This is a genomic window from Agrobacterium sp. 22-221-1 (assembly GCF_053522445.1).
In genome coordinates this window covers 56,288-113,958 of the sequence record NZ_JBNWCL010000009.1, presented here as the reverse complement: position 1 = coordinate 113,958, position 57,671 = coordinate 56,288, and the positions used below count along the sequence as shown (strand labels likewise).

Sequence of the window (57,671 nt, the reverse complement as noted above, 5' to 3'; positions counted from 1 at the left end):
CGCCTGAAACCAGATCGGCAGATAGATCATGAACGGCCAGAAGCTGATATTCATCGCCGCCGAACCGATGATCGCCCCGGAAAAAGGCCTGATGCGGAACGCGGAGAAGTCGAACATCGGTCTTGAACTAAGCTTTTCAGCAATTACGAAGGCAATGAAGCTCGCAGCCGCGACGCCGAGGACCAGAAGCGCCGCCGGGCTCACAAAACCGAGCGCAGGTCCCTGCGTGATGAAAAAGGCAAGGCAAAAAACGGCGGCCGAAAGGGTGACCATGCCGGCAAGATCGAGACGCGCCGCCTCCGGATCGCGCGATTCTCCGACGCCACCCGTGGCAAGCAGCCATGTTCCCGCGCCAAGCACGACGTGAACAAGGAACACCCATTCCCAGCTCCACAGCGCAACGATGGCGCCGCCGATGATCGGGCCGAAGCCCAGCCCAACGCCCGAGACGATGCCCCACCAGCCGAACGCCATGCCGCGTTCGCGGGCCGTGCGAAACTGATGCGACAGGATGGCGATCTGGCACACCAGCATCGCCCCGCCGCTCAGCCCCTGAAGGAAACGGGCGCCGATCAGCACCGAGACGTTTTCCGTCATTCCGCAGGCCAGAGAGGACAGCGCGAAAGCGACGATGCTGGCGATGAAGACACGTTTGCGGCCGAAGCGATCTGCCAGCGCCCCCGTCGCCATCAACACCATCGTCACGCCGATGGTATAGGCGTTCATGATCCACTGAAGCTCGCGGAAATCCGCATGCAGCACCTGTTCGAGTGTTGGCAGGATCGCCGGAACGCTGGAAATTTCCAGTCCGAACATCAGGGCGGAGAGACAAACGGCAGCGAGCGCCATGGCGCTTCTGCTGCTTGCGGGTGCGGCAACGGCAAGGGTCATTCTTCAGCCTTTCATGGGTCGGTTCGCCATTGCGAAAACCGATCTGTGGAGGAGGCACGCTAGACAAAGCTTGACCATAACTGAATTGGATGATTGGCTATTTCAGAGACAACAAATTGGAATAATCGATATGAGCACGCTGGATGTGGAGGCCGTCGAAGCCTTCGTTACCATCGCCGATATGCAGAGCTTCACCCGTGCTGCCGAAGCGCTTGGCACCACCCAGGGCGCTATCAGCGTCAAGCTCAAACGACTGGAAGACAGGCTCGGCCAGCGGTTGCTCGAACGCACGCCGCGCTCAGTACGGCTTTCAGCGCAGGGCGCGGTATTTCTGGCGCCTGCCCGCGAGTTTCTCGCCGCGCATGACCGGGCGCTGGCGGGTCTTTCCTCCCCGCGCCGCCGCTTCGGCCTTGGCATCGCCGCCCATGTGGCAGGACCGGAGGTTCCGACCCTTCTTGCACGTCTCAACGACCACGACCCCGGGCTTACGATCGAAGTGCGCATGGATCATTCCCGATCCCTGCTGGACGCCTTCGACCGTGGGGAGATCGATGCGGCAATCATCCGGCGCGAGGACGACCGGCGCGACGGCGAGGTGCTCGGGCCGGAACATTTCGGCTGGTATGCAACCCCGCAATTCGAACACCGTCAGGGTGAACCGCTGCGGCTGGCGGCGCTCTCTCCCGCCTGTGGCGTGCGTGACATCGCCACCCGTGCCTTGGACGCGGCTGCGATTGCGTGGACGGAGGTGTTTCTTGGCGGCACATCGTCGATGGTGACCGCCGCCGTCTCGGCCGGGCTTGCGGTTTCCGCCTTCTCCTCGCGCCTCGCACCGCCCGGCACCGTGGAGGTCAGCCAGCGTTTTGGCCTGCCGCCCCTGCCCTCCACAGAAATCATCATGTTCTCGACCCTGACGGACAGCAGATCCCGGGAAGCCTTACGCACGCTTGCCGCCGCTTTTCGCGAACATCGGCCGGGATCGTGACGCAATCCGTCTGACACCGGCTAAACGCCGAACACCTCCGGCGTCAGTTTTCCGCCCCTCAGCAGATGTTGCAGCGTATAGGAAACCGAAAGCGCATCATCGAGCGCATCGTGCCCCTGCAATGGCGGATGCTCGACGCCGTAATAGTCGGCCAGCCTGTTGCTCGGCGTTTTTGCCAGATCCTCCACCGGCATTCCCGCTGCAAGCAGAAGTTTGACGGCATTGTCGAAACGCCCGGCAGGGATGGGCGGCTGCATGCCGGCGACATAGCAGCTTATCGCCACCATATTCAGCTCGTCCTTGCCCCATGACCAGCATTGGGCACCTTCCGTGAAACTGTCGAAGCTTGAAAGGGCCTCCTGCAAGGAAACGCCTTCCGCTTCGATGATCTCCCCGGTGATCCCCGTCAGCCGGGTGAAGAACGGATCGATCGCATATCTTCCGCCATGACGGTCGACCGGACATATATAGGCCTTATAGGTCCCCAGAATCGGAAAATCGCCCTCCAGCCCAAGCCTGACGGCGCCAATCTGCGCAATGACCGGATCGGGATCATGGGCCGCACACCAGAACCTGCGCTGGGAACCTTCCAGGCAGAGGAACTCGCAGTCGAATATGATTGCTTTTTTCATGAACCAGCCTTTCATTTCGCATGGGCCATATCTTGAAAGCACAAATGAAGTGCTTTATATATTTCGCATGAGCACGAAACTTTTGTCCAACGTTGTCCTGGCACTGAATCTCTCGGAGGGGAACCGCTCTTCTCTCGAAGAGACGCTCCTTGCCTATCGGCGGGCGATGGCGATCCTTGACCGGACTGAAGGCGCCAATCTCGTAACCTTGCATGCGGCAGCTTATGAAGAGATCAGGGTCAAGACCAGCCTTCCTTCCCGCATGGTGACGCTGGCTCTGCGCGACCATAGCCAGCGCGATCCACAGGAACCGGTGCGGGACATTCCGCTCGACAGCAAGCTCTTTTCGGTCAAGGGGCCGGATACGGTGAGCATCGCCACCCTCTCGGGCCGCGTCGTGGTGCCCTATACCGTTCGTGGCTATCACGACGGCTGGAATGACTTTTCAGAAGCGCGCCTCGTGTTCGAGGGCGAAACCATCAGCATCCATGCCGGAATCAAAACCGGCTTTCAACCAAGCAGGGAGGCTTCGATGAACAATGAAGGTATTCTTGGGCGACTCGGGCGTGTCATCGCCGGTGTCATGAACAACGCTGTCGATGCGGCGGAGGCGTCCAATCCGGTCGCCGTAGCGCAGCAGGCGGTGCGGGAAATCGCTCAGATCGCCGATGAGGCCCGATCCGCGCTTGGCGTGGCGGTCGCAGCCGGCCATCGCCTGAAAGCCAAGGCCGCCGATCTCGACGAAGAAATTCGCGACCTCGACGACAAGATCAGGATCGGACTTGAAAACGGCCGCGAGGATTTGGCCCGCGCGGCAACCGGGCTGCAGATCGATCTGGAAGCGCAACGGGAAGCGCTGAACAAGGCGATTCTCGAGAACGCTGCCGAAATTGCCGAGGCGGAAACTACATTGCGCAGCATCGCTTCCGCAAAGGCGGATGCGCAAAAGCGGCTTGAGGACGCCAAGCGCGCCGAACGCATCGCACCGGCAACCGATACGACCCCATCCCAGCGCAACGACCGCCGTCTGGCTGACGCGCTCGACGCCATCGAAAGAGTAACCGGCACCCCCGCCAAGCCCAATAACGGAACGGCGGAGGTTGAAGAACTCGGCCGGATGCAGCGCCAGAGCGCCATCGAAGCACGACTCAAGGCATTTCGTGAGGGGCAGCGTTGATGGAGAGCATTGTCCAGCCAGGCACTGCTCCCTTCTGGATCGCCTTGCTGACGGTCTTCGGCCTCGGCATCGTCGAACTCGTCTCGGTCCTTCTTGGTGTATCGGCTTCGGGACTGCTTGACGACAACTTCAGTTACCACGCGCCCGGCGATGCCGAGGCGGGGTTACTCGGCAGCTGGATGTCCTGGCTTAATGCGGGCGGCGTGCCGCTTCTTGTTCTGGCGGTCATCCTGCTCTCGGCTTTTTCCGTCGCCGGGTTCTTCATTCAGGGGGTCGCTTCCGCAACGCCGCTCGGGCCCTTGCCGCCCTATCTGGCCATGACCGGTGCCATTGCCGCCGCCCTGCCGGCCACGCGGTCACTCAGCCGCGCCGTTGCAAAGGTCATTCCACGCGATGAGACAAACGCGCTCGAGCAGACCGATTTTCTGGGACTTGTGGGCACTGTCACCATCGGGCCTCTCGATCAGGGCAAGCCCGGCACCGTGCGGGTCAAGGACCGGCACGAGAATATTCACTTCCTGCGCGCACAGGCTGCATCCGGTCACACGATCGATACGGGTGCGCAGGTATTGATCGTCGACGGTGCGGATGGGCTTTTTCAGGCCATTCCCGCACCGCCGGATCTGGAAACTCACCATAGCGGGCATCATAGGGGCTAACTCACCATGGATTTCTTTTCTCTGGGCCTGATTGCGGGGGCTATCGTCACGGCCATCGTCGTCATCGGCATCATCATGACATCGCTCTACACGCGGTCGACACGCGACAAAGCCTATGTAAGGACCGGCCTCGGCGGTAAGAAAGTCGTTCTCGATGGCGGCGCCATCATCCTGCCGATCTTCCATTCCTATTCCTGGGTCTCTCTCAGCACATTACGACTGGAAGTGAAAAGATCAGAACATGAATCCCTGATCACCAAGGATCGCATGCGGGCAGACATCACCGCCGAATTTTACGTGCGGGTTAAACCCGATGCAGAAAACATCGCACTTGCCGCCCAGACACTCGGCGACCGGACAAATGATGCCGATGCGCTGAAGTCACTGGTCGAAGCGAAATTTGTCGACGGTTTGCGCTCGGTTGCCGCGACGATGTCGCTGCGCGATCTTCAGGAGCAGCGTGCCGAATTCGTCAAATCCGTGCAGGCGGCCGTCGCGCACGATCTGCAGTCCAACGGTCTGGAACTGGAATCGGTCTCGCTGACACGGCTCGATCAAACCGATATCAAGCACTTCAACCCCAACAACTCGTTCGATGCGGAAGGCCTGACGGCGCTCACCCGGATCACCGAAGAGCGTAAACGCGAACGCAACCAGATCGTCCGCGACAACGAAGTCGAAATTGCCACGAAGGACCGCGAAGCGGTGCTGCGACGCTTGACCATCGAACGCGAACAGCGCGATGCGGAACTGACGCAGGAGCGCGATATCGCCAACAAGACGGCGGAAACCCGGGCGGAAGCGGCAAGAGCCGAGCAGGCGGCCCGCCTCAACGAGGAAACGGCAAAGCTCGATACGGAGCGCGGCATCGCCGAGCGGGACGCCCAAGCCCGCCAGGCGCGTGAAACTGCCCGCATCGAAGCCGAGCGCGGTATTGCCGAACGCGAGGCGGAAGCGCGCAAGATCACCGAAACGGCGCGAATCGAAGCCGCTATCGCCGTAGCGCAGAAGGTGGAGCAGGAACAGGCCGCCCGCGCCAAGGCGGACGAAGCCAAGGCTTCCGCCATCACTGCGGAAGAACAGGTGGCAACAGCCCGCGAAGTGGAAATAGCCGAACGCGCCAAGCGCATCGCCGTGATCGACGCCCGCAAGGCGGCAGAGCAGGAGGCGACGGCCATCACGGTAAAGGCGGAAGCCGAACGGCAAGCCGCCGAAAACCTGGCTGCCGCCACCAAGATCGGCGCCGAAGCCGAGGCACAGGCCGCGAAAATCCGTGCCGAAGGCGTCATCGCTCTCGGCGATGCAGAGGCGCAGGCGGAACGCGCAAAGAACGATGCACGCAATGCGCTATCGGGCGACATCATCGCATTCGAGCTCGCCCGTGCAAGGATCGCCATCATTCCCGAAGCACTTTCCGAGGCGATGAAGCCCATCGAGAAGATCTCCGATATCCGCATCTTCAGCGCCGGTAATCTGGCCGGCGCCCTCGGTGGCGGCGGCGACGTCAAAAACGGCAATGGCCTCGGCGATCTTTCGAGCCAGCTTCTGAGCTTCACTGCGCAAAAGCCGGTTCTTGACGAAATCCTTGCGCAGGCCGGCTTCAAGGGTACGGACCCGACACAGGCTTTGTTGGCTGCATCAATCGCGAACGCCACGGATCAGCCGGCATCGGGAAAACAGCAACCTAAAGAGACGTAAAACAGTCCTGTCTCTCCTGCAGCAACGACAACAAGCGCGGTCAACCTGAAGGCGGCCGCGCTTTTCATTTACTCCGCAGCATGCGGCACCAGAAGCACCGATGGCTCCGATCAGGCCTCCGCGTGAAAACGCATCGGCATACGCCTAGGCAGACTGAAGCAGGCTGCTCTCCAGCGTCTTAAACGACGTGACATCCTGACGGGCCAGCGAAACAACCCACGCGCCCTGCAGCCCGATCACCAGTCTTTCGGCATCGGCCTGCGGATCGTGACTGCCCAGACGCCTTGCCTGAGCTGCGATCCTTGCGGTCCAGTCGTTGAGCACATCCGCACCGATCTGGCGCAAATCGGGCTTTTCATCGCCGGCCTGAATGATGCTGAGCACCGGGCAACCCATGATACGGCCATTTTCCTGCGAGAGGCGGACTATCGCACGGCACAGCGCCACCGAGCCCGAAGCGAAGCTCTCCGCGTCCTCGAAACTCGCATCGATCAGCTCTGCCACCTTCCGGCCCGCCCATCGCGTCGCCTCGGCGGCAAGCTGCTCCTTGCCACCGGGAAAATGATAATAGAGAGAGCCTTTCGGCAGGCCTGTCTCCGCGAGAATTTCAGCCAGTCCCACACCCGCATAACCGCGCCGCCGAAACAGCGCGGAGGTAGCTCGTATCAAAGCGTGGCGGTTCTTGCTTTCGTCCATTCGCCTGTTTTAGGCGCTGTAGACCGTTTGGTCTAGAGATGTTATTAGACCAAACGGTCCAGGAGGAGGAAGGGATGGATGACTGATATTGCAGAGAGCCGGGAGATCGACATTGTTTCTGAAGGGCACAGGCTCGCCGGCCGGTTCTTTCCGCCCAGGGGGCCAGCCCGCGCGCATCTTGTCCTTCACGGCGCAACGGGTGTTCCGGCGCGCTATTACCGCGCCTTCGCCACATGGGCGGCCGGTCAGGGCATCGGTGTCCTGACCTATGACTATCGCGATTTCGGCGCATCCCGACAACGCCCCGTCCGCGAAAGCCGGGCCACGATGGCCGACTGGGGAATTGCCGATCAGACAGCAGCCGAGGCCGCACTTTGCCGGATAGCACCGGAAGGCCCCCTCTGGCTGCTCGGCCATTCCCTCGGCGGGCTGACATTTCCTTTTCGACGCCATGACGAACGGCTTGAGCGTGTCATCACCATCGGTTCGGGCTTTGCCCATGTCAGCGATCACCCATGGACCTATCGGCCCACGGTCATCGCCTTCTGGTATCTGCTCGGGCCTGTCAGCACGACACTCGCGGGCTACCTTCCCGGCCGAAGACTGCTGCTGGGTGCGGATCTGCCCGCCGGAATCTACTGGCAATGGCGGCGCTGGTGCACGAGCAGGGATTTCTTCCGGCGCGATATTGGCAAATCGCTGCCAGAACCGGATTTTTCCGCCACCCGCTTCGATCTGCGCATGATGACGATGGCAGACGATGTGGTGGTGCCGCCCGCCGCCGTCTGGCGTTATGCCGATGTTTTCCCGCAGGGAAGCGTCAACCGCAGAACCCTGCGCCCGGAAGAATTCGGTCTCACCTCGCTGCGCCATATCGAGGTCATGTCAGAGCGTGCAGCACCGGCATGGCCGGCGATATTGGGGCTGGAAGAAACGCCCACCGGGAAGGATGCGTATTGATCTTACGACGCCCGATTGGCCGTGTTCCGGTCCGTGACCGTATCGATCAGCCGGCATAAACCGGGCGCGGCTCCGCCTTGACCGCAAATTTCCCCTCTGCTTGTCGACAATTCCGGACGGAAAAATTAGCATCACGCGAAACGCCGCAGCGGAGCAATCATGTCACTTCCCCAGAAAATCGGTTTTATCGGAACGGGAGCCATCACCGATGCGATGGTCAGGGGCCTGCTCGCCAGACCTGCCGCCGTGCCGCATGTCATGGTGTCCCAGCGCAGTGCCGATATCTCCGCGACGCTTGCCGCCGATTTCCCGCAGGTGATCGTCTCCGGCGATAATCAGGCAATCGTCGATGGCTGCGATACCGTCATGCTGGCTATCCGGCCGCAGATCGCTGAAGAAGTCATCCGGCCCCTGCGGTTCTGGGACGGGCAGAAGATCGTCAGCGTCGTTGCCGCAACCGGCCGTGAGGCGCTTCTGGACTGGATCGGCGCGGATGTGCGTCTCAGCCAGGCGATCCCGCTACCCTTCGTTGCCCGGCGCAAGGGCGTCACCGCCATTTATCCTGCCGATACGGATACGGCTGCCATCTTCAACGTGCTCGGCAATGCGGTGGAATGCGAGACCAAGGCGGAATACGATCTTCTGGCCGCCGCCAGCGCTTTGATGGCCACCTATTTCGGCATCATGCAAACGACGACGGAATGGCTTGCCGAGAACGGTCTGCCGGAAGAAAAGGGGCGCGCCTATCTCGCGCCCCTCTTTGCCGGCCTCTCCGAGGTGGCCCTGCTTGCTGGAAGCAGGACTGATTTCATCGATCTCAGTCGTGAATTCGCCACCAAGGGCGGCCTCAACGAGCAGGTGCTGCTGGATTTCGACGGCAAGGGCGGATCAGGGGCGCTGAAAGATGCACTGAGCCGTGTATTGGAGCGGATCACGCAATAATCGGACAATCGCATGGCGACAACGAAAAAGGGGCCTTTTCGGCCCCTTTCCGTTTTACGCCTTTCCCGGACGGTTGATTGTGAGGAAGTGCCGCACCACCGGCTTTTCCAGCCCGGAATGATAAGCGAGCACCTTGCCCTGCAAATCCGCATCCGCGTGGGAAACCCGCTTGTGCTGGCGCAGATGCTCGGCCCAGGATTCCACCATGAACCATTCGACGATCTTCTGCGGATCGGCGGAGTCCTCCGTCACGCCCCAGCCATAGGCGCCATCGCGGCGACGCTCCTGCGAAAGCTCGTCCAGCGCATGCAGGAAAGCGGAGCGGTGATGCTTTTCGACATTATATTCGATCAGGATCAGAACCGGGCCGCGATCATGGGCCACCGGCTCGGCAACGAGCGGTTCAGGCCAATGGTTGGACGGCACCATATCCGCATCGCCCGCAGGCAGTTTCAGGCGGTGCATGACGAGACCGGCAATGAAAAGGCCTGCCGCACCGATGAGCAGCGTGCCGGGCACGCCCGCCGCTTCACCCACCGCACCCCAGCCGATGCTGCCCGCTGTCATCGCACCGTTGAAGACGGTGAGATAGACGGCGAGACCGCGGCCGCGTACCCAGTTCGGCAAGATCGCCTGGGCTGCGCCATTAAGCGTCGTCAGCGCCGTGATCCAGGCACCGCCGAGAAACAGCAGGATGACGATTGCAAGCCATTTTGGCGGCGCGAAGGACAGGCCGGCCATGACGAGCGCGGTGGTAAGAGCCGCACCCAGCAGCAGGGCATCGGCATCGAAACGGTCACGCAATTTCGGCATGACCAGCGCACCGCCGATGGCGCCGGCCCCGACAGCACCGAGCAGGATACCGTAGAAGCTCGCGTCTCCGCCGAGCAATTGCCGGGCGACCAGAGGCAACAGCGCCCAGACGGCACTGGCGAATGCAAAGAAGATCGCAGCCCGCAGCAGGACGACATGCAGCGGCCGGCTGGCGCGGGTGTAACGAAGGCCTGCCCGGAATGCGCCGAAGAAACCTTCGGCCAAAGCATCATTGGCGTTCTTCGCCCTTGGCCACCATAGAAGCGCGGCGATGACAACGAAGTAGCTTGCGACATCGGCGCCATAGGTGAAGGCCGCCCCGAAGGCCGCAAGCAGGATGCCGCCGGCGGCGGGACCGATGGAGCGGGCGATATTGATGCCCAGCGAGTTCAGCGCCACGGCGCTCTTGATATCCTCACGTTTCACCAGTTCCGGCACGATGGCCTGCCAGGTCGGCCCCATCAGCGCCGCACCAATACCGCCGAGGAAAGTGAGCCCGATCAGCGCGCTGACGGACAACAGGCCGGTATGGGAAAGAACCATGAGGGTGACGCTGACCGAGGCCAGCAGAAGCTGCACCGCGATCAGGAATTTGCGGCGGTCGAGAATATCGGTCAGCACGCCGGCCGGGATCGCCAGAAGAAAGATCGGCAGGGTTCCGGCCGCCTGAACCATGGCGACGGCCGCCGGCGAGGCCGAAAGATCGGTCATCAGCCATGAACTGGCGACATCGCGCATGAAGCTGCCGGTATTGCCGAGCACCGTCGCCGCCCAGAGAACGGCGAAAACCGGTTGTGCAAGGGGAGCAAAGCTGCTCGCAGAGGACTTTACGGCACTCATTTGCCTGTTCCTTTCGTGAGATCGATTGCGGCGACCATGATGAAGGCACCGGCAAGGCCAAGATGCTCGAAGAAGGCGTTGGTGGCCATCATGCGGTCCATGCCGGGCGCCATTTCCCAGAAGCGGAGAGCGATGAAGGTGGCGAGAAGCGTGAAGCCTGCAAGCGCCAGAGCACCGGCCCAGCGCAGGAATCCCGACACCACCAGAGCGGAGGCGGTGAGTTCAAACAGGATGACAACGACAGCGAATGCGACCGCCGGCTGAAGGCCAAAATGGTTCATCTCGGCAATCGCACCGGAAAAGTCGAAAATCTTGGTCAGCGGCCCCTGAATATAGGCCGAGCAGAGCGCCAGAAGCGCTAAGGTTTTTGTGGCGGGTGCGGCAACGATATCCGCGAGAAGCCCGCGAAGGCGAAGGGTTGAAGACGGCTCGGTCATTTTCTGCTCCTGCGATCTGGCCGGTCGGTTCGAGCGGCGCTGCGTTCATCTGATGGAGCGATATTGGCGCAAAGGATTACCGGCAACAATTGCATCAATAGTTTCGATATAATTGCGCACTATGCAATATTCTCGGGCGCATCGGGCAGCGGCGATCCGCTGCCCGGTGGATTTTTCTGCTGGCCGGGCTCAGACTGCCCAGCAGGAGCAGCCCAGCGCTCCGAAGAAGCCCTTCAGATCGGCAATCGGCAATTTCGACGTCCACGCGCCGGCATGGTCGTGGCCGTGAACGCCGCAATCATTGGTGCAGCCGCAGGAGGAGATCGCGGCCCGTCTGAGCGAGTTCTTTCCAGCGCCCTGCGGTTCACCCCAGGCGGCATAACCGCCGAAGGTTCGCACAGGCGACCAGTCGGGCATCGCCGGCGGAATATTGCTTTCATCCAGCGTTCTGAAGTCGCCGGCGCCATAAACGACCTTGCCGCCCACCATGGTCAGTTCCGAGGTGAGGAAGGAAATCTCATCTTCCGCGCAGGAGAAATAATCCTTGTCCGGCACCACGAGATCGGCAAACTGGCCTTTTTCGATGCGGCCCTTCTTGCCTTCCTCGTTCGAGAACCAGGTGACTTTTTCGGTCCACATGCGCAGCGCCGTCTCGCGGTCGAGGCAATTGGCGCGCGGATAAAGCTGCATGCCGCCGACCGTCTTGCCCGTCACCATCCAGAACAGCGACACCCACGGATTATAGGAGGCGACGCGCGTTGCATCCGTACCGGCCGAAACGTTCACGCCCTTTTCCAGCATCCGCGCAATTGGCGGGGTGGCTTCAGCTACGCCCTGACCGTAACGTTCGACGAAATATTCGCCCTGATAGGCCATGCGGTGCTGGGTGGCGATACCACCGCCAAGGGCTGCGATACGGTCGATGGAGCGGTCGGAGATGGTTTCGGCATGATCGAAGAACCAATTCAAGCCTTCGAGCGGAATGTCCCGGTTGACCTTTTCGAAGACATCCAGCGCCCGCGAAATCGTCTCGTCATAGGTGGCGTGCAGACGCCAGGGCCAGCGGTTTTCCGCCAGAATCCGGACGACGTCTTCGAGCTCACCTTCCATTTCCGGCGGCATGTCCGGCCGCGGCTGGCGGAAATCCTCAAAATCGGCAGCGGAAAAGACCAGCATTTCGCCTGCCCCGTTGTGCCGGAAATAGTCGTTGCCCTGCTTGTATTTGACCGAAGATGTCCAGTTGAGGAAATCCTCCTTCTCCTGTTTCGGCTTCTGCGTGAAGAGATTGTAGGCCAGCCGAACCGTCATCTGGTTCTCATCCAACAGTTTCTGGATCACCTCGTAATCGTCAGGATAATTCTGGAAGCCGCCGCCGGCGTCGATCACGCCGGTCACACCCAGCCGGTTCAGCTCGCGCATAAAGTGGCGGGTGGAATTGACCTGATAATCGAGCGGCAGCTTCGGCCCCTTGGCGAGCGTCGAATAGAGAATGCCGGCATTCGGCTTGGCGAGCAGCAGGCCGGTCGGATTGCCGTTCGCGTCGCGAGTGATCTCGCCGCCGGGCGGGTTGGGCGTGTCCTTCGTGTAGCCGACGGCGCGAAGGGCTGCGCCATTCAGTAGGGCCCGGTCATAAAGATGCAGCAGGAAGACCGGCGTATCCGGCGCTACCGCATTGATTTCCTCGATGGTCGGCAGGCGCTTTTCGACGAATTGATGTTCGGTGAAGCCGCCGACGACCCGCACCCACTGCGGCGCCGGGGTGATCGCCACCTGACGCTTCAGCATGTCCATGGCATCGGCAAGCGAGCGCACGCCGTCCCAGCGCAGTTCCATGTTGAAGTTCAGGCCGCCGCGAACGACGTGGGTGTGGTTGTCGATCAGGCCGGGCAGAACCCGCTTGCCCTTCAGATCGATCATCTTCGTATCCGGCCCGGCAAGGGCCATGACCTCGGCGTCGCTTCCTACCTCCAGAAACAGGCCGTCCTTGATGGCGACTGCCGTTGCATTCGGATTGCCGCGGTCGAGCGTCGTGAAGCGGCCATTGTGAAGGATCGTATCTGGATGCATGGAAGAACCTCCGGTCTTGATGGGATCAGCGGCCTTAGCCGGTGAAAACAGATTCGGAAAGGCAAGGCTCGAGGCCGCGCCAAGAAAGGTGCGTCGTGTCGGCATCAGCTTCTCTCCCGCTCGGTCGGCTGTTTAACTTCGGCGAGACCCGTGGTTTCAGCGCCACCCTTCGGCATATGGCCGAACATATGCGGCTTGATCTGGTTGATCCACGAAACGACGGCCGGTTCCTTGCCGGCAATCGTCTTCGCGAAGGGAATGATCTGCTCCCCAACCAGGATGCCGAGCAGGCCGACGAGAGCGATGACGGGCGGTGCGGGAGAACGCACGTTGAGCAGGCTGTAAACGATGCCGACCAGCAGGCCGGCGCCAAGGGACAGAAGATAGACTTTCATGGGAACCTCCTGATGGGTGAAAGCCGCACCGGGCTGGATGGCGATCCTGCCGGTGCGGCGCGGTTGAAAGCTTATTTCTTGGCCGGGTTGGGGCCGATGCGCTTGCCGTGCTTGACGCGCTCTTCGCCGCCATGGACATGGGTGACGGCATAATCGATGCCCATGCCGTAGGCGCCGGAATGTTCCTTCACCAGCGAGGTGACGGCGTCATAGGTTTCCTTGCGTGCCCAGTCGCGCTGCCATTCGAGCAGCACCTGCTGCCAGGTGACGGGAATGATGCCGGCCTGCACCATGCGGTCCATGGCATATTTATGCGCATCGACAGAGGTACCGCCGGAGGCGTCCGCCACCATGTAGATCTCGTAATCTGCGACATCGTGGAGCGCGGAGAGCGCAAAGGTGGTGTTGCACACTTCCGTCCACAGGCCGGAGACGACGATCTTCTTGCGGCCGGCAGCCGCATTCTTCGCCAGCGCATCGCGCACATTCTGGTCATCCCAGGAATTCATCGAGGTGCGCTCGAGAATGTCGTTCTCGGGGAAGACCGCGAGCAGTTCCGGGAAGGTGTTGCCGGAGAAGCTTTCCGTTTCGACCGTGGTGATGGTCGTCGGAATATTGAAAATCTTTGCCGCCTTGGCGAGGCCGACGACATTGTTCTTCAGGGTTTGCCGGTCGATAGACTGCACACCGAAAGCCATCTGCGGCTGCTGGTCGATGAAGATGAGCTGGCTGTTGGCGGGGGTAAGGACTTCGAGCTTAGACATTTTCAGTTCTCCGTTCAGGTGGTGGTTGCCGATCTGCGGCGGTGGAAATTGTGAAGGCTTCGCCGGCCGGCTGCCCGGCAGGGGAAGCCGTCTTGAAAAGCGAGGATCTATCTTGGTCAGTGGATGCGGATCAGAGACCCGCTTTATGCTGCAAGCGGAGCGAGGTTCGCCTCGATCTGATTGCGGAAAGGCTCGTAGCGGTTCGGCAGCTTGAGCGCTTCGCCCAGATGCGCGGTATCCTCGTCGCGGTCGAAACCGGGTTCATTGGTGGCGATCTCGAACAGGATGCCGCCCGGCGTGCGGAAATAGATTGCCCAGAAATAATCGCGGTCGATGACGGGGGTGACCTGATAGCCCGTATCCATCAGCGCCTTGCGCACTTCCAGCTGCTTCTCGCGGTTTTCGACTGCGAAGGCGATATGGTGGACCGAGCCCGCTCCCGAACGGGCAAAGGGTGTCTTGGGCAGGGCCACAAGATCGATCGTATCTGCCCCGTTGCCGCCGGGAATGACGAAACGCGTCACATTGCCTTCAACGTCAGTCCGCTCATAACCCATGAAACGCAGCAGTTCTTCGGTTGCGGCAGTGTCGTGCAAATTAAAACGTGCGCCGGTGAAACCGCGTATGGCGTTGTCTTCGGAAATTCCCTCGGCCAGCCAGGCGGCACGGGCGTCATCGCCTGTTTCGATCAGAGCAAGGCCATCGCCATCGGGACCGGTGAAGCGCAGGCGATTGGCGCCGAAGACCGTGTCGGCCTGAATGCCGGCGGCGCCTTTGGCAAGGAGACGCTCTTTCCAGAAACCCAGCGAACCCTTCGGGATGGAAAACTGCGTCTCGCCCACTTCGCCGACGCCGGGACGGCCGGCCATCATGTTGGCGAAGGGAAAATAGGTCATGACCGTGCCGGGCGTTCCCTTTTCGTCGCCGTAATAAAGGTGATAGACGCTGGGTTCGTCGAAGTTGACGGTCTTCTTCACCCGGCGCAGGCCGAGCGTATCGGTGAAGAAACTGTTGTTCTGCCGCGCATCCGACGCCATGGAGGTGACGTGGTGCAGGCCCTTGATATCCTTGATCATCGTCGGCGCCTTTCGTCTTTGGTGTGTCCGTTTCGATGGACAAAGATGTAACCCGCTTGATTGCATCGCGGAATTGCAATATTTTTCTCGAATGAATTGCGATTTTTGAAATAATGGCGATGAACGATCATAAAGCTCTCAAAACCTTTCTGATGGCGGCCGAAAAGCGCAACTTCGCGCAGGTCGCCCGCGAACTGGGCATGACGGCAGCTGCCGTCACCCGTGCGATTGCCGCGCTTGAAGATGATCTGGGTGTACAGTTGTTTGTCCGCACCACCCGCCAGGTGTCGTTGACGACCGACGGCGCCGTCTTCGCCGCACAGATCCAGCCGGCGGTCGAGGCGCTGGAGAATGCCCGGCGCGATGTCCGCAACGCCCATAAGGCGGATGAGGGGCGGCTGAGGATCAGCGCGCCGACATGGCTCGGCAAGACCGTGCTGCCGCCGATCCTTTCCGGCTTCCGGGAACTCTATCCAAAAATGTGCTTCGAGATTTCGCTCTCGGACGGCCTGATCAATATCGTGGATGATGACTACGATCTGGCGATCCGCATTTCGTCGGCCCCATCGGACAAATTCACCATCTGGCGCAAGATCAGGGCCGTGCCGAGAATATTGGTGGCGGCTCCGGGCAGCCGGTTCACACAGATGGGACATCCGGGCGAACTGACCCCTGACGATTGCCTTGCCTATAGCGGTGAAAGCCGGCGGGAGAACTGGGTCCTGTCGGACGGCGGATCGAGCATCGCCATCTCGGCCGGCCGCGCATTCAGCGCCAATAGCGGTGAGGTTCTGGCCGATATGGCAGCGGAAGGCGCCGGTGTGGCCCTGCTGCCGGGATTTAATATCGCCGAACATATCCATAGCGGCCGGCTCGTTCATGTGCTGCCCGGCTGGGCGCCGCCCGAACTCTGGCTGACGCTTTATTATCCGCCCTATCAGGCGCTGCCACCCCGCATTGCGACTTTCTCGAAATTTTTCGAAGAGCAGTTGCCGGCGCATATGGTGATGCTGGACTAGAGCCGGCAGCACTGACAGTGCCGACGCGCACGAGCGCGCCGGCCTGAGGCGTAAATAATGTGACGGCAGCAAAGGCTGGCAACAGCCACGGCTGCCGTGACATCTTTATGGTCGTCTTCTACGCCAGATGCTGATTGAAGAAGGCGACGATCCTGTCGAACGGGATTTTGTCGGCGCGATCATAAAGGTCCGTATGGTTGGCGTCCGGAATGATCACGAGTTCCTTCGGTTCGGCAGCCGCAGCGAAAGCGGTCTCGCTGAAATAGCGGGAATGCGCTTTCTCCCCATGGATGAACATCACCGGGCGCGGCGATATTTCGGCGATATAGGTCAGGATTGGCATGTTCATGAACGACAGGGGTGTCGTCTGCGTCCAGGCATTGCCGGAGTTGACGGCACGCGCATGGTAACCGCGCGGCGTCCGGTAATAGTCGTGATAGTCAATCAGGAACTGCGCTTCGCCACCCTTGAGATCGTTATAGGGGGGTTGATAGGCGGGGCTTCCCTTTTCCGCATCCTGCCAGCGCTGCCGGCTCATCTGCTCCAGCGCCTGCGTGCGCTGTTCGAGGGTAACGCTGTCGTTGTAGCCTTTGGACATCACCCGCGTCATGTCATACATTGTGCTGGCCACGACTGCCTTCACGCGCTTGTCCACCGCGACGGCATTCAGCGCCATGCCTCCCCAGCCGCAGATGCCGATGACGCCGATGCGCTCGCGATCCACATAGGATTGCAGCCCGATATAGTCGACCGCGGCACTGAAGTCCTCGGTATTGATATCCGGCGACGCGACGTTTCGGGGCTCACCCCCGCTTTCTCCGGTATAGGACGGATCGAACGCCAGCGCGGCAAATCCGCGCTCTGCCATGGTCTGTGCATAAAGGCCGGACGACTGTTCCTTCACGGCACCAAAGGGACCGCTGATGACAAGAGCAGCCAAAGGCGCAGCTCCGCGGTTCTTTGGCAGGTAGAGGTCGCCTGCCAGGGTAATGCCGTATCGGTTCCTGAACGAGACCTTCTGGTGATCGACATTATCGCTCATCGGGAAGACCTTGTCCCAGGTGGAGGTTTGGGCGAAGGCCTGTGTCGCGCTCGCCACCTGCACCATGCCCATTGCGGCGACGGCGATGCCCGTTGCCTTCATCAGGTTGCGCCTGCCGGTATTGCAGGTTTCACTCGTTTCGATTGGCTTGCTCATGCTGGAAACTCCTGTGGTTCGGTTCATTGGACGCGTTCGATGCGCAGCGGAAATTCCCCGGGGATATGGAGCGCTTCATAGCCTTGATCGAAGCGTCCCAGCCGGATGAGGCCGGGATGCCTGTAGTCGGCATAGAACATCGCGAGATTGCCCCAGGGCATGTAATAACAAAGGTCGTAAGGCCGCTCGTTTTTGAACGGACCATGGCCTTCGACTGTCAACTTTCGAGGGAGATAGGCGATCTTCTCGTTGGAGCCGAAGTCGGCGATCTTGAGATCGAGCGGAAGCATGGATGCAAAATCGCGCGCCGACGGATTGTCGTAGAGCGTCGCCATCATCGTGTTTTTTCCGAAAGTCAGCTTGATCTTCAAATCGGTCTTCTCCTGATTGTCGGCACCGCTTTTGCTGAGGGCTCGCCCGGGCAAGATGAACGCGGCGGCCATCGCCAGCAGGGTGCGTCGGGCAGGAACCAGCGGGCGAACATTCATGATGGCCTCCACGCCAGCCGCCAAGCGACAAAAGACGCAAGCGAGGAGCCGCAAAGCAGCAATGCGCTCAACGTGAAGGCGGACCACCAGCCGAAACTGTCGAATAAAATTCCACCGACCGAGGCCCCCGCCGTGATCGCCAGTTGAATGACGGCAACCTGAAGCCCGCCGCCGGCCTCGGCATCGTCGGGCAAAATGCGGCTCAGCCAGGTGCCCCAGCCGACCGGCGCGGCGGTTCCAAGGAAACCCCAGCCGACAAGGGCGGCGGCGACCGGAGATTCCGCTTCGCCAAACACGACCATGAAGAGCGCGATACCGGCCATCATCATCGGAATGACCACAAGAATGCTGAAGAGACGGCGTTGCAGCAGTCGACCGATGACCCATGTTCCGACCGCCCCAGCCAATCCCATGATCAGCAGCAGCAGTGACAGCACCGTGATTTTGACCCGCGTGATCTGTTCGAGAAACGGCCGCAGATAGGTGAAAAGTGCGAACTGGCCCATGAATAACAGCAGGATCGCGATCATGCCCGCTGCGACGGCTGGACGTCCAAGCAGCCTGAAGACATTCGTGGATGCGCGGTCGCGCCGCGGCGGGAGTTCCGGCAGGACGATCCATTGCCATAGGAGTGCAAGCAGGCCGATCGGCACGACAAGAAAGAAGGCGCCGCGCCAGCCGATATAGGCGCCCAGCAGGCTGCCGAGCGGGGCGGAAACCGTTGCCGCAACCGCATTGCCGGCATTCAGCAGGGCAAGCGCCTTCGGCACCTGGGCATGGGAGACAAGACGCATCACGATGGCGGTGGACATCGACCAGAAGCCGCCAATCGAAATGCCGAGCAACGCGCGGCCAAGCATCAAAACCGGGAAAGACGGTGCAAGGGTGACCACGATTCCGGACAACATCAGCAGCGCCGTCAGGCCGAGCACGACAAGGCGCCGGTCGAGCCGCCGGGTCAGGCCGGCAATGAACAGGCTGGTGATGACCGCAAAGATGCCGGAGACGGAGATCGCCTGCCCCGTATTACCTTCCGAAACACCGAGATCGGCGGCGATCGGCGTTAGCAGGCTGACGGGCATGAATTCCGAAGCGATCAATACGAAGGCGCAGAGCGTCATGCAAAGCACGGCGCTCCATGCCGCGCGCCTGCTGCCCATCTCTTCGTCATAAGTGAGTGCCATTCGCCCAGATCCCACTAAAATCCCGGTTTATTTCAATGGCGGCAAGATATTGCCGGGCGACTTTGCGGACAATCCGTGCTAATCCGCATAGACTTATCGAAATTCAATATTAATCAGGAAGGTTTGATGCAGCGAGAGGACATGAAGGATCTCCTCTGGTTCATGGAGGTTGCTAAAGAGCGGAGCTTCACAAAGGCTGCGGCAACGCTTGGAACATCGCAGTCGACATTGAGCTACACAATCAAGCAGCTGGAAGCCCGGCTGGGCGTGCGGCTCCTGATGCGGACGACACGCAGCGTGGCCACCACGGAAGCCGGCGAGCGCCTGTTTTTGTCCATCGCTCCGCGATTTCAGGGGATCGAGGCGGATCTGGCGGACCTCGTCGCCTTTCGTGAAAAGCCCTCAGGCACCGTGCGCCTCACATTGTCCGATCACGCCCTGCAAACGACCGTCTGGCCGAAGCTGAGCCGCGTGCTCACCAACTATCCTGATATCCATATCGAACTCTATAGCGACAATGGCATGCGCAATATTGTCGAGGAACGCTTCGATGCCGGCGTGCGACTGGGCGAGAGCGTCGACAGGGACATGATTGCCGTTAGGATCGGTCCGGACTGGCGTCTCCGGGCCGTGGCTTCGCCGGACTACTTCGCCAGACACGGCATCCCTGCCACACCCCAGGATCTGGTCGGCCATGTCTGCATCAATACGCGTCAGGCCACCTGGGGTGGATTTTACACCTGGGAGTTTGAAAAGGACGGGCGAGAACTGCGGGTCAGAGTTGACGGGCAACTCAGCTTCAACTCATCGATCTCCCAGATCGACGCGGCGATGAAAGGCTACGGGATCGCATATATTCCTGAAGACCTTGTCGAGGAGCACATCGCCGAAGGGAGATTGCAGGCGGTTCTGGACAATTGGAGCGCACCTTTCACCGGCTATCACCTCTATTACGCCAGCAGGCGCCAGATGTCTCCGGCGATGAAGGTAATCATCGACGCCCTGCGCCATCATGCCTGATACCGGGGATTGAAGTCTTACCAGGGCAGCTGGGTCAAACCAAACCAGCCCGTTATTGGTGGCGCGTCATTGCGCCTTGGACACCAGTTTTCCCCATCGGCACATCGCCGAATCATCGCGCGACCCGTGCCCGTCCGTCCAAAGCATTGTCGTGGCCCGGAAACCGGAAATAACAGCTTCCGCTTCAAAAAAACCAACTACACGGCACCCGAAATAAAGGCGACAAAGCAAAGCATTGTCCGATTATGGCAGCCGTTACATAGGCGGGTCAGCTCCCGGCAAGCATCGCAGGACAGTTTTAGACGAAAATAACGATCAAACCCTTGCGCTCTCTCCCCTCCAAACGGATACTACTTATCCGGGAGCGGACACGTCTGATTGCCCGCAGTGGAAGCTGATCGAATCGATAGTTAGCTTCGTAATTTTATACTCTATAAGACTCTAAGATACGCAAACATCAAGAATAAAATGCACCGCCTCCAAATATTAACTAGGCTTTAAATGTTGGCCTGATATGACACGCACGTCGCGAAAATCTTAAGCGGCAGAAATTATTAAGCGGCATTCGCACAAGCTAGCGTGGAAAATCCGGGCCCCCTTCTCCGGCTCGAATTGCATGATGCGTTTCCAGCGCAGGTTCACATGAGCCATGTTCTCCACAATTTCGCTTTATTTGCGGATGTCGGACCGCTGTCATCACGGGCAGTGTCTGGCAGCAGATAGGCGTGACCAGTCGCCATCCGGTAAAGGACACGTTCATGACTTCGATTCTTTCCTCACTGTCTGCTGTGCAGATTTCCAAGCTTTCCACCTCCACGATCGCCAGCCTAACCTCGGAAGACGTGAATGCGCTGGACAGCACCAAGATCAAGGCCCTCTCGTCGTCTCAGATCGCTTCTTTGAGCACAGATAACCTTGCTCTTTTCAGCTCTGAAGAGCTCCGGGCCATTTCGGTAAGCGCCTTCAAGGGCTTGACGCTGACACAGATCGCAAAGCTGAGCTCCGCTCAGATCAGCGGCCTGTCGGCGTCTCAGGTTACGGCGCTTTATACCAGCCAGATCGATGCCCTCTCGACCGACCAGATCAAGGCTCTCAACTCGGCTCAGGTCGCCGGTCTCAGCTCCGCACAGGTTGCGACCCTGAACAGCAGCGAACTGGCGCTGTTCTCCTCCGACGAGATCAAGGCCATCAGCGCCAATGCTGTCGCCGGCCTGTCCGCAGCAGCGCTCGCCGCTCTCAGCACCGAAAACGCCGCCGCCCTGACAAAGTCTCAGATCGCCGCCCTGTCTTCGACGCAGCTTAACGCCCTGTCTTCCGATAGCCTTGCCACTTTCTCCGCCGACGAGATCAAGGCCATCAGCACCAAGCTCCTCGCCGGCCTCGACGTCACCAAGCTGAGCACCGGCAACGTCGCCGCCCTGAGCAGGACGCAGATTTCGGCGCTTTCCTCGGCACAGTTCGCAGCCCTGTCGACGGACCAGATCAAGGCCCTCAACTCCGATCAGGTCGCCGGTCTCAGCTCCGCTCAGGTCGCAACCCTGAACAGCAGCGAGCTGGCACTGTTTTCGACCGATGAAATTAAGGCCATCAGCGCCAACGCCATCGCCGGTCTTACCCTGGCTGGTCTCGGCACTGAAAACGCCGCCGCCCTGACCAAGACGCAGATCGCCGGCCTGTCTTCGACACAGCTGAACGCCCTGTCTTCCGAGAGCCTTGCCACTTTCTCGACCGATGAAATCAAGGCGATCAGCACCAAGGCCCTCGCCGGCCTCGATGTCACCAAACTGAGCACCGGAAACATTGCCGCCCTGAGCAGAACACAGGCCGCAGCACTGTCCTCCGCACAGTTCGCAGCCCTGTCGACCGACCAGATCGCAGCCCTCAATTCCGATCAGGTTGCAGGCCTCAGCTCCGCACAGATCGCGACCCTCAGCAGCAGCGAGTTGGCACTCTTCTCGACCGACGAGATCAAGGCGATCAGCGCTAACGGCATTGCCGGTCTTTCCGCAGCAGCACTCGCTGCTCTCAGCACCGAAAACGCCGCGGCCCTGACAAAAACGCAGATCGCCGGCCTGTCTTCGACGCAGCTCAACGCCCTGACTTCCGATAGCCTTGCCACTTTCTCGACCGACGAGATCAAGGCAATCAGCGCCAGAGCCCTTGCCGGCCTCGACGCCAGCAAGCTGAGCACCGGCAACGTCGCCGCCCTGAGCAGAACGCAGGCCGCAGCCCTGTCCTCGGCACAGTTCGCAGCCCTCTCGACCGACCAGATCAAGGCCCTCAATTCCGATCAGGTCGCCGGCCTCAGCTCCGCACAGGTCGCAACCCTGAACAGCAGCGAGTTGGCACTCTTCTCCTCCGACGAGATCAAGGCGATCAGCGCCAATGCAGTCGCCGGCCTTTCCGCAGCAGCGCTTGCTGCTCTCAGCACCGAAAATGCCGCGGCACTGACCAAGACACAGATCGCTGGCCTGTCTTCGGCACAGCTCAACGCCCTGACTTCCGATAGCCTTGCCACCTTCTCGACCGATGAGATCAAGGCGATCAGCACCAAGGCCCTCGCCGGCCTCGATGTCACCAAGCTGAGCACCGGTAACGTCGCCGCCCTGAGCAAAACACAGATCACGGCACTGTCCTCGGCACAGTTCGCGGCCCTCTCGACCGACCAGATCAAGGCCCTCGGCTCGGAACAGGTTTCCGGCCTCAGCTCCGCTCAGGTCGCAACCCTGAGCAGCGCCGAACTGGCTCTGTTCTCGACCGATGAGATCAAAGCCATCAGCGCCAATGCTGTCGCCGGCCTTACCCTGGCTGGCCTCGGCACTGAAAATGCTGCCGCGCTGACCAAGACGCAGATCGCTGGCCTGTCTTCGGCACAGCTTAACGCCCTGTCTTCCGAGAGCCTTGCCACTTTCTCGACCGACGAGATCAAGGCGATCAGCACCAAGGCCCTTGCCGGCCTTGACGTCACCAAGTTGAGCACCGGCAATGTCGCCGCCCTGAGCAAAGCACAGGCGACAGCGCTCTCTTCGGCACAGTTCGCGGCCCTGTCGACGGACCAGATCAAGGCCCTCGGTTCGGAGCAGGTTTCCGGCCTCAGCTCCGCTCAGATTGCGACCCTGAGCAGCGCCGAACTGGCTCTGTTCTCGACCGATGAGATCAAGGCGATCAGCGCCAACGCCATCGCCGGTCTTACCCTGGCTGGTCTCGGCACTGAAAACGCCGCCGCTCTGACCAAGACGCAGATCGCCGGCCTGTCTTCGACGCAGCTTAACGCTCTGTCCTCCGACAGCCTTGCCACTTTCTCGACCGACGAGATCAAGGCGATCAGCACCAAAGCCCTCGCCGGTATCGACGCCAGCAAGCTGAGCACCGGCAACGTCGCCGCCCTCAGCAAAGCACAGGCAGCAGCGCTCTCCTCGACGCAGTTCGCAGCCCTGTCGACCGACCAGATCGCAGCCCTCAACTCCGATCAGGTCTCCGGCCTCAGCTCCGCGCAGATCGCGACCCTGAACAGCACTGAACTGGGCCTCTTCTCGACCGACGAGATCAAGGCCATCAGCGCCAATGCCATCGCAGGCCTTTCCACCGCTGCCATAGCTGGTCTCAGCAGCAGCCAGGCCGGTGCGCTCTCGGCCCAGCAGCTGAAGGTCATGAACGATGCACAGGTCGAGGCGGTCATCAAAGCCTACAAGGCAGTATAAGCCTTAAACGACCCGACAAAACCTACGACGCGGCTCAGGCCGCGTCGTAACATTTTAATTGCAGAATGCCCCAGAAGGACATTCAGTATCTGTCATGGCAAAAATATCCGTCATCATCCCGGCCTACAACATGGCCAGTCTTATCGGCGAAACACTCGACAGTGTTCTGCGCAATGAAACCGAGATGGATATCGTCGTCGTCGACGATGCCTCCACCGACAATACCTGCGACATCGTCGAGCAATACATCGCGCGGCACGCCAATATAAGGCTGATGCGCAGCGAGACGAACACCGGGCCGGGCGTTGCCCGCAACAGGGCGCTGGCGACCATCGACAGCCAATATTGCCTGTTTCACGATGCTGACGACCTCCTGCATGAGGGAGCCATCGATACCGTTCTGCCCTTGATGGATGAGACGAATATCGATGTCGCCGCATTCAGATATAGCGTGCTGAGAACGGCCGATGGCCCTGCCGGCGAAATGGCGCCTATCGACAAGAATATCTGGGATAGCGTCCTCGGCAGCCGCGACAGTGCAATGATCGACCTCGACTCGACCGCGCAATTCCTGGTGACGATCAATTACCCATGGAACAAGATACTGCGGACATCTTTCATTCGCCGGACGAACTGGCGCTTCTCCACGGCGCGGATCAACGAAGATATCCTGCCGCATTGGGCGGCCTATATGAATGCCGGACGGTTTCTGGCCATTAACACCAGCCTGACAACACACCGCCTCGTCCCGGGGCGGGAGCAGCATACGAGCACGTTCGACGAGCGCCGGCTTGAGATGTTCGCGGCACTGAAAGACATCGAGAAGCTTTTCCTGGACAATCCGATCTTCAGGGCAAAATATTACCCGATCTTCATCGTCTTCAAGGCGGGTTTGCTGGAATGGGCAGCCAAGCAGATGCGGCAGGACCTGCATGGTCTTTTCCGCGAATATGTCGCACATTCATATCAATACTTCACGGATGAAGACTTCGACAGTGTCTATCGGATCAACCCGTCGATCGCGCTGGCGAGCTACAGGATGAAATACTCTCATCGTTAGACATGAGAGCGATCCTTACTGCGGCATGACAGCATCAATCTCCCGGAAGCCGGCGCCTGATCGGGAGGAAACTTCCCTCGGCCATGCCACCGGCTGATCTGGGCAAGCAACCCCGCTTCAAACACATCCAGCCACAGGCAAGTTACCTGCGATAGCTAAGGACGGCCCATCAACAGGCTGTTCTTATCTTCGACCCTTTGTCGCTTGCCGCAGGATGTCATGACCGCCAATCCCGTCTCACCTTCAAACGACGCCGCCGCTCCCAGCGCCCTTGATCTTGCGCGGAACCAGCGGATGAGTCTCATGGATCTGCTGAGCGTAACCGAGGCGCTCAGTGCCGCCGGTCAGCGAGCCGCGGCTGCGGAACTCTACAAGACCTGGGTTGCGTTCAACGACAACAATCCCGTCATTCATCTTGCCTATTTCAACTATGCCGTTGCGCTCAGCCAGCTTGGCGACCGTGCGGGTGCTGTCCAGGCGTTCCGCGCCTGTTTGAAGGCCAATCCGCAATTCGCTCCCGGTTACATCAATCTCGGTCGTGCCCTCGAAGATAGCGGGTTGATCGGCCAGGCCGTGGAACAGTGGTCGCATTATGCCGAAACGACGAAGCACCTCGACGCCGAAGCGATCGGCCATCGACACATGGCCCTGCAGAACATCGGCCGGGTTCTCGAAGGCGCCGGAAAGCTCGAGGACGCTGAAACCGCTCTGCTGCAGGCATTCGAGCTGCGTCCGGAATTGCCGGAGGCAGGCCAGCACTGGGTGTCGTTGCGGCAGCGCCAGTGCAAGTGGCCTGTGCTTGCTCCTTCAAACCACGTCCCTGCGCGCAAGATGCTCGATGCGATGTCCTCGCTGACGCTGAGCTGCTATGCCGACGATCCGATGTTCCAGCTGGCCAAGGCATATCGCTACAGCAAAACGGTGGTCGGCACGCGGCCGGACCTCAGCCGTTTTCCGCGCAGATCGCCGAAGGTAAAGTCCGGAACCGGTGAGCGACTGCGCGTCGGTTACCTCTCGTCGGATCTTCGCGATCATGCCGTGGGCTTCGCCCTTTGCGAGGTTCTGGAGTTGCATGACAAGGACAGCCTTGAGGTCTTCGCCTATTATTGCGGTAATGTCCGCAACACGGACAGCACGCAGGAGCGGATCAAGGCAGCAGTCCATTGCTGGCGGGATATCCACGGCCTGGACGATGCCGCAGCGGCCTCGCAGATCATCTCCGATGAAATCGATATTCTGATCGACGTGAACGGTTACACCAAGGACGCGCGCACGAAGATTTTCGCCTATCGCCCCGCGCCGGTCATCGTCAGTTTCTGCGGTTACCCCGGATCGATGGGAAGCCCGTTCCATCAGTACCTGATTTCGGACGGTTACATGATCCCGCCGGAGAACGACATCTATTACTCCGAAAAGGTCCTGCGCATCGCCTGCGACCAGCCGCTCGACCGCAAGCGGCCCATCGCCGCCCGGCCAAGCCGGGCCGAGGTCGGACTGCCGGAAGATGCGTTCGTCTATGCCAGCTTCAACGGCATGCAGAAGATTACCGAAAGCTGCTTTGCGCGATGGATGACGATCCTGTCGCAGACGCCTGGCAGCCTGTTATGGCTGCTGGCGGGCGATGAAGACGTCAATCAGCACCTGCAGGCCATCGCAGAAAAAAGCGGCGTCTCACCTGACCGGCTCGTCTTTGCGCCGAAGGTTCCGAACCCGCAGCACATCGCCCGTATCGGCGTTGCCGATCTGTTTCTGGACACGTTCCCCTATGGCGCTCACTCCACGGCTGCGGACGCCATAACATCCGGCCTGCCCGTCCTCACCATGTCCGGCAAGACATTTGCGGCACGCTTCTGCGGCAGCATCGTCACCGCAGCGGGTGTTCCAGAAATGATTTGTTCTTCGCCGGAAGACTATGTCGCCCGCGCCATCGGTTTCGAACGTGACCGGAAGAAGCTGCTGGAGGTCAGAGAATCGATCGCCCGGCAGCGGGATACCAGCGTATTGCGGGATATTCCCGCTCTGGCGCGCCGTCTGGAAGAGCTGTTCTGGCAAATGCAGGGCGAATGCGAACGCGGCGAGACGCCGGTGCCGGATCTCAGCAATCTCGATCTTTATTACGAGCTGGGCGCGGAAGCCGTGTTCGAGAACATAGAGTTCGAAGACGAGCAGAGCTATCGCAATCGCTATCTCAAGAAACTCGCCCAGTGGCACGACTATTCGCCAATTCCCTATGACAATCGCCTCTGGCGGAAACCGGATAACTGAGCACGGGATAGTCTCGACCGGCCGGGGCATGCGCTGCACGGCACATCTTCGATGCAAATCTCGACCGCCCACCGGGCGACATATGAACGGGACTGATTACCAATGTTCGCGGACGAAAGAATTGTGATTGTGGGCGCCGGGCTTTCCGGCGCGGTCATCGGCCGGGAGCTGGCACTGGCAGGCCACAGGGTCGATATCGTCGATGCCCGCGATCATATTGCCGGCAATTGCCACACCGAACGCGACGGTGAGACCGGCGTTATGGTGCATGTTTACGGTCCGCATATTTTCCATACCGACGACAAGGAAGTCTGGGACTATGTGAACGGCTTTCAGACATTCATGCCTTACAAGAACCGGGTCAAAACGACGAGCGGCGAGCGCGTCTATTCGCTGCCGGTCAATCTGCACACGATCAACCAGTTCTTCGGCAAGAATTTCCGGCCCGATGAAGCCAGAGCCTTCATCGAGGAAAAGGCCGACAAGTCGATTACCGATCCACAGACTTTCGAGGAGCAGGCGCTGCGCTTCGTCGGTCGCGATCTCTACGAGGCCTTCTTCAAGGGATACACCGAGAAACAATGGGGCTGCTCGCCGACGGAACTGCCGGCCTCGATCCTGAAACGCCTGCCCGTGCGCTTCAACTATGACGACAACTACTTCTTCCACAAATATCAGGGCATGCCGGAAACCGGTTATACGGACATGATCGAACGCATCCTCGATCATCCGAATATCAGCGTCAAACTTGGCACACATTTCCAGCGCGCCGAAGCGCCGGCCTCTGCACACGTCTTCTATTCCGGTCCGCTCGACGGCTATTTCGACTTCGAATTCGGCCGTCTGGCATATCGGACGCTCAACTTCGAACGCTTCACCTATGACGGCGACTATCAGGGTTGCGCGGTGATGAATTATGGCGACGCTTCGGTGCCCTTTACCCGCATCACCGAACACAAGCACTTTTCTCCGTGGGAAGACCATGCCGGCTCCGTCTGCTACAGGGAGTTCTCCCATGAATGCGGCCCGCAGGACATTCCCTATTATCCCATCCGGCTGGTCGAGGACAAAGAACAGCTCGCCGAATATGTGGCGCGCGCCGAACGGGAAGCGTCGGTAACCTTTGTCGGGCGGCTCGGGACCTATCGTTATCTCGACATGGATGCGACCATTCGAGAGGCGCTCGACACCGCCCGCCTCTATCTCGCCCGGCGATCGGAAGGCGCTCCCATGCCGGCATTTCTGCATTCGCCCGTCTGAGACGGGCCCGTCCGTTCTCTTCCATGAATGCAGGCACTTAACGTGACGGCGGCCAAAGCGTAGCAACTTCAGGTTCAGGCAAGCCCGATTGCGTACTCAACATCTGAAAAATGGTGGATCTGAGTGACCTATGCCCCTCGGGGGGCTCGGGCGGAAAATCCACCTGTTGGGCCTGGACTTTAGGATTTTTCAGACATGACGTCGATCATTTCTTCCCTGAACGTCAATCAGATCAGATATCTTTCGACAGAGGCGGTCGCAGCCTGGACAACCGACGACGTGGCGTCGCTTTCCACAACGCAGATCAAAGCGCTCTCGTCGGCCCAGATCGCGGCACTGGATGTGGAGGATGTCAAAGTCCTCAATTCACAACAGTTGAGCGCCATTTCGCAGGGCGCCATCGTTGGCCTGACGCTGGATCAGCTCAATATTCTCGATCAGTACGCGATCAAAAGCCTGAATTCGAGCCAGATTTCTGCGCTCACCACCACCCAGCTCCATGCCCTGACGACGGAACAGGCGGAGGCTTTGACCTCATCTCAGGTGCGCGCCCTCAATGCGACGCAAATTGCCGCCCTGAGCGCGGAAGATATAGCGACATTCTCAACCGCCGACATCGCCGCAATCACGAGCAAAGCCATGCCGGGCTTGAGCACTGAGGTGATCGCAGGGCTGACCCCGGATCAGATCGCGGCCCTGAGCACGAGCGCCGTTGCGAGCCTGACGACCGACCAGATCGCGGTCCTGAACCCGGATCAGGCCGAAGCCCTGTCGCCGGCGCAGGTCAAAGTGCTGAGCTCGATGCAACTCGCTGCGCTCGGCACGGACGATATAGCGACATTCTCGACCGCCGACATCGCGGCGATTACCGTCAAGGCCATGCCGGGCCTCAGCACCGAGGCAATCGCAGCGTTTAGCCCGGATCGGATCGCCGCCCTCAGCGCAAGCACGATTGCCGGCCTGACGATCGACCAGATCGAAACCCTGAGCACCGCCCAGATCGCCGCATTGACGACGGCGCAGATTGCCGCACTCAAGACGACGCACATCGCCGCCTTAAGCACCAGCCAGGTCGAAGCCCTGTCGCCGGAACAGGTGAGGTCGCTGAGCGCGGCACAATTCGTGGCCCTGAGCGCGGAAGACATCGCGACATTCTCAACCGCCGATATAGCGGAGATCACCGGCAAAGCCATGCCCCGTCTGGGCACGGAGACGATCAGCACGCTTACCAAGGAGCAGATCGCCGCATTGACCACGGCCCAGATGAACGCCCTCGGCGTAGCGCAGTTCCAGGCCTTGAGCGCGGCTCAGATCGAGGCCCTGTCAACCGCTCAGATTGCCGCCCTCAGCACCGGCGTGGTCGCAAACCTGATAGCCGACCAGATCGAAGCCTTCAGCACCCAGCAGGTCGAGGCCCTGTCCTCGGCACAGGTGAAGTTGCTGAGCTCGATCCAGCTTGCGGCCCTGAGCGCCGAGGACATTGCAACATTCTCGACCGCCGATATCGCGGCGATCACCGGCAAAGCCATGTCCGGCCTGAGTGCGGACGCAATCGCGGCGCTGTCCACCGCCCAGATCGCCGCCCTGACCACCAGCGCCATTGCCGGCCTGACGGCCGATCAGATCGAAGTTCTGAGCACCGAGCAGGTCGAGGCGCTGTCTCCGGCGCAGGTAAAGTCCCTGAGTTCAGCGCAGCTTGCAGCCCTGAGCATCGAGGATCTGGCGACATTCTCGACCGCCGATATCGCAGCGATCACGAATAAAGCCATGTCGGGCTTGAACACCGATGTTATCGCGGCCTTCACCACGGCTCAGATCGGCGCCCTCACCACCAGCGCCATTGCCGGCCTCACCTCCGATCAGATCGAAGCCCTGAGCGGCAATCAGGTCAGCCTTCTATCCACCGCGCAGATCAAGGCGTTGAGCTCGGTTCAGGTCGCCGCCCTGGGCAACGACGTGGCCGCCCTGTCCACCAGCCAAACGGCCATGTTGAGCACATCGGGTATCAAGGGCCTGACCAGCGATCAGGTTGCGGCCCTCAGCATCGATCAGTTCGCGGCCCTGACCACGGCCCAGATCGCGGCTTTCGGCTCGGGACAGATTGCGGCATTGAGCACGGACAATATAGCATCGCTTTCCGTGGCCCAGCTTGCGGCAATGAGCACCTCCGGCATCCTGGGACTTTCGACCGGCCAGATCGCCGCCCTCAGCACCGATCAGGTTTCCAAGCTGTCGACCAAGCAGATGGCGCGGTTGAGCGCGGCACAAATTGCCACCCTCGGCACAGACGACATAGCCGCTCTTTCGACAGCCCAGATCGCCTCCCTGAGCGCTGCGGGCATTACGGGACTAAGCGCGCAGCAGCTGGCGACCCTCACCACCAGCCAGGCCGAAGCCTTGACGAGCGCGCAGATCGTCAATCTCGGCTCCACACAGATTTCGCAGCTGGGGACGGACGATCTGGCGAAATTCACGACCAAGGACATCGCCGCGATCACGTCCAGCGCAATCGCAGGACTGACGGCAGAAACCCTCGCTTCCCTGACGACAGCCCAGATTGCCGCCCTGAATGTACAAAGCATCGGTACGTTGAGCACCGCGCAGATCGCCGCCTTGAGTATCGCCCAGGTCGAAGCCTTGACCACCGCCCAGGTCGGCGCTCTCAGCTCGAAACAGATCGCCGCCTTGAGCGCGGATAACATTGCGACATTCTCGACCAAGGATATCGCCGCGATCAGTTCCAGTGCGATCGCTGGATTGTCGGCAGAGACCATCGCCTCCCTGACGACAGCGCAGATTGCCGCCCTGAACGTGCAAAGCATCGGTGCGTTGAACACTGCGCAGATCGCCGCCCTCAGCACCGCGCAGGTCGAGGCCTTGACCAGCGCCCAGGTAAGCGCGCTCAGCTCGACACAGGTAGCGGTCCTGAGCGCGGAGGATATGGCGACGTTCTCGACCAAGGACATTGCCGCCCTCAGTTCGAATGCAATCCCGGGCTTGTCCACGCAAACCATAGCGTCGCTGACAACAGCGCAGATCGCAGCCTTGAGTACGGCTGGCATTGGTGGGCTGAGCACCGGACAGGTCGCAGCGCTCACTGGCGATCAGGTGGACGCCCTGACCAGTACCCAAATCGCGGCACTCACCTCAAAACAGGTTGCGGCCTTGAGCGTGGCTGACATCGCCTCGCTTTCAGCAGCCCAGATAGCCGCCTTTAGCACTGCAGGCATAACGGGCCTGACCACTGACCAGATCGCGGCCCTCGACACCGCGCAGGTCGAGGCTTTGACCGATACACAGGTCGGTGCTCTCAGCTCGAAACAGATTGCGGTCTTGGGCACGGACGACATGGCAACGTTTTCGACCAAGGACATTGCCGCGATCAGTTCAAGTGCCATCCCGGGCTTGTCGACGGAGACCATAGCGTCGCTGACCACGGCCCAGGTCGCGGCCTTGAGTGCGGCTGGCGTTGGAGGGTTGAACACCGGGCAGGTCGCCGTCCTGACGAGCGATCAAGTCGACGCCCTGATCAGTATCCAGGTCGGCGCCCTCACCTCCAGACAGGTTGCCGCCCTCAGCGTGGCCAGCATCGCCTCGCTTTCCGCAACCCAGATAGCCGCTCTCAGCACGGCGGGCATAGCGGGCCTGACCACCGATCAGATCGCCGCTCTCAACACCGCTCAGGTCGAGGCCTTCACCAGTGCTCAGATCGGCGTCCTCAGCGCAAAACAGATTGCGGCCCTCAGCGCCGGTGGCCTTGATACTTTCACTGCCGCCGAGCTGGCTGTCATCAGCTCGAGTGCGATCTCGGGCCTGTCGACAGCGGCAATCGCTTCGCTGACGACGGCGCAGATCGCAGCCCTCGGCGCGGCCGCATTACCCGGCCTGACCACCGCCCAGATCGCGGCCCTCGGCACCGGTCAGGTGGATGCCCTCACCAGCGCCCAGATCGCCGCCCTCACCTCCAAGCAGGTTGCGGCTCTAAGCGTCGCCAGTATCGCCTCGCTCTCGGCAGCCCAGATAGCCGCCCTCAGCACGGCGGGCACGGCGGGCCTGACCACCGATCAGATCACGGCCCTCGACACCGGTCAGGTCGAGGCCCTGACCAGCAGTCAGATCGGCACTCTCAGTTCGAAACAGATCGCGGCCCTCAGCGCCGACGATCTCGATACATTCACTGCCGCCGAGCTGGCTGCCATCAGTTCGAATGCGGTCTCGGGCCTGTCGACAGCGACGATCGCTTCGTTGACGACCGCTCAGATCGCCGCTCTGGGCGCGGCGGCAATACCGGGCCTGACCACGGATCAGATCGCGGCTCTCGGCACCGGTCAGGTAAGCGCACTGACCAATGCGCAGATCGGCGCCCTCACCTCTAAACAGGTTGCGGCCCTGAATACGGCCGACATCGCCTCCCTCTCCGTCAGCCAGATAGCGGCTCTGGACGCCAAGGCGATTGCGGGCCTCGGCAGCGCACAGACCGGCGCGTTGAGCATTGAACAGGTCCAGACATTATCCACCCGGCAGATAGCATCGCTGAATTCGGATGCGCTCAAGGGCCTGTCCGCGGAGATGCTGGAAACCTTCTCGACGGAGGAACTCGCGGCTATCGGCTCAAGCGCGATAAAGGGACTGTCCACGGACTTTATCGCCGCTCTTTCCACCGCCGAGGTTGCGGCCCTGAGCACGGCTGGCGTCGCGGGATTGACCGGCGATCAGATCAATGCCCTCGGCAAGGACCAGATCGAAGCACTCTCCACCAGCCAGATCGCCGCATTGAGTTCGGCAGGACTTGCGGGGTTGACGGCGGATGATCTGGATACATTCTCGACCGGAGAACTCGCCGCCATCAGTTCGACGGCGATAAAGGGACTGTCCGCCACGGTCGTGGCCTCCCTGTCTTCTCAGGAGATCGCCGCTTTGACGACAGGCCAGGTGGCTTCGCTGAGCTACGGTCAGGTCGCGGCCATGGGGTCCGCGCAAATCGGAGCGCTGTCACTGTCACAGGTCAGCGTCCTCAACGCGCTGCAGGCAGCCGCGCTTGGCGGCGACGACCTGACGGCATTTTCCACCGAACAGATCATCAGCCTGAGTTCGAGCGCGATCTCGGGATTGGGCACCGGTACGCTCGCTGCCCTGACGGCATCCCAGGCGGCAGCCTTCACGCCAGGTCAGGTCGCCGCCATGACATCGGCGCAGGTTACGGCCTTGAACAGCGCCAAGACCACCAACAGCTCTGTCCAGGATATCGCCTCCCTGATCTCAACGACTTCGACCCAGGACAGCGCGACCAGCACCTCAGTGGAGGCTTCGAGTGAAACGCAGGAGGCGTCTGACGTCGCTGCAACCATTTTGTCTTATCTGGACGTCTGACTTTAGCCTGCGAATAGAGGGAAATAACCGGGCCGGGATAGCTGCCATCGCCTGATGGCAGCCGCCATTTCGCCGGCTCATCAACGCCGCGTCAGTGTGCGTTCAGACCGGGGCCGGGCTGCTCGTCACTGGCGCAAGGCTCCGTGCGATTTCTCCGGCAACGAAGATCGCGTGCTCGGTAACCTGGGGCAGGCCCATCAGTTCACCGAAGGTTCCGCGCGCCAGCGGACCGCCGATCAGCAGCGTTTCAATGGTCTGGCCGCGGCTGTCGATGGCGCGCGATCGCTCGTCGCAGTGGATGCCAAGCCCTGTCGGGCAAAAGGTCAGAAGACCCGCCTGCTCCAGACCGGAAAGAAAAGCCTGCGATTTCAGAATTCCACCATGGGCGGGACCGGTCGTCACGACGATTGCATCGACGTCGAGCCGCGCGATGTCCCTTTTGCCGCGAAACCGCAGATCGACATGCAGCAAACCGTCTTCGCCAGCCTGCGCGGATACAAGCGACCCGGCGACGATCTGTAACTGGCCCGAAATTATGGCCTCATCCAGAAGTCTCTCCACCTGCGGCGCGATCCTGAACCGGTGCGCGTCCCAGAAGGGCCGCAGCCACCGCACCACCCTGCGCTTTTCGATCAGGGGAAGGTTCCGCCATATGTCGCGTCCCTGCAGGCGAACGGCGTCCAGAACGCCATGCCAGCTCGCACCGCCCGCTTGCGACACTCGCACAGCCTCTCGAATCCGCCGTAGCAGTTCCGACGCGCTTTTGGACGGCGGATCGACAAAATCGCCGTAGGGTTCCTGCGGCAAGGCCGGATGGCCACGCGACCGCAAGCCGCGGCGCGACAGCGAGACGACCCGCGCATGATGGCCGCGCCGGTGGAGCGCGGCAAAGGCATCAGCCGCGGTCAAGCCATTGCCGACGATCAGAATGCGGTCACCCGCGGCGATATTTTCCAGCGCGGCGTCCGCATTCAAGTCCGCCACCAGTTTCGGATGACCGGCAAGCGGTTTCAACACCTGCGGAAGCGCCGGCGGCGGATGGCTTGTCGCAACCACCACGATGTCCGCGAAATGGCTATCGCCGTCTGCGGTTTGCAACTCCCAGCCATCATCATGGCGGGCCACATGTTCCACCGTGCTGCGCCTGTGCTCAACAATGCCCGCATCCAGCAGGGGCGCGATCTCGGCCGCGACATAGGCGCCGAAGACCCTGCGTTGCGGATAGGCCTGCCCGTCGGGCAACACCGCTGCTGCATCGCCCGCAAGCACGTTCGACCTGTCGAGATAGTGGAGGAAATTATCCGGATCATCAGGATAAAGCGTCATGCGCCCGGCCGGCACGTTGATCCGGTTGGCCGGCTCCGGCGTGGAATAGGCAAGCCCCGCACCCAATGCCGCTCTCGGCTCGAACACGACGATCCGCACATTTTCGAACGCCCCAGCGGCTCGATGGAGATGAAGGGCAATCGCTGCCCCGCTAAATCCACCGCCTATGATGGCGACAATGGCATTCTTCCGGCTCACTGACATTTCAACTCACGCGATCTCGGCGGCACGCCCCGAATAACGTCCAATTTTAGCAGCCGGGATGAAAAATTCACAGCGATGCGTGCCAGGCCGCGCAAGTTCGAACGCATGCGTCCCGTCCGGTTCGGCTGCGGCACTTTCGGCGGATCAGCGGCGAAGGCCGCCGCTCCACCTGTTTTGCCTGCGTTATTCGGCTGCAATCGTCGCGCTTTCCTCAGCCTCTTCGAGTGCGCGCACCAGCGGAATGACGTGCTTGCCGAAATACTCGACCTCCTCCTGGAAATGCAGGAAACCGAGCAGGATGAGATCGGCGCCGGCGCGCTTCAGGCGCACGATGCGTTCCGCCACCTGTTGGGGGGTGCCGATGAGGTTTGAGCGGAAACCGTCATTGTACTGAACGAGATCCTCGAAGCTGGATTTCGCCCAGTTGCCCTCTCCTTCCGGGGAGGCCTTACCGGCATTCTTCACCTCATGGCCAAAAGCGTTGACCGCTTCCGGATTGGCCTTCTCGATGATTTCGGCAAGCACGGCCTTTGCCTCCTCCTCCGTCTCACGCACGATGGCGAAGGCATTTACGCCGATCTTGACCGAATGATTGTTCTCAGCCGCCTTGGCACGGATGTCATCGACCTGCCTTGCAATCTCTTCCGGGGTGTTACCGTTGGTGAAGTACCAGTCGGAAACGCGAGCCGCCATATCGCGGGCTGCGCGCGAAGAACCGCCCTGAAAGATTTCAGGCTGCGGATCGATCGGCTTCGGCTTCAGGGAATAATTGTTGAAGCGATAGAAATCGCCGCGGAAGGTGAAGCTGTCTTCCGTCCAGATGCCGCGCAATGCACGGATGAACTCCTCCGAGCGGCGATAGCGCTCGTCGTGGTCGAGCCACGGTTCGCCGATGGCATGGAACTCGCCGCGAAACCAGCCGCTGACAATGTTGACCGCAACGCGGCCATTGGTGAGGTGGTTAATCGTGGCGATCTGTTTTGCAGCGAGCGCCGGGTTCCACGGCCCCGGCAGAATGGCGGCAATGACCTTCAGCGTCTTTGTCGACTCCAGCAGGGAATGGCTGAAAGACACGGATTCATGCTGGAACTCGGCACCGTAACCAGCCGTGAAGCGAATCTGGCTCAGCGCATAGTCAAAACCGCTCGCTTCCGCGATCTGCGCGAGCTTGCGGTTATAGTCGATGGTCCAGCTGGTGCGTTGCTCGATGTTGGAGATGACGAGGCCACCGGAAACATTCGGCACCCAATAGGCGAATTTAACGGGCTCGGCTGTGCGTGCTGTCATGATAAATTCCTCTCTTGCAATCTCAGTTGGCAGCCGCTTCGCGTGAAACGACGGAAAGGGTCGGATGGTGATCGCCGCCGCCAAACGCTTTGGCGGGCAGAAGCTCGAACAGATCGGCGACGGCGCGCTCAATGCGCGCTTCGACGGCCGGGTTTGAAAGCGTGTATCCGGTAAAATCCGCCTCAACGGCATAAACCGTGGTCGGCACGGTAACAGCACCGAAGAAGCCGAACAGCGGACGGAACTGGTGTTCCAGCATCAGGCCATGCAGCGGCGAGCCGCCGGTCGCGGCAAGGATCACGCGTCGACCCTGCAGGGCACGGAAATCGACGAGATCGAATAAATGTTTGAGCGCGCCCGTATAGGAGGCGCGATAGACCGGCGAACCGACGACGAGCACATCGGCAGCCTCCACGGCATCGACAATCGCACGCCCGGCCTCCTCGAGCTGGTCTGCGCGCAATGCCCGAAATAGAACCGGGGCGGCATCGGCAAGATCGATGAGGTCGGTTTCAACCTTCGCCGTCCGCCCGATCGCGGCAACAATTCGTTCAACGACATGCGCCGTGCGGGATGGCCGCTTCACACTACCGGAAATGCCAAGGATCTTCATATCCATTCGCCCTTCTTTTGTGTGTATTTTCTATGTTTTTAATAGGCTATCAAAGACGCTCATTCCAAAAGCCGCATATTTTGAGAAATGCTTTCGCGTATTTGGGCCAAAGCGCCGACTGTTTCACACGGGGCAAGGCGGTCGCTGCAAGCGCCGAAGCGGAAAGCCGCTCATGCCCTCAACGAGCAGATATCGCCCAAAAGCAGGACACCGGGGATCTCCGATCCCCGGTGTCAATATTTAGAGCGATGCTTTCAGCGCCTCAACCGAACGCGCCGTAAAGGCAGGGCAAGGATCAAAACTCCTCCCAGTTGTCGGGGGCGGTATTCAACGCGGCATTGCCTGAAAACGCCGCCCTTATCCTGCCGCCAAGCGCACGCGCGGGAGACGCTGCGGGCCTGTCGGCAACCGATGCCGTGCGCACGGGCGCGGAGGCCTCGCCATAACCGCCTTCGGACAGTTTGAACTGCGCGATCAGTCCGTTGAGCGAAGACGCCTCGCGTGCAAGCCCGTGGCTGGCGGCGGTGCTTTCCTCAACCATGGCGGCGTTCTTCTGGGTGTCCTGATCCATCTGGTTCACGGCCGTATTGATCTGCTGAAGACCGGAGGATTGCTCCTGTGCCGATTCCGCGATGGCCGCAACGTGCCGGTTGATTTCCTGCACCTCCGTCACGATCAGTTCCAGCGCCTTGCCGGTTTCACCAACCAGCTGCACGCCCTGCTGAACCTGACCGTTGGATGTCGTGATCAGGTTCTTGATCTCCTTGGCCGCACCGGCGGAGCGCTGCGCCAGTTCGCGAACCTCCTGCGCAACGACGGCAAAGCCCTTGCCCGCCTCACCCGCACGGGCAGCTTCAACGCCGGCATTCAGCGCCAGAAGGTTCGTCTGGAACGCGATCTCGTCGATCACGCCGATGATGTTGGAAATCTCATTGGCGGATGTCGCGATCTGCTCCATTGCAGCGACGGCCTGCTGCACCACCTCTCCGGATTTTTCCGCGCCGACTTTTGCGCGGCCGACGAGGTGACCCGCTTCCTGCGCCCGCTTCGTGGCGTCCTTCACCGTCGTGGTGATCTCTTCCAGCGCAGCCGCAGTCTCTTCAACGGCGGCAGCCTGCTGTTCCGTGCGTCTCGCCAGATCGTCCGCCGCAGACCTTATCTCGTTGGCGCCGGCATCGATGCCGCGCGCGTTCTGCGCCACCTGGCTCAAGGTCGACTGCAACTGTTCCGCAGCCCGGTTGAAATCGCCGCGGATACCGTCAAGACCGGAGACGAACGGCTGAACGATCCGGTAAGTAACGTCGCCCTGGGCGATCTTCGAAAGAGCCGTGGCAAGATTGTCGACGGCAAACTGCACGTCGGCAGCTTCCCTGGCCTTCTGTTTCTCGCGCTCGATCCGGTCCTTTTCCGAAGTCGACCGGTTGGCCTCCGTTTCATTCTCAAGCCGGAGGCGTTCGATTGCGCTTTCGCGAAACGCCTGAACCGCAGCGGCCATCTGGCCGACTTCATCCCTGCGATCCATTCCAGAAATTTCGCTTGCCGTATCACCGGCCGCGAGCGATTCCATGCGCGCGCGAAGCCGCGCAATCGGGGTGGTGATGCCCCGGGAAGAAATAAGCAGGCCAAGTGCGATCACGGCCAGCGAAACGAGCGCAAGCGTAATCAGGCCCGTCCAGATCGTCGTATTGGTGCTGGCTGTAAGGCGTTCTCTCCCCTCATTCATCACCTGGATGAGCTGCTCATTGCCGGCACTGATCTTTGGCGAGACTTCGGCAATTTTCCGAAGCACATTGAGCGCCATCTGCTGCGCTTCGGCGCGTTGCCCTGCCTGCATGAGGGCGATGACCTGATTGCCGATCTCCTCGACTTCGACAACACCCTTAAGGATATCACGGGCGGCATCCGTGCGCGCCGGCACCAGTTCCATGATCTTGTTCTGGCGTTCCTCGAGCTGCTTACGGTCGGCTCTGAAGGTTTTGACGGCAGCTTCGAAATCAGCGCTGGCCGGATCGTTAAGGCTGGCGCGAAGCATCTGCATGCCGAGTGCGTTGAGGTTTCCGCTGGTTCTGGCGTTCAGAACCGCAGCAAGGGCCTCATGGCCGATGAAATCGCTATAGACGCTGTCGGTGCCTTTATATTGCAGGCTGACGTAGCTTATTCCGGAAAGCGACATCAGGCTCATCAACGAGATGACAAAAACGACCTTCGTTTTTATCTTGGTATTGTTCAGGAAAGACATGAATGGCCTCAAGGCAAGCACTCCTCCAGCCGCCCTCTCAGGAGGCCGGGGAATATATAATGAAACATCGCGGGTAGCTGTTGCCCCTCCTCATAGGGCGACAAGCGGATGCCTTTTTCGAGCCGCCGCCGGGCGGGTCGTCATGGGTCCGCTTGTTCTACCGGCTCCGCCGATGAAACCTTGGAACCTGCGTATTTTAGATTTCACAAAATCACTAAATGAAGTGTTACCCGGGATAGGCAAGTGCTGACAATTCGCCGCGCCGCAGACCGGTTCGAGCATCGTTTTCAAGCCTGGCAGCAGCCGGCACCGTTATTCAAGCCTGTAACCTACGCGACCACGGCCGTGCCCGCTCGGGCAATCAGGCTATCGTGCCTGCAATGGGCCGGGACTGGATCGTTCGGCCCGATAAAACGAAGCTGCAGATGAAGATGCAGCCGCGCCTGCAAACGCTCAAACAGCCGCTTGCAGGCGGAAGCGTTCCTGTCCTCCTCGCCGGTCAATTTGCCGATGAGGCGCATGAACCAGCCGTCATAGGCCTGCACATAAAGGAACCAGCGTGTCGGGTCCGGCGCGCCGGGCGGCGTGTCGCGGCAGAGCCAGATGGCATGTGCATGCTGAAACAGCGGATGAAGCGTGCCTTGCAGCAAGGTGAGTTCGGATGCTTCCAACCCGTGAGGATGGAGACCGGTATGGTTGGCGGCGGATCGGACGGCATCTTCGCTCGTCCACAGACGGTCAGCGATCTGCCGATGCTGCTCCGCCGCCGGCCTGTCTCCCACCCGCAGGCAGAGTTCGCAGAGGTGGCGATGGAGCCGATACCTGGAGAAAGAGGGGTTCCGGCCGATACGGTGCCACAAGGACATTGCTCCGTGTATGTCTCCGGCTTTCTCCATATCCTCTGCCCGTAGCTGTAGAAGCGTCGTCTCTTCGGGCGAATACCGCGATCCTTCCGCGATAGCCTCGGCGCGCAGCATGCCTGATGGATCGAATTTCTCTGAAAGCAGCGCCAGTTGCAGCCAGTCCTGCTCGTCGAACATCTGTTGTTCGCGACGCTGCAGGAGCCTTGAGAATTCGCTGCGCTGACGGATATGCCAGTCTTTTGCGTCCTGCCAGCCTCGTTCGGCATTGTCGCGCCAGTCTGCATCAAGCCGTGCCGCGATGCCGGGGGCTTCTTTCCCCAGCCATTCGGCGGCGGCGGAGATCTCTTCGAGACGCCAGGGCAGATGATCGGGAAGCGGGCCTGCCGGATCAAACCCCGTTGCCACAATGCGTTCCGACAAAACGGGATGGGTGCTATGACTATCCGGTTTCTGGCAGAGGTCCTCATGCAGCCAGACGGCCGCCTGCGCGCCATCTCGCGGGCGGCTGTTCTCCGGCTCTGTCAACATCAGGGCGAAGGGCCGCGCCTGCGCGATGTCATCCTTGTCTGCCCCAGCAAACATATCCGGCCAGAATTGGCTGGACAGGGCTCTTTGCCGCAATGTGAGAGCGATTTCCGTCTCAAATGCGATGTCGGCGCCGCAGACCGTGATCGCCCGCGCATCGGCAACCGCCTCGCAGCGACGGGAAAACTCCAGCGTCTCGCGCATCATGCGCGGTACATACCAGGCAAGAAACAATCTGAGCGGCGCGGTGACCAGCCGATGATTGCGCTCGTGCAATTTACCGAGCGCCGCCCAGCGTTGGCGAGCCACATAGGCCCAGCGCGCGAAATGACCGTGCAACCGGGAAATATGGGCGTATTCATGCGCGATAACGGCCGCGGCCTGCCGTCCCGTCAACAGGGCGAGAAGCGGCAGGCCGAGCACCAGAACATGCCTCGGCAGGCCGCCACGGGAGCCTGTCTGATAGATGGACGCGTTAAGCTCGGCATTGATATAGACGGCCGTGAAGGCTGGCGCATCGCAGGCGAGGCGCAGCCGTTCAAGCTCTTCGGCAAGAGCGGGAACCTTGTCGGCCTCCAGCAATATTCCATCCGAAACCGGTGGGGGCGGCACTGCCGCATAGGCTCGCAGGACCATCAGCCCGTAAAAGACCCATGACAGCGCCGGCAAGGCAAGAAGCACCAGCAGAAGCCGCGAAGGCACCAGCAACACAAGCAAAAGAGGCGACAGGATCAGCGCAAGGCCGCAGGCGAGTAAAAACATGTCGCCAAAGGCGAGCCAGACCAAGGCTCGCCATCTGCCTTCGCGCGGTGACTGGAGGGGGCTCGCCATGCCGACGCTTATTTCGGTGGAAGATGGTCGCTTGAAAGTTTCTTGCCGAGGAAGAAGGCCTTCAACGCCCGCCCGGCCATCTGCAATCCGCTCGATCCATAAACTTGCGTTTCCATCCACTCCAGTGACGAATGATCGGGGAAGAGTTCCTTGTAACGGTCGAACCATTGCATGGCGATAAACTCGCTTTTGGGAACGCCATCGCCGTATTTATAGGCGAGAACGACCTGACCATAAGCCTCTCCGGCAATGTGGTCGTCATGATAGTCGATGAGGGATTTCATATTGGCGACGGCCTGCTGTTTTTCCTCCGTAGTGCCGTGCCTGCGATCAACGCTCGCCAGTCGAATGAGGGACATATCCACGCCGCCTTCCATCGCGCCACGGTAATATTCCTGAACTCGTTCGAAATTTTCCCGGAGCGACAGATCGAGATTGTCGACATTTTCCAGCCGCCAGGCATAGTTATAAAGTGCGACCGGTTCACCCTCCTCGACCGCTTGCTGAAGCCAGCGCCCCGCTTCGTCGCCGTCGAGCAGTTGCGGGTCTGTATCGGGCCGGAATCCCGTTGCGATGTCATACATGCTTGCCGCGGCCGAATAGACGCGCCGTTCAGCGAATGCGCGGGTCAACCAGGCCGACTCCTGCTGGAAGCCTCCATCCCAGATCATCCGGCAGGCATGCATCGGTGTGAACTCATCGGGCTCATAGAGCGGTTCGAGTTGCGCAACCCGGTCGACCAGCTGCGTGGCGATGGCCGGGTTCGCCTCTATTCCCCACATGCCGAACTGCCAGGCGAACGCCGCCATTGTCAGCATGGTCGGCTCATCAAAACGACGGACGGCCGTTTGCAGCACGTTTGCATAGGCGCCGTCGTGATCCTCGAAATGCTGGATCAGCATCAGATTGGTGAAGTCCCGGAACGGGCCGTCAATGGCCGGATAGGTTCCCGGCGCCTTGCAGTAACGAATGGATTCGACATGGCGCTGGTGCGCCAGTTTTTCGTCCTGGAGAGAATAATGGATGAAATTGGCGTATTTTCCGAGGGAAACGAAACGCAGGCGATCGGTGAGATCCCGCGCCAGCCAATTCTTGAAAATCCTCTCTCGGGCGGCAATTTCGCGGGTATCGCCGGGTTCGGGATAATCGGGTATGGTCAATGCATCCTGCACCCCCGGCCAGCGCACGGAATTGCGCTCCTGTTCGCTCAGCGCGGAACATAAGGGGCCTTTGGCGAATTTTTCGACCTCACCATCATCGCCACCCCATCGCGGGCTCAAATATTGCGCGTAAGAAACCAGGATTTCCGGCCACCGGGGCCGCAGCGAAAGGCAGTAGCGCAGCCAGTAATAGCCGGGATTTTCGGCGTCCCCCTGCTGCAGGGGCGGAAGCGAGGCAGGAAGCGCCGCCGTTATGACACCGGGCGGCGTCAATCCGTGTCTGGCAAGCCGGGCGCATGCGGCTTCGTAAAGCTCCGGTCCCAACTCATCGCTCGTTACCGTCTTTTCAACCGGCGTACCCAGAAACAGCGCATCGACGAAATCCGGCTGCCCGAGATACTGGCTCATCTCCATCATGGTTTCCGCGGCAAGAGCAGGCCGCGCGGAAAGGGCCATCGCCTTCAGCAAATGCTCTGCCGCAATTATGCAGGCCATGTGGGCGGCGGCCCACTGGTCTTCCCCAACATCCGATGCCCAGGTCGCCGTTCGGATGTCGCAGGCCCGGCGGAAGTAATAGTGACCGGCGACCTGCCTTGCATGATACGAAGCCGGGTATGCCTGCCTCCAGGCATCGAGCAGTTCCAGTCTGAGGGCTGCGTCGACGCTGGCGCTGTCGAACAGGCCCGTGTCGGTCGAAAGATGGATATAGTGATCGTCCGCCAGATCGTCGGACTGCCACCATGCCGCCTCAAGCGCCGCGAGTATACGCTCGACCTCGTCGAAGCGCCGTTCAAGCATCGCCTTTCGCAATTCATCCTGCTGACGGAATCTCGCCCATTGCGGGCCATCCAGTGGCAGGGGAGACGAACTTGTGACTGTTTTCATGAATGGCTCCTCAGCGGATACGTCCTTCCTTGGAGCACCAAAGAACCCCCTGTGTCGAGATATGGAAGGAGACTTTTCCCGGCACTTTTACAAATCTCACCGCCAGGAACACAACACTGCAACGGCACTCAATCAGCAAAAGCCACGAGCCCCACGCCTCGCTTTGCAGCCCGTTCCAGAAAATCACGCATCGAATTGAACGCGGCCAGCGCGTGTTCGTTACCTTCAAGAACATATTCGTTTGTCATGAGAATGTTCAGCAATATCACGACCTGCTCCGGTTCAAGCAGCGTATCTTCGAAATATCTGAGATCGACGCCGGCCTGCCGGGCCTTGTCGAACAGGGCCGCAAGTAAACGGTGCGCATCAAGATCGATTGAGCCGGCGAGTTCCAGGCAGCCCGGATCCGAGGGTATGACGGTGGCGTCGAAATCAGCGTAGTAGATGTCCAGCATGTGCAATTTGTCCAACGGATGAAGGATTTGGACGTCCCCATTTCGCTTGCAGCAAGGCTCAGCCATTTAAAAAGGGGCGATCACGGACCGCCCCAACGGAAATAGTCTTGTTGCAGTCCGCTTACGCGGGACGCTCCTCGCCTGCATTGGGTCGCCAAGTAATCAACCTCTTCTCCGCAAAATCCAGAATGAGGTCAATAACAAGAACGAAGACCGCCAGAATGATGATGCCCGCGAAGACGCCGACCGCATCGAAATTGCCTTCCGAGCGGGCGATCAGATAACCGAGGCCGGCGGAAGCTCCCAGATATTCGCCGATGATTGCGCCGACCACTGCAAATCCGACGGAGGTGCGCAGCGACGACAGAATCCAGCTCGCCGCCGCCGGGAAATAGACGTGACGCAGCAAATCCGAACGCTTGGCGCCCAGAATGCGGGTATTGGAAAGCACGACCGGGTTCACTTCGCGCACGCCCTGCATGGCATTGAAGAAGGTGACGAAGAAGACGAGCGTAACCGCAAGCGCAACCTTCGACCACAGGCCAAGACCGAGCCAGAGCACGAAGATCGGGGCCAGAACGACACGCGGAATGGCGTTCACGGCCTTGATGAACGGATCGAGCACCCGGGCGACGAAGGGGCTGAGGCCCAGCCAGACGCCGGCGCCGACGCCGAGACCTGTGCCGATGAGATAGCCCAGCACCGTTTCGCTCAGCGTGATGCCGACATGCTTGTAAAAACCGGCATCGGCAACCCAGTCAATCACCTGTTTAACGATGTCATAGGGTGCGGGAAAAAAGAAGCGGTCGATGGCGCCCGAAGTCACACCGAGCTGCCACCCGCCCAAAAGCACGACCAGAAGAGCGATCTGGATGATACGAACATTAACGGCTTGCATAGCTTTTCTCCACTTCGCCACGCAGGGACGCCCAGATATCGCGATAGAGCGTCAAGAATTTTGGATCGAGTTTGATTTCCGCGACGTTGCGGGGCCGCTCGAGATCGACAGCGAAGCTCTCGATGACACGGCTCTTCGGGCCTGCAGCGAGAACGACAACCCGGTCTCCGAGCGCAATCGCCTCTTCCAGATCATGGGTGATCATAACCACCGCACGGCGGTCCTCCTGCCACAGGCGCAGCAACTCGTTCTGCATGAGGTGGCGGGTGTGGATATCCAATGCCGAGAAGGGTTCGTCCATCAGGATGACCTTCGGCTCGGTGATGAGCGCCTGCGCCATCTGCACGCGTTTGCGCTGTCCGCCGGAGAGCTGGTGCGGAAAGCGGTCTCCGAAGCCCTTCAGGCCAACTTTTTCAAGCCAGGCCTGAACCTTGGCGCGCCGCTCATTTTCGGGAACGCCCCGGAACATCAAGCCAAGCTCGACATTCTGAAACGCTGTCTTCCAGGGAAGAAGCGCGTCCTGCTGGAACAGATATCCAATGTTGTTCTGTACGCCCTTGACGAGCGAACCGTCGATGGAAACCCTGCCCTGCGCTGGCTTCAACAGGCCCGCAATCGCGTTGAGAATGGTGGACTTTCCGCATCCCGTTGGCCCAACGATGGAGAGAAACTCACCATCGCCGACCTTGAGATTTACGTTTTGCACGGCAACGAACGAACCGAACGCCATGGTCACGTCGTCGATTGCCACCATCGGCTGGGGTTCGAGTTCCGTCACGGGTTCTAGCTTTCTGGCTGGCGAAGACATGGCGGCCTCTCAGTTTGCGGCCTTCGAGGCCGCGGCCTCGACGAACTTGTTGGTGTAGGTGGTGTTGAGATCGATCGTCGCCTTGGCGACCGCATCATTGAAGCTTTTCAGAACGGCCAGCGGCGTTTCGAGATCGGCAGGCTCAAACTTGCCATCTTCGGAGAAGATCGCCTTGGCCGCTTCAACGGCCTTGATGTAGGTCTGCTTGTCGCCGGACACGAAATCATCGGGAAGCTTTGCGACGATTTCCTCCGCAGAATGCTGCTTCATCCAGTGCAGCGCCCGAACCGTCGCATTGGTGACCTTCTGGATCACTTCCGGATTGGCATTGATATAGTCCTGCGTGGCGTAAAGGACCGAGGTGGGATAGATGCCGCCATAGACATCCCTTGCGCCCTGATCGCTACGGGCATCGATGAGGATCTTGCCCAGCCCGCGCTCCACGACGATGGTTGCGGCAGGATCGTAATTGACGAGCAGATCAATCTTGCCCTGCTGCAGGGCTGCAACGGCCGCAGCACCCGAACCGACACCGATGATGGAGATGTCATTGTCGCTGAGATTATGCTGCTTCATGTAGTAGCGAATGAAGAAGTCCGAAGAGGAGCCGGGCGACGTGATGCCGACCTTTTTGCCCTTGATCGTCTCGGGCTTGGCCGGGTCGAAGTCCGTGTCGTTCTTGCCGGCGAGAACCAGACCCGAGTTGCGGGCAAGCTGCACGAAGCCGACCACGTGCTTGTTCTGCGACTGCATCTGGATCGTATGATCGTAGAAGCCCACGGCAACGTCCGTGGAACCGGCAACAAGCGCCTGCAGAACCTTCGATCCGCCCTGGGCAAAGTTCTCGGTCGTTACATCAAGGCCCTCCTCCTTGTAGAAGCCAAGGCTCGCCGCCACGGGGAAAGGCAGGTTGTTGAGGTTGTACGAGCCAACGCTCATCCTGACGGATTCGGCATTGGCAGATGCCGCCAGCGCACAGAGCGCCGCGGTTGCAAGCAGATATTTACGCATAAGGGTCTCCTCCCGGTTTGACTATATTTTGCGCCACTATGGCCGCGTCTAGGCTGCGTCTTCAATCGCAGCAGTTGGTTTGGCGAAGGCGAAGCCTTCGAAAAGCCTGCGCGCCGTTCTTACGAGTCCGGCCGTTATTGCGCCGTTTCGCATCTCCAGCTGCACATCGAGGCAGCCTGCGGGATGTTCGATGCGGATCTGGGTCGGCACCGAAAGGCCTCCGGCCGCATCATAAGCGATGGAACCTTTGGTGACAGCCGCGGTTGCGATGCCAACGGCACCGGTCGTCGCCAGTGCAGGATGACACTCGTGGGGCATGAAATACCGCACCGAAAGAGTGCCGCCTCTGCGGGCCGGTGCAACGAGCACCGGTTTCGGAATGACCATGTCTTTCACATCACCCATTCCCATCAACTTTCCGGCCTCGATGCGGATGCGGGTCATCCGTGCGATGAGATCCTTGTGAGCGCTCAGGGTTTGCGGATCCTCGTACCCCGTCACGCCGAGATCGGCTGCGCGGATGAGAACCATCGGAATAGCGCAGTCTACGGCCGTTATGTTGACGCCATCGATCAGATCGACCGGCTTTCCGGTGGGCAGCAGCTTGCCGGTTTTCGCACCCGCCGCATCCATGAATGTCAATGCGATGGGCGCCGCCAGACCCGGAACACCGTCGATCGAGGCGTCGCCGAGATAAATAACCTCGCGGCCGCGTGTCGGAACCTTCGCCTCGATCAGCTTGCCGGTATTCACGTTATGGATCCGCACGAGAGTATCGCTGCCCTGCGCTTCGACAAGCCCCGCTTCGATGGCAAAGGGCCCGACGGCGGCCAGCATGTTTCCGCAGTTTGGCGAATAGTCGACATACTGCCTGTCGGTGCGAACCTGCGCGAACAGATAGTCGATGTCGGCGTCCCTGACCGTGGAAGGGCCGATAATCGCAACTTTGGATGTGACCGGATTGCCCCCGCCAATGCCGTCGATCTGCAATGGATGGCCAGACCCCATGATGGAAAGAAGGGCCGCGTCCCGGTCCGCCCGATCACGGGGAAGATCGGATGCGAGAAAGAACGGTCCACGCGACGTTCCACCGCGCATCAGCACACAGGGTATCTTCAGCAGATCGTTCATGGGTTGCCTCAATATTGCATTTGGCGGATCAATTCGCCGTGTTGTTGCAATATGAGCAAAAGAGTCTAATCTGTTAAATGCAATGTTTTGGAGTTTTATTGCGGTATGAGCATCAATTGTGAAATTCTGGATTTGCGGGCGTTTCAAGCGGTGGTTGAACTGGCCAGTTTCCACAGGGCCGCCGAGGCGCTGCATATCTCGCAACCTGCGCTCACCCGCCGTATCCAGAAACTGGAACAGGCCATCGGCGCGCCACTTCTTGAAAGAACGACGCGCCACGTCGCACCCACCGCCATGGGGCAGGAAGTCATGCCGCTCGTTCGGCGCATGCTCGAGGAATTTGACGGATCGCTTTTTGCCATGAAGGACGGCGCGCAACGGCGCGGGCTTATCACCATGGCCTGCGTTCCCACCGCCGCCTTTTACTTTCTTCCCACCGTCATCAAGACCTTCAGCCAGCAATATCCCCATATAAGGCTGCGGATCAGGGATTTGACAGCCAATGAGGGTCTGCAGGCGGTCGCCAGAGGCGAGGTGGAATTTGGCATCAACCTGATGGGCAATTCCGATCCCGAGCTTTCATTCGAGCCCCTCATCGATGACCCCTTCGTGCTGGCAATGAGGAAAGACCACCCTCTGGCAGCTTTCGAAACGATCGAGTGGGACCAGCTGGAGGCCTATCCGCTGGTCGTCGTGGACCGTTCGAGCGGCAACAGGACGCTTCTCGACAGCGCGCTTGCACGGCACAATCTAAAATTGAACTGGTTCTATGAGGTGACGCATCTCAACACGTCGCTCGGTCTCGTCGAAGCCGGACTTGGCATTTCCGTCCTGCCGCGGCTGGCAACGCCGCAGGACGATCACCCATTCCTCATCACCCGGCCAATCGTCAACCCGGTGGTCTCCCGTACGATAGGCATCGTGCAAAGGCGAAGCAGCGCTCTTTCCCCAGCCGCCGAAAAATTTGTGCGGATGCTACTCGAAACCTGGAAAACCCAGTGATCGCTTGAGAGAGATGCTTCTAGGGCATGCTGCGGCCAATGGCGGCGCGAACCGTAGGTGCTGGCAAACAGCCTCTGATTTGCAGATCGCTCGAATGAAAGAATCTGCACCAGAAGCTAAAGACGGGCCTCGATATCCAGCACCAGCTTTTTCAGCAGCGCCGCGAGGTTATCGCGCTCGTCCGGAGTGAGCCCCTGCAGGAAAGTCTGCTCGCTCGCCATGTCCTGGCGAAATGCCTTTTCCGCCAGCTCGATGCCCGCCGGCATGAGGTAGACAACGACGCTGCGTCCATCGAGCTTCGATTTTCTGCGCTCGATAAGTCCGGCCTTTTCCAATCGATCAAGCCGGTGCGTCAGGCCGCCTGAGGAGAGCATCAGCGTCGTATACATTTCCGTCGGCGTCAGCTGGTAGGGCGGTCCCGACCGGCGCAATGTTGCGATGACATCGAACTCGCCGCGGTCGAGACGGAAGCCAGCAAATGTCTCTTCGATTGATGGCGCCAGAAGGTTGCTGAGCCGTTTGGCGCGCCCGAAAATGGCCATCGGTTCCGTATCGATATCAGGCAGTTCCCGCGCCCACTGGCCACGGAGACGGTCGACATGGTCTTCCCTGTCAGCTTCCATCGTCCGATCCGTCGTCGCCTGCTTCATCTCATCACCCCATCAGCACTTCGAAAACCATATACGGCTTTGCCTGCTCCGTGAATATATCTTTGTGAGAAGATAGATATCTTGACAGGAAGATAAATTGCACATATATCTTCTCGCGAAGATAGTTTTGTCTCAGGGAGGAGACCAGATGTTTTCCATCCGCCGTCATCAGGAACCGAACCCCGGCCAGAGCCGGACGGTGCGTTATGAAGGATGCGAATACGGAAGCGCCGTATCCATCTTTCTCGTCAATGCCGATCCGGGTCGCGGCCCTGATCTGCATGTTCATCCCTATGCCGAAACCTGGGTGGTGCGCAAAGGCGAGGCCGAGTTCACAATCGGCGATCAGCGGGCACGCGGCTCGTCGGGAGACATCGTCGTTGGGCCTGCCAATATCCCCCATCGCTTCGAAAATATAGGCACTGACCGGCTGGAGATCATCTGCATCCATCCGAGCGAGACCTTTCAGCAGACCTTCCTGTAACCCCGTTCCACCATGAGGAGAAAGACAATGGCCAAAATGATTTTCCTGAACCTGCCGGTGAAAGACCTGGCCGTTTCGACCGCTTTCTATGAGGCGATCGGCTGCGTGAAGAACGAAGAGTTTTCCAACGAAGACGCAAGCTCGATGGTGTGGTCGGAGACCATCACCTTCCAGCTTCTGCGGCACGATTATTACAAGACCTTCACCGCCAAACCGATCGCCGATGCCCATACGACAAACGGCATGCTGATCGCCCTTTCGCGCGACAGCCGCGAAGAGGTCGACGCCATGGTTGGCGCCGCGGCAAAAGCGGGCGGGCAAGCGGATGTCCGGGAACCGCAGGATCTGGGTTTCATGTATCTCCGCACCTTCGCCGATCCCGATGGTCACGAATTTGAACCCGCTTACATGGATTTGAGCAATGCGGGCTGACGTCATCATTCACGCGCGCGACGAGGCGAACTTACTGATGGGCTGGAGCGGAAATGCCCAAAAGCGGCGGGGAACCGCTACTCAACCTAGTCGCCGGTGCCGGATACGGCTGCGGCCAGGGCTCTGATCGCCGATGCATGTGCGGGCGTTCTTGCGCGGGAAAGAAGAACGATATCGGAAGGCGGCAACGAAGGCAGCCCCAGTTCCACACCCCTGTCAGGCAGGCCACGGGCGCTAATATCGCCCATCGCCGCGACACCCGCGCCTGCAAGAATTCCTTCATGGAGCACCGAACAGCTTCCGGCGGTGAAAGCATCGCGCCACTCCACGCCGGCTCTTCTAAGCTCCGACACCGCAATTTCCCGAACACCACACGCAGACCCCAGCGACACCAGCGGAATGGCGCTGTTGGAGCGTGGCCGCCAGTCCGGGGCGGCCCGCCATCCCAACCTGTCGGTACGCAGGATTTCGCCGTCTGAGCCACCGCCGTTACGCCGGATAATGGCGGCGTCGGCCTGTCCGGACGCGAAACTTTCCTTCACGTGCCGGGAAAAGCCGATATTCACTTCAATCACCGCATTGGCGGGGAGTGCCGCGCGCATCGCCCGTATGGCCATCGAAAGGCGGCCCCCGATCGCATGGTCACTGGCCGCCAGGCTAAAGTGCAGCGGCGATTCATGACCGAAGGTCAGCGCTTCCTCGTGTTTGGCGAGCAGCTCGCGAGCCTTCGGCAGGAACACCTGGCCATCCTCCGTGAGCCGCAGATGCCGCGGCGAACGGTCGATCAGCCGCCTGCCGACACGCTGCTCCAGCATCTTCAATTTTTGGCTGACGACCGGTTGCACGGTTCCTGCCGCCTCCGCCGCCTTTGTCAGGCTGCCGAGCTCTACGGAGAAAATGAACAGGCGAACGCTTTCGAGGTCAATCATATAAAATCGCTATGTATGGAATATACAACACCATATTCTCATTATGAAGAAATTTGCGCAAGGTGTCTCAGCAACAAGGAGACAAGACCATGCCCATGATCAAAGCGCGCTACACCAAACCCCGGAACGGACGCGACCCAAAACTGGAAGTCGCGGCTCTGCTTTCTCGCCTCACGGCGGAAATCCTGCACAAGGACCCGGCTGTCACCGCGGTTCTCGTCGAGAGCGCCGATCCCGATGACTGGATCATCGCCGGAGCGAGCGTCGCCGACCAGAAGGTCGGAAGCTTCTATGTCGAGGTTTCGATTACAGAACACACCAACATAAAGGACGAGACGACCGAATGGGTCCGGCGGGTCTATAACGAGATGAACGCCCTGCTGGGCCCCGTGCACGAGGCGAGTTATGTGCTGGTTCACGCCGTCGATGGCGATGCCTATGGTTATGGCGGGCAAACCCAGAATCTGCGGTGGGCAGGCAAGCGCAGCTAGCGTCGGCAGGCGTCAGGCGAAACTGCCCGACGCCGCTCGCCCAGGGATATTTGCCATGCCTGGATCAAATCCGCGCACCGCCTGTCGCATCGATCATCTGTCCAGTCGTCCAGCGGGCATCGTTCGAGGCAAGGAATGTGATGACGTCCGCAATATCATCGGCGCGTCCGACACGCGAGAAGACGGACAGGGCTTCAGCGCCTGCGCGGGCTTCCGGCGCTGCCAGCCATCCGGCGTTCATGTCGGTTTCAGTAACACCCGGCAGAACCGAATTGACCGTAATTCCGCGCCGGCCGAATTCCGGGGCGAGCGCCAGCGTCAATGTCTCAAGCGCACCCTTGGACGCCGCATAGGCGGGATGCGTCGGCGCCGCGATGCGCGTGAAGCCGGTCGAGACATTGATGATGCGGCCATTGTCGCGGAGATGATCGGCAACCGCCTGAATGAGAAAGAACGGCGCCTTGAAGTTGATCGTCATCAACTCGTCGAAAGCGGCTTCCGTTGTTTCTTTCAACGGTGTCGCCGGGGCAATGCCCGCATTATTGACGAGAATATCAAGCGATGGTGAGCCGGTGAAAGCGACCGCGGCTTCCCTGAACTGCTCCCACAAGCTGTCCGTCGCCGCTTTCCCGGCCCGCAGATCGGCATTGAGAGCGACCGCCTTCGAACCGAGAGCCTCGATCTCGCGGACCGTTGCCTGTGCCGCCTCGGGGTTCGCGCCATAATGGACGCCGATAAGACCTGCACCCTCTTTCGCAAACGCCAGGGCCGCGGCACGGCCGATGCCGCGTGAACTGCCCGTTATGAGGGCGACTTTGTTCGATAGTTTCTGAGACATGGATCACTCCGTTGCGATTTAACTAACGATCGTTATAATAAAACCTGGCCATGACCTGTCAATATTTTTATAGTGATCGATATAAAAATGTCTGAAATGACGCGAAAACAACGCGGTAGACCGCGCCTGCTTGATCGGAATGCCGGGCTCGACGTCGCAGCCCGGCTGTTCTGGGAACACGGCTATGAGGGAACCTCGATAGCGGACCTCACCCATGCGATGGGCATCACCCCGCCGTCCCTCTACGCGACATTCGGTTCAAAAGAAGAATTATTCCGGCTGGCGCTTGATCATAGCATTGCGCAGCAAAGCGAACGCCGCGCCGAAGTGCTGCAGGCGCAAATACCCGCCTATGAGGCGCTTGCCTCTTACCTTTACGATATTGCTGAAGGACATACCCAGCCCGACAAGCCGCGCGGATGCATCGTTTCCACCGCCGTTCTCCAGCATTCGGAAGCAAACGCCTCTGTCGCCCGCACAACGGCGGGATTGCGCGAGGCGGCAATACAGATTCTCAAGACGCGGTTCGACCGCGCCGTCAGCGAGGGCGAACTACCCACGCAAACCGACACGGATACGCTCGCCCGCTTTTACGGCGCCATCATTCAGGGCATGTCTGCGCAGGCTTGCGATGGCGCATGTACGGCCAGGTTGAAAGCTTTGGTCGACGTCGCGCTGACTGCCTGGCCCGGAAAGCGTGGGGCCGCTGGCCCTCAAGGTTGAATCGGAACCTCTTGAACGGATCGGCCGAGGACCGGACGAGCAAAACGTCATTCGACCAGGAAAGTGGGCTGACGGCGAGCCGAACCCCCGCCGGCAAAATCTCGGTAATATTCATTTTTCTTCTCCACCGCGCAGAACCTGCGACTTTCACTTTCACAGGGCAAAATCTATAGAAAATTCTTTATGTTACGCCCCTTTCCTTCCGACAGTACGTGCGTGCGAAAAACCCGCCTGAATTGGCTGAACCTATCAAAGCCCAGCGAGTTGGCGACACGGACGACGGTGGATGGAGACACGGCGCATTCGCTGGCGAGGGAACCGATCGTTCCAAAGGCGACGATATGCGGACGAGCCAGAATGGTTCGCGCGACATGGTCCTGCTGCTGCGACAATCGCAGGCTCCCCGTTACGATCAAACCCTTCATGTCCTGAATGCTGGTCGGCGTTTTAAAGGTGTGCCGCGTACGCATGGAGCCTGCTCCTTGTCGATCGGAAAGCACGCCGGGAAGCCAGCGCGCATGGGGTTCAATTCAGGGCAACCGGCTGTTTCCGGGATACCGATTGAATAGCGGCAAGGGCGACCGCCAGTGCGTTGCGTGCGTCGTGGCCCGTTGGCCCTTCACTCATCGTCCCTTGATGAACAGCGGTTACGAAAGAGGCAAGTTGCGCCGTGTATCCATGGACAAAGTGATCGGTATCGCGACGCCAGGTCTCATTCGAGACGCCGCGCCCATCGAACAGCGTCATGCTTGAACGACGCACATCGCCCATCGTCACCATGCCGTCCGATCCAAAAACCTCACCGCGAATGTCATAGCCGTAGAGCGCCGAAAAATTGGCTTCCGCAACGGCTATGGAGCCGTTGTCGAAACGGATATTGACCACCGCCGTATCCAGAAAGCCTTCACCTTTTGCGTCAGGGCGGACAAGCGCATCCGCCATGGCGAAGACTTCGACGGGTCTGGCGCCGGGGTTCAGCCATAACAGCGTGTCGAAATCGTGGATGAGGGTCTCGTAGAAAATCGTCCAGAGCGGAATACGGCCGGGTTCTGCGGCGAATGGGCCGGGATCACGCGTCAGCGAGCGGATGAGCTGCGGCGCGCCGACCTTGCCGGCGTCGATTGCGGCCCAGCCTTCCGCAAAGGCCTGATCCCACCGGCGGTTGAAGCCCACCTGGAGGGGAACACCAGCCGAGCGTGCCGCAGCAATCGCCCGATCGGCATCTTCCAGCGTTAGCGCCATCGGCTTTTCGCAGAAAATCGCTTTTCCCGCCTCGGCAGCCTGAACAAGAACATGGGTATGAAAACGGGCCGGCGTTGCGATGATGACGGCGTCGAGACCGGGATGTGCAAGCAATGCGGCAATGTCGGTATAGGCGGCGTCGACGCCGAGTTTTTCCGCAAGACCTGCTGCCGCACCCGGTGCGGGATCGGCAATGGCGACGAGTTCGGCATCGACCAGTCGCCGGGCGACGGTTTCACCGTGGAAAGAGCCGATGCGGCCGGCGCCAATGAGGCCGACATTGACGGGTTTTGTCTTGGGCATGGGGATCGTCCTGTGGGTTTATGTTGTCAGATTGTGAATGCAGCGCGGAAAGCCGAGAGCGCTGCGTCGGCATCACCGGATGCCCAGGCCTCCATGCCGACCGGCCCAGAATAGCCCATCGCTTTCAGCGCCCGGGCAATGCCGTTCCAGTTGACTTCGCCCGTACCGGGCTCGCAGCGGCCGGGCACGTCGGCAACCTGAATCTCCCCGATCCACGGCAGGGCCCTGCGGCAGAGTTCGATGAGGTTTCCTTCGCCAATCTGGGCGTGATAAAGATCGAGATTGAGGCGCAGACGCGGGTGGTTGATGCTGGAAACCAGAGTCAGTGCATCTTCCGCGCGCGCAAACGGTACGCCGGGATGATCGACGGAAAGGTTGAGGTTCTCCAGGGTGAAAACCACATCCTCTTCTTCCGCGAGGTCAACGATACGGCAAAGCGTGTCACGCGCCTTTAGCCACATGGCGCCCGTAACCACCTCGACAGGCTGCACCGGCAGCCCGCGATCTCCAAGGCCCGTGCCATGCAGGTTCAGCCGCTGAACGCCAAGGCGTTTGCCCACCCGGGCGGTCTGGCGGGCCGTGCTGAGCAGTTCCTCCGCGCCTTCGTCATCCGTAAGCCGGCCGGTGAGATAGCCGTTCATGATGGTGAAGGTCGCACCGGTCGCTTCAAGTCTGCTGATATCATGTTCCGGCCAGTTCCACAGGCCGACACCGAAGCCCAGATCCTTGAGCCGGGAAGCGCGCCATTCGATCGGCTTGTCACGCCACAACATCTCGGCGCAGGCCGCCAGTGGGAAGGAGTTCGCAGAAGCGCTCATGGGTAATACCTTGCTGATGAATATGAGGGGTCGTGGCGCGGCGCGATCGCGCCGAACCGGATATTCGTTCGGGAATGTCTAATCAGATGGTTCCGCCCAGCTCCTGGGAGATGGACTGCAACTCCTTGCCGCCTGCCATCAGGTTCTGCAGATCGTCGATGCCAATTTCACTCTTCGAATAGGTCCCGAGGGTCTTGCCGCGATTCAGCGCCGTGAACCGGTTGCCGACGGCATAGGCGTGGCGAACATTATGCGTGATGAAAATGACGCCGAGCCCGTTATTGCGGACCTGGTTGATATATTTGAGAACCATCGAGGTCTGCGCGACGCCGAGCGCCGACGTCGGCTCATCGAGGATGAGAACCTTCGCCCCGAAATAGACAGCGCGCGCGATGGCGACGCATTGCCGTTCACCGCCCGACAGGGTGCCCACCGCCTGATCCGGCTCGCGCACATCGATGCCGATCTTGCGCATCTCCTCACGCGTGACCCTGTCGGCAAAATCCATGTCCATGCTTTTGAAGGGACCGAAACCCCTCAGAGGTTCGCGGCCCATGAAAAAGTTCCGCGTCACCGACATCAGGGGGATCATCGCAAGATCCTGATAGACGGTCGCGATGCCGGCATCGAGCGCATTCCGCGGACCGTCGAATATGCGTGGCTGACCTTCGACGAGGAATTCTCCCGATGTCGGCTTGAACACACCAGACAGGGTGTTGATGAGGGTGGATTTGCCGGCACCATTGTCTCCGAGAAGGCAGAGAACCTCGCCGGCATTGACACTCAGCGATACGCCGTTGAGCGCAATGATGGAGCCGAAATATTTGACGAGGTTCCTTACCTCGACGATTGGCGTCTGAGATGTGCTCATCAGCGTTCTCCCGTGACGCGTTTGCGGATCACATTATTGAAAATGACGGCCGTTAGCAGCATGCCGCCGAGGAACACGAGATACCAATCCTGATCTATCGACGTGTAGGTAAGACCGATCAGCACCATGCCGAAGACAATCGAGCCGAAGAACGCGCCGATCGCCGAACCGTAACCGCCTGTCAGAAGGCAGCCGCCGATGACGGCCGCGATGATGGCCTCGAATTCCTTCTGAAACCCACGGCGGGCATCCGTGGAGCCGGCATCCAGCACGGTGAGGATCGCTACGAGTGTGGCGCACATGGCCGTTATGATGAACAGGGTGGTCTTCACGCGCTCCACTGGCACACCCGACTTGCGCGCCGCACGCGGGTCACCGCCGGCGGCAAATATCCAGTTGCCGAAATGCGTCCGCAGAAGCACCCAGGTAGCAAGCAGGGCGATCAGGACGAACCACAGTATCTCCACCGGAATGCCGGGGACCTTCGGTGTTCCATTTGGAAATGTCTCGATGATGCCCCGGCTGCCGAGCCAGGAGAACAGGCCGGTAAAGGCGTCGCCGGAAAAAATCGGGGCAAGCGGGCTGTCGGCGGCGGCTTCCTTCATGCCGCGAAGCTGTGTCGCTCCGCCGCTTGCCCATTTGAGGCCAACCAGCGTGAGGCCACGCAGAATGAAGAGGAATGCAAGCGTGACGATGAACGAGGGAAGACCCGTTCGCATCGTGAGCTGCGCATTCGTGACGCCGATGACCACGGCAAATCCGAGCGCAATCAGGATCGCCATACTGAGCGGAAGATTGAGAACCACCAGCGCCGTGCCAAATACGAGACCGGCAAAGGCGACCATCGATCCGATCGACAGATCAAATTCACCGCCGATCATCAATAAAGCGGCGCCGATGGCAAGAATGCCGAGCTGGGCAGCCGGGGCCATGAAATTGACCACACCGGCCAGCGTGAATATGGCCGGATTGGCGGTGAAGAAAAAGAAGATGGTGACAAGCACCAGCCCGGCGACAGCGCCGAGTTCCGGACGACGCAGGAGAGCGGTCATCAT

At 60.2% G+C, this 57,671-nt stretch carries 49 protein-coding genes (2 of these 49 running past the window's edge); 18 read left to right on the top strand and 31 right to left on the bottom strand.

Translation table 11 applies throughout. The features are described from left to right. Positions 1-891: the 5' portion of an MFS transporter gene (locus ACQZ5N_RS15720; RefSeq protein WP_448733398.1), read on the bottom strand. The gene continues 630 nt to the left of window position 1, outside the view; the window shows 891 of its 1,521 coding nt (coding positions 1-891); it begins with the start codon at positions 889-891; its stop codon lies off the left edge, out of view. 130 nt (positions 892-1,021) lie between these two features. On the opposite strand from ACQZ5N_RS15720, the gene ACQZ5N_RS15715 reads away from it, so the two are divergent. Then, positions 1,022-1,876 (top strand): LysR family transcriptional regulator, encoded by an 855-nt coding sequence (locus ACQZ5N_RS15715; protein WP_003522061.1) that lies wholly within the window; start codon positions 1,022-1,024, stop codon positions 1,874-1,876. A gap of 20 nt (positions 1,877-1,896) precedes the next feature. On the opposite strand, the gene ACQZ5N_RS15710 is transcribed toward ACQZ5N_RS15715, so the two are convergent. Then, a complete protein-coding gene (locus tag ACQZ5N_RS15710) occupies positions 1,897-2,508 on the bottom strand; it encodes a 3'-5' exonuclease (protein WP_448733397.1) in 612 nt (203 codons plus the stop codon). Positions 2,509-2,590: 82 nt separating this feature from the next. Here ACQZ5N_RS15710 and ACQZ5N_RS15705 point away from each other — a divergent pair, with 82 nt between their 5' ends. Genes ACQZ5N_RS15705 through ACQZ5N_RS15695 form a run of 3 tightly spaced genes read left to right on the top strand, consistent with a single transcriptional unit; the run spans position 2,591 to position 6,042 of the window. Next, positions 2,591-3,685, top strand: a complete 1,095-nt coding sequence (locus ACQZ5N_RS15705) for a PspA/IM30 family protein (protein ID WP_448733396.1) — start codon at positions 2,591-2,593, stop codon at positions 3,683-3,685. Beyond that, entirely contained in the window at positions 3,685-4,344 is a 660-nt protein-coding gene (locus ACQZ5N_RS15700; RefSeq protein ID WP_448733395.1) for an OB-fold-containig protein, read from the top strand. The genes ACQZ5N_RS15705 and ACQZ5N_RS15700 overlap by 1 nt, the downstream gene beginning before the upstream one ends. Before the next feature lie 6 nt (positions 4,345-4,350). Then, entirely contained in the window at positions 4,351-6,042 is a 1,692-nt protein-coding gene (locus ACQZ5N_RS15695; protein WP_078053708.1) for a flotillin family protein, read from the top strand. Positions 6,043-6,186: 144 nt separating this feature from the next. On the opposite strand, the gene ACQZ5N_RS15690 is transcribed toward ACQZ5N_RS15695, so the two are convergent. Beyond that, positions 6,187-6,738 carry a TetR/AcrR family transcriptional regulator gene (locus ACQZ5N_RS15690; RefSeq protein ID WP_448733394.1) on the bottom strand — a complete coding sequence of 184 codons (552 nt, stop codon included), beginning with the start codon at positions 6,736-6,738 and terminating at the stop codon, positions 6,187-6,189. Positions 6,739-6,816: 78 nt separating this feature from the next. On the opposite strand from ACQZ5N_RS15690, the gene ACQZ5N_RS15685 reads away from it, so the two are divergent. Then, positions 6,817-7,698 carry an alpha/beta hydrolase family protein gene (locus tag ACQZ5N_RS15685; protein WP_448733393.1) on the top strand — a complete coding sequence of 294 codons (882 nt, stop codon included), beginning with the start codon at positions 6,817-6,819 and terminating at the stop codon, positions 7,696-7,698. 159 nt (positions 7,699-7,857) lie between these two features. Then, complete coding sequence (locus tag ACQZ5N_RS15680) at positions 7,858-8,640, top strand: pyrroline-5-carboxylate reductase (RefSeq protein ID WP_448733392.1); 783 nt, start codon at positions 7,858-7,860, stop codon at positions 8,638-8,640. A gap of 54 nt (positions 8,641-8,694) precedes the next feature. Here the strand turns inward: ACQZ5N_RS15680 and ACQZ5N_RS15675 are convergent, their stop codons facing one another. The 6 genes from ACQZ5N_RS15675 to ACQZ5N_RS15650 form a co-directional block, all read right to left on the bottom strand. Next, positions 8,695-10,293 (bottom strand): MFS transporter, encoded by a 1,599-nt coding sequence (locus ACQZ5N_RS15675; RefSeq protein WP_448733391.1) that lies wholly within the window; start codon positions 10,291-10,293, stop codon positions 8,695-8,697. Next, the gene (locus ACQZ5N_RS15670) at positions 10,290-10,730 is read right to left on the bottom strand and encodes a DoxX family protein (protein ID WP_448733390.1); all 441 of its coding nucleotides are present in this window, start codon (positions 10,728-10,730) and stop codon (positions 10,290-10,292) included. Before ACQZ5N_RS15670 ends, ACQZ5N_RS15675 begins: the two co-directional genes overlap by 4 nt. Positions 10,731-10,919: 189 nt before the next feature. Continuing rightward, a complete protein-coding gene (locus ACQZ5N_RS15665) occupies positions 10,920-12,902 on the bottom strand; it encodes an amidohydrolase (protein ID WP_448733389.1) in 1,983 nt (660 codons plus the stop codon). Further along, the gene (locus tag ACQZ5N_RS15660; RefSeq protein ID WP_003523921.1) at positions 12,902-13,192 is read right to left on the bottom strand and encodes a XapX domain-containing protein; all 291 of its coding nucleotides are present in this window, start codon (positions 13,190-13,192) and stop codon (positions 12,902-12,904) included. The genes ACQZ5N_RS15665 and ACQZ5N_RS15660 overlap by 1 nt, the downstream gene beginning before the upstream one ends. Before the next feature lie 71 nt (positions 13,193-13,263). Next, positions 13,264-13,956: a hydrolase gene (locus tag ACQZ5N_RS15655; RefSeq protein WP_020811322.1), complete on the bottom strand. Its 693-nt coding sequence runs from the start codon at positions 13,954-13,956 to the stop codon at positions 13,264-13,266. 143 nt (positions 13,957-14,099) lie between these two features. Next, entirely contained in the window at positions 14,100-15,032 is a 933-nt protein-coding gene (locus tag ACQZ5N_RS15650; RefSeq protein ID WP_448733388.1) for a VOC family protein, read from the bottom strand. Positions 15,033-15,151: 119 nt separating this feature from the next. Between ACQZ5N_RS15650 and ACQZ5N_RS15645 the strand changes: the two genes are divergently transcribed. Beyond that, complete coding sequence (locus tag ACQZ5N_RS15645) at positions 15,152-16,051, top strand: LysR family transcriptional regulator (protein ID WP_448733387.1); 900 nt, start codon at positions 15,152-15,154, stop codon at positions 16,049-16,051. A gap of 118 nt (positions 16,052-16,169) precedes the next feature. Here ACQZ5N_RS15645 and ACQZ5N_RS15640 read toward each other — a convergent pair whose 3' ends face one another. From ACQZ5N_RS15640 to ACQZ5N_RS15630, 3 genes are read right to left on the bottom strand one after another with little or no spacing between them, the layout of a single operon-like run. Further along, on the bottom strand, positions 16,170-17,249 hold the full coding sequence (locus ACQZ5N_RS15640) for an alpha/beta hydrolase (protein ID WP_448733386.1): 1,080 nt from the start codon (positions 17,247-17,249) through the stop codon (positions 16,170-16,172). A gap of 23 nt (positions 17,250-17,272) precedes the next feature. Continuing rightward, positions 17,273-17,737, bottom strand: a complete 465-nt coding sequence (locus ACQZ5N_RS15635; protein WP_448733385.1) for a cyclophilin-like fold protein — start codon at positions 17,735-17,737, stop codon at positions 17,273-17,275. Next, complete coding sequence (locus tag ACQZ5N_RS15630) at positions 17,734-18,921, bottom strand: MFS transporter (RefSeq protein WP_448733384.1); 1,188 nt, start codon at positions 18,919-18,921, stop codon at positions 17,734-17,736. The genes ACQZ5N_RS15635 and ACQZ5N_RS15630 overlap by 4 nt, the downstream gene beginning before the upstream one ends. 126 nt (positions 18,922-19,047) lie before the next feature. Here ACQZ5N_RS15630 and ACQZ5N_RS15625 point away from each other — a divergent pair, with 126 nt between their 5' ends. From ACQZ5N_RS15625 to ACQZ5N_RS15600, 6 genes are all read left to right on the top strand, one after another. Continuing rightward, positions 19,048-19,941: a LysR family transcriptional regulator gene (locus ACQZ5N_RS15625; RefSeq protein WP_304982879.1), complete on the top strand. Its 894-nt coding sequence runs from the start codon at positions 19,048-19,050 to the stop codon at positions 19,939-19,941. 758 nt (positions 19,942-20,699) lie between these two features. Continuing rightward, positions 20,700-23,642, top strand: coding sequence for an ice nucleation-like protein (locus ACQZ5N_RS15620; protein ID WP_448733383.1), 2,943 nt, complete (start codon positions 20,700-20,702; stop codon positions 23,640-23,642). A 94-nt stretch (positions 23,643-23,736) separates the two neighbouring features. Continuing rightward, the gene (locus ACQZ5N_RS15615; protein ID WP_448733382.1) at positions 23,737-24,702 is read left to right on the top strand and encodes a glycosyltransferase family 2 protein; all 966 of its coding nucleotides are present in this window, start codon (positions 23,737-23,739) and stop codon (positions 24,700-24,702) included. A 219-nt stretch (positions 24,703-24,921) separates the two neighbouring features. After that, positions 24,922-26,967 (top strand): O-linked N-acetylglucosamine transferase, SPINDLY family protein, encoded by a 2,046-nt coding sequence (locus ACQZ5N_RS15610; protein ID WP_448733381.1) that lies wholly within the window; start codon positions 24,922-24,924, stop codon positions 26,965-26,967. Between the two features lie 102 nt (positions 26,968-27,069). Continuing rightward, a complete protein-coding gene (gene glf / locus ACQZ5N_RS15605) occupies positions 27,070-28,227 on the top strand; it encodes a UDP-galactopyranose mutase (RefSeq protein WP_448733380.1) in 1,158 nt (385 codons plus the stop codon). 195 nt (positions 28,228-28,422) lie between these two features. Further along, complete coding sequence (locus ACQZ5N_RS15600) at positions 28,423-33,597, top strand: beta strand repeat-containing protein (protein ID WP_448733379.1); 5,175 nt, start codon at positions 28,423-28,425, stop codon at positions 33,595-33,597. Positions 33,598-33,699: 102 nt separating this feature from the next. On the opposite strand, the gene ACQZ5N_RS15595 is transcribed toward ACQZ5N_RS15600, so the two are convergent. The 11 genes from ACQZ5N_RS15595 to ACQZ5N_RS15545 all read right to left on the bottom strand — a co-directional run bounded on the left by ACQZ5N_RS15595 (position 33,700) and on the right by ACQZ5N_RS15545 (position 47,833). Further along, entirely contained in the window at positions 33,700-35,127 is a 1,428-nt protein-coding gene (locus ACQZ5N_RS15595) for an FAD/NAD(P)-binding protein (protein ID WP_448733378.1), read from the bottom strand. A gap of 183 nt (positions 35,128-35,310) precedes the next feature. Further along, positions 35,311-36,414, bottom strand: a complete 1,104-nt coding sequence (gene sfnG, locus ACQZ5N_RS15590; protein ID WP_448733377.1) for a dimethylsulfone monooxygenase SfnG — start codon at positions 36,412-36,414, stop codon at positions 35,311-35,313. A gap of 22 nt (positions 36,415-36,436) precedes the next feature. Then, positions 36,437-37,027 carry an FMN reductase gene (gene msuE / locus ACQZ5N_RS15585; protein WP_448733447.1) on the bottom strand — a complete coding sequence of 197 codons (591 nt, stop codon included), beginning with the start codon at positions 37,025-37,027 and terminating at the stop codon, positions 36,437-36,439. 295 nt (positions 37,028-37,322) lie between these two features. Beyond that, entirely contained in the window at positions 37,323-39,266 is a 1,944-nt protein-coding gene (locus ACQZ5N_RS15580; protein ID WP_149743416.1) for a methyl-accepting chemotaxis protein, read from the bottom strand. 329 nt (positions 39,267-39,595) lie between these two features. Then, positions 39,596-41,485 (bottom strand): M48 family metallopeptidase, encoded by a 1,890-nt coding sequence (locus ACQZ5N_RS15575; RefSeq protein ID WP_448733376.1) that lies wholly within the window; start codon positions 41,483-41,485, stop codon positions 39,596-39,598. 8 nt (positions 41,486-41,493) lie between these two features. Further along, on the bottom strand, positions 41,494-43,530 hold the full coding sequence (locus ACQZ5N_RS15570) for a DUF4034 domain-containing protein (protein ID WP_448733375.1): 2,037 nt from the start codon (positions 43,528-43,530) through the stop codon (positions 41,494-41,496). A gap of 128 nt (positions 43,531-43,658) precedes the next feature. Beyond that, positions 43,659-43,985 carry a hypothetical protein gene (locus ACQZ5N_RS15565; RefSeq protein WP_448733374.1) on the bottom strand — a complete coding sequence of 109 codons (327 nt, stop codon included), beginning with the start codon at positions 43,983-43,985 and terminating at the stop codon, positions 43,659-43,661. Between the two features lie 121 nt (positions 43,986-44,106). Next, positions 44,107-44,883, bottom strand: coding sequence for an ABC transporter permease (locus ACQZ5N_RS15560; protein WP_003523941.1), 777 nt, complete (start codon positions 44,881-44,883; stop codon positions 44,107-44,109). Continuing rightward, on the bottom strand, positions 44,870-45,691 hold the full coding sequence (locus tag ACQZ5N_RS15555; protein WP_448733373.1) for an ABC transporter ATP-binding protein: 822 nt from the start codon (positions 45,689-45,691) through the stop codon (positions 44,870-44,872). Before ACQZ5N_RS15555 ends, ACQZ5N_RS15560 begins: the two co-directional genes overlap by 14 nt. A 9-nt stretch (positions 45,692-45,700) precedes the next feature. Further along, positions 45,701-46,702 carry an ABC transporter substrate-binding protein gene (locus ACQZ5N_RS15550; protein ID WP_003523942.1) on the bottom strand — a complete coding sequence of 334 codons (1,002 nt, stop codon included), beginning with the start codon at positions 46,700-46,702 and terminating at the stop codon, positions 45,701-45,703. Between the two features lie 48 nt (positions 46,703-46,750). Next, positions 46,751-47,833, bottom strand: a complete 1,083-nt coding sequence (locus ACQZ5N_RS15545; RefSeq protein WP_448733372.1) for a 4-oxalomesaconate tautomerase — start codon at positions 47,831-47,833, stop codon at positions 46,751-46,753. A gap of 105 nt (positions 47,834-47,938) precedes the next feature. Between ACQZ5N_RS15545 and ACQZ5N_RS15540 the strand changes: the two genes are divergently transcribed. After that, on the top strand, positions 47,939-48,835 hold the full coding sequence (locus ACQZ5N_RS15540) for a LysR family transcriptional regulator (RefSeq protein WP_003510199.1): 897 nt from the start codon (positions 47,939-47,941) through the stop codon (positions 48,833-48,835). Between the two features lie 116 nt (positions 48,836-48,951). Here ACQZ5N_RS15540 and ACQZ5N_RS15535 read toward each other — a convergent pair whose 3' ends face one another. Continuing rightward, positions 48,952-49,485: a MarR family winged helix-turn-helix transcriptional regulator gene (locus ACQZ5N_RS15535; RefSeq protein WP_448733371.1), complete on the bottom strand. Its 534-nt coding sequence runs from the start codon at positions 49,483-49,485 to the stop codon at positions 48,952-48,954. Between the two features lie 148 nt (positions 49,486-49,633). On the opposite strand from ACQZ5N_RS15535, the gene ACQZ5N_RS15530 reads away from it, so the two are divergent. Further along, a complete protein-coding gene (locus tag ACQZ5N_RS15530) occupies positions 49,634-49,969 on the top strand; it encodes a cupin domain-containing protein (RefSeq protein WP_003523945.1) in 336 nt (111 codons plus the stop codon). Positions 49,970-49,996: 27 nt separating this feature from the next. Continuing rightward, on the top strand, positions 49,997-50,401 hold the full coding sequence (locus tag ACQZ5N_RS15525; protein ID WP_020808394.1) for a VOC family protein: 405 nt from the start codon (positions 49,997-49,999) through the stop codon (positions 50,399-50,401). An 86-nt stretch (positions 50,402-50,487) separates the two neighbouring features. Here ACQZ5N_RS15525 and ACQZ5N_RS15520 read toward each other — a convergent pair whose 3' ends face one another. Then, entirely contained in the window at positions 50,488-51,330 is an 843-nt protein-coding gene (locus ACQZ5N_RS15520; protein ID WP_448733370.1) for a LysR family transcriptional regulator, read from the bottom strand. 89 nt (positions 51,331-51,419) lie between these two features. Here ACQZ5N_RS15520 and ACQZ5N_RS15515 point away from each other — a divergent pair, with 89 nt between their 5' ends. Beyond that, complete coding sequence (locus ACQZ5N_RS15515) at positions 51,420-51,821, top strand: tautomerase family protein (protein WP_448733369.1); 402 nt, start codon at positions 51,420-51,422, stop codon at positions 51,819-51,821. A gap of 64 nt (positions 51,822-51,885) precedes the next feature. Here the strand turns inward: ACQZ5N_RS15515 and ACQZ5N_RS15510 are convergent, their stop codons facing one another. After that, positions 51,886-52,659: an SDR family NAD(P)-dependent oxidoreductase gene (locus tag ACQZ5N_RS15510; RefSeq protein ID WP_448733368.1), complete on the bottom strand. Its 774-nt coding sequence runs from the start codon at positions 52,657-52,659 to the stop codon at positions 51,886-51,888. Between the two features lie 87 nt (positions 52,660-52,746). Here ACQZ5N_RS15510 and ACQZ5N_RS15505 point away from each other — a divergent pair, with 87 nt between their 5' ends. Next, positions 52,747-53,382 carry a TetR/AcrR family transcriptional regulator gene (locus tag ACQZ5N_RS15505; RefSeq protein WP_031233304.1) on the top strand — a complete coding sequence of 212 codons (636 nt, stop codon included), beginning with the start codon at positions 52,747-52,749 and terminating at the stop codon, positions 53,380-53,382. Between the two features lie 167 nt (positions 53,383-53,549). Here the strand turns inward: ACQZ5N_RS15505 and ACQZ5N_RS15500 are convergent, their stop codons facing one another. The 5 genes from ACQZ5N_RS15500 to ACQZ5N_RS15480 form a co-directional block, all read right to left on the bottom strand. Then, a complete protein-coding gene (locus ACQZ5N_RS15500; protein ID WP_448733367.1) occupies positions 53,550-53,852 on the bottom strand; it encodes a MurR/RpiR family transcriptional regulator in 303 nt (100 codons plus the stop codon). A 55-nt stretch (positions 53,853-53,907) separates the two neighbouring features. Further along, complete coding sequence (locus ACQZ5N_RS15495) at positions 53,908-54,927, bottom strand: Gfo/Idh/MocA family oxidoreductase (protein WP_448733366.1); 1,020 nt, start codon at positions 54,925-54,927, stop codon at positions 53,908-53,910. A 26-nt stretch (positions 54,928-54,953) separates the two neighbouring features. Beyond that, positions 54,954-55,745 (bottom strand): TIM barrel protein, encoded by a 792-nt coding sequence (locus ACQZ5N_RS15490; RefSeq protein WP_448733365.1) that lies wholly within the window; start codon positions 55,743-55,745, stop codon positions 54,954-54,956. Between the two features lie 82 nt (positions 55,746-55,827). Further along, positions 55,828-56,616: an ATP-binding cassette domain-containing protein gene (locus ACQZ5N_RS15485; RefSeq protein ID WP_448733364.1), complete on the bottom strand. Its 789-nt coding sequence runs from the start codon at positions 56,614-56,616 to the stop codon at positions 55,828-55,830. Continuing rightward, on the bottom strand, positions 56,616-57,671 hold the 3' portion of the coding sequence (locus tag ACQZ5N_RS15480; protein WP_448733363.1) for an ABC transporter permease. 66 nt of this gene lie beyond the right edge of the window; 1,056 of the gene's 1,122 nt are visible here — the last part of the coding sequence; its start codon lies beyond the right edge, outside the window; its stop codon occupies positions 56,616-56,618. The genes ACQZ5N_RS15485 and ACQZ5N_RS15480 overlap by 1 nt, the downstream gene beginning before the upstream one ends.

Excerpts from the sequence above, each read along its gene's own strand:
- msuE (WP_448733447.1), bottom strand. The coding sequence starts at position 37,027 with ATGAAGATCCTTGGCATTTCCGGTAGTGTGAAGCGGCCATCCCGCACG.
- ACQZ5N_RS15500 (WP_448733367.1), bottom strand. The coding sequence starts at position 53,852 with ATGCGTACGCGGCACACCTTTAAAACGCCGACCAGCATTCAGGACATG.
- ACQZ5N_RS15615 (WP_448733382.1), top strand. The coding sequence starts at position 23,737 with ATGGCAAAAATATCCGTCATCATCCCGGCCTACAACATGGCCAGTCTT.
- ACQZ5N_RS15485 (WP_448733364.1), bottom strand. The coding sequence starts at position 56,616 with ATGAGCACATCTCAGACGCCAATCGTCGAGGTAAGGAACCTCGTCAAA.
- ACQZ5N_RS15690 (WP_448733394.1), bottom strand. The coding sequence starts at position 6,738 with ATGGACGAAAGCAAGAACCGCCACGCTTTGATACGAGCTACCTCCGCG.
- ACQZ5N_RS15565 (WP_448733374.1), bottom strand. The coding sequence starts at position 43,985 with ATGCTGGACATCTACTACGCTGATTTCGACGCCACCGTCATACCCTCG.
- ACQZ5N_RS15625 (WP_304982879.1), top strand. The coding sequence starts at position 19,048 with ATGCAGCGAGAGGACATGAAGGATCTCCTCTGGTTCATGGAGGTTGCT.
- ACQZ5N_RS15540 (WP_003510199.1), top strand. The coding sequence starts at position 47,939 with ATGAGCATCAATTGTGAAATTCTGGATTTGCGGGCGTTTCAAGCGGTG.
- ACQZ5N_RS15665 (WP_448733389.1), bottom strand. The coding sequence starts at position 12,902 with ATGCCGACACGACGCACCTTTCTTGGCGCGGCCTCGAGCCTTGCCTTT.
- ACQZ5N_RS15715 (WP_003522061.1), top strand. The coding sequence starts at position 1,022 with ATGAGCACGCTGGATGTGGAGGCCGTCGAAGCCTTCGTTACCATCGCC.
- ACQZ5N_RS15655 (WP_020811322.1), bottom strand. The coding sequence starts at position 13,956 with ATGTCTAAGCTCGAAGTCCTTACCCCCGCCAACAGCCAGCTCATCTTC.
- ACQZ5N_RS15560 (WP_003523941.1), bottom strand. The coding sequence starts at position 44,883 with ATGCAAGCCGTTAATGTTCGTATCATCCAGATCGCTCTTCTGGTCGTG.
- ACQZ5N_RS15600 (WP_448733379.1), top strand. The coding sequence starts at position 28,423 with ATGACGTCGATCATTTCTTCCCTGAACGTCAATCAGATCAGATATCTT.
- ACQZ5N_RS15520 (WP_448733370.1), bottom strand. The coding sequence starts at position 51,330 with ATGATTGACCTCGAAAGCGTTCGCCTGTTCATTTTCTCCGTAGAGCTC.
- ACQZ5N_RS15630 (WP_448733384.1), bottom strand. The coding sequence starts at position 18,921 with ATGGCACTCACTTATGACGAAGAGATGGGCAGCAGGCGCGCGGCATGG.
- ACQZ5N_RS15515 (WP_448733369.1), top strand. The coding sequence starts at position 51,420 with ATGCCCATGATCAAAGCGCGCTACACCAAACCCCGGAACGGACGCGAC.
- ACQZ5N_RS15545 (WP_448733372.1), bottom strand. The coding sequence starts at position 47,833 with ATGAACGATCTGCTGAAGATACCCTGTGTGCTGATGCGCGGTGGAACG.
- ACQZ5N_RS15510 (WP_448733368.1), bottom strand. The coding sequence starts at position 52,659 with ATGTCTCAGAAACTATCGAACAAAGTCGCCCTCATAACGGGCAGTTCA.
- ACQZ5N_RS15505 (WP_031233304.1), top strand. The coding sequence starts at position 52,747 with ATGTCTGAAATGACGCGAAAACAACGCGGTAGACCGCGCCTGCTTGAT.
- ACQZ5N_RS15660 (WP_003523921.1), bottom strand. The coding sequence starts at position 13,192 with ATGAAAGTCTATCTTCTGTCCCTTGGCGCCGGCCTGCTGGTCGGCATC.
- sfnG (WP_448733377.1), bottom strand. The coding sequence starts at position 36,414 with ATGACAGCACGCACAGCCGAGCCCGTTAAATTCGCCTATTGGGTGCCG.
- ACQZ5N_RS15580 (WP_149743416.1), bottom strand. The coding sequence starts at position 39,266 with ATGTCTTTCCTGAACAATACCAAGATAAAAACGAAGGTCGTTTTTGTC.
- ACQZ5N_RS15680 (WP_448733392.1), top strand. The coding sequence starts at position 7,858 with ATGTCACTTCCCCAGAAAATCGGTTTTATCGGAACGGGAGCCATCACC.
- ACQZ5N_RS15645 (WP_448733387.1), top strand. The coding sequence starts at position 15,152 with ATGAACGATCATAAAGCTCTCAAAACCTTTCTGATGGCGGCCGAAAAG.
- ACQZ5N_RS15575 (WP_448733376.1), bottom strand. The coding sequence starts at position 41,485 with ATGGCGAGCCCCCTCCAGTCACCGCGCGAAGGCAGATGGCGAGCCTTG.
- ACQZ5N_RS15620 (WP_448733383.1), top strand. The coding sequence starts at position 20,700 with ATGACTTCGATTCTTTCCTCACTGTCTGCTGTGCAGATTTCCAAGCTT.
- ACQZ5N_RS15595 (WP_448733378.1), bottom strand. The coding sequence starts at position 35,127 with ATGTCAGTGAGCCGGAAGAATGCCATTGTCGCCATCATAGGCGGTGGA.
- ACQZ5N_RS15710 (WP_448733397.1), bottom strand. The coding sequence starts at position 2,508 with ATGAAAAAAGCAATCATATTCGACTGCGAGTTCCTCTGCCTGGAAGGT.
- ACQZ5N_RS15670 (WP_448733390.1), bottom strand. The coding sequence starts at position 10,730 with ATGACCGAGCCGTCTTCAACCCTTCGCCTTCGCGGGCTTCTCGCGGAT.
- ACQZ5N_RS15555 (WP_448733373.1), bottom strand. The coding sequence starts at position 45,691 with ATGTCTTCGCCAGCCAGAAAGCTAGAACCCGTGACGGAACTCGAACCC.
- ACQZ5N_RS15640 (WP_448733386.1), bottom strand. The coding sequence starts at position 17,249 with ATGAGCAAGCCAATCGAAACGAGTGAAACCTGCAATACCGGCAGGCGC.
- ACQZ5N_RS15530 (WP_003523945.1), top strand. The coding sequence starts at position 49,634 with ATGTTTTCCATCCGCCGTCATCAGGAACCGAACCCCGGCCAGAGCCGG.
- ACQZ5N_RS15675 (WP_448733391.1), bottom strand. The coding sequence starts at position 10,293 with ATGAGTGCCGTAAAGTCCTCTGCGAGCAGCTTTGCTCCCCTTGCACAA.
- ACQZ5N_RS15535 (WP_448733371.1), bottom strand. The coding sequence starts at position 49,485 with ATGAAGCAGGCGACGACGGATCGGACGATGGAAGCTGACAGGGAAGAC.
- ACQZ5N_RS15700 (WP_448733395.1), top strand. The coding sequence starts at position 3,685 with ATGGAGAGCATTGTCCAGCCAGGCACTGCTCCCTTCTGGATCGCCTTG.
- ACQZ5N_RS15650 (WP_448733388.1), bottom strand. The coding sequence starts at position 15,032 with ATGATCAAGGATATCAAGGGCCTGCACCACGTCACCTCCATGGCGTCG.
- glf (WP_448733380.1), top strand. The coding sequence starts at position 27,070 with ATGTTCGCGGACGAAAGAATTGTGATTGTGGGCGCCGGGCTTTCCGGC.
- ACQZ5N_RS15610 (WP_448733381.1), top strand. The coding sequence starts at position 24,922 with ATGACCGCCAATCCCGTCTCACCTTCAAACGACGCCGCCGCTCCCAGC.
- ACQZ5N_RS15685 (WP_448733393.1), top strand. The coding sequence starts at position 6,817 with ATGACTGATATTGCAGAGAGCCGGGAGATCGACATTGTTTCTGAAGGG.
- ACQZ5N_RS15570 (WP_448733375.1), bottom strand. The coding sequence starts at position 43,530 with ATGAAAACAGTCACAAGTTCGTCTCCCCTGCCACTGGATGGCCCGCAA.
- ACQZ5N_RS15495 (WP_448733366.1), bottom strand. The coding sequence starts at position 54,927 with ATGCCCAAGACAAAACCCGTCAATGTCGGCCTCATTGGCGCCGGCCGC.
- ACQZ5N_RS15550 (WP_003523942.1), bottom strand. The coding sequence starts at position 46,702 with ATGCGTAAATATCTGCTTGCAACCGCGGCGCTCTGTGCGCTGGCGGCA.
- ACQZ5N_RS15635 (WP_448733385.1), bottom strand. The coding sequence starts at position 17,737 with ATGAATGTTCGCCCGCTGGTTCCTGCCCGACGCACCCTGCTGGCGATG.
- ACQZ5N_RS15490 (WP_448733365.1), bottom strand. The coding sequence starts at position 55,745 with ATGAGCGCTTCTGCGAACTCCTTCCCACTGGCGGCCTGCGCCGAGATG.
- ACQZ5N_RS15695 (WP_078053708.1), top strand. The coding sequence starts at position 4,351 with ATGGATTTCTTTTCTCTGGGCCTGATTGCGGGGGCTATCGTCACGGCC.
- ACQZ5N_RS15525 (WP_020808394.1), top strand. The coding sequence starts at position 49,997 with ATGGCCAAAATGATTTTCCTGAACCTGCCGGTGAAAGACCTGGCCGTT.